Origin of the sequence: Burkholderia sp. Bp8984 (assembly GCF_003853755.1) — a bacterium.
Taxonomy (GTDB): Bacteria; Pseudomonadota; Gammaproteobacteria; order Burkholderiales; family Burkholderiaceae; genus Burkholderia.
In genome coordinates this window covers 1-56416 of the sequence record NZ_QTQN01000026.1, presented here as the reverse complement: position 1 = coordinate 56416, position 56416 = coordinate 1, and the positions used below count along the sequence as shown (strand labels likewise).

At 66.3% G+C, this 56416-nt stretch carries 50 protein-coding genes (1 of these 50 cut by a window edge); 30 read left to right on the top strand and 20 right to left on the bottom strand.

Translation table 11 applies throughout. From position 1 onward, the window contains the following. A protein-coding gene (locus DID98_RS24505; protein ID WP_044848073.1) for a DUF3761 domain-containing protein crosses the window boundary here: on the top strand, nt 1–159 show its final stretch. It extends 309 nt beyond the left edge of the window; only the last 159 of its 468 coding nucleotides appear in the window; its start codon lies off the left edge, out of view; it ends in the stop codon at nt 157–159. 123 nt (nt 160–282) lie between these two features. Here the strand turns inward: DID98_RS24505 and DID98_RS24500 are convergent, their stop codons facing one another. Beyond that, nucleotides 283–1638 carry a polyhydroxyalkanoate depolymerase gene (locus DID98_RS24500; protein WP_124488794.1) on the bottom strand — a complete coding sequence of 452 codons (1356 nt, stop codon included), beginning with the start codon at nt 1636–1638 and terminating at the stop codon, nt 283–285. Nucleotides 1639–1971: 333 nt separating this feature from the next. On the opposite strand from DID98_RS24500, the gene DID98_RS24495 reads away from it, so the two are divergent. Further along, the gene (locus DID98_RS24495) at nt 1972–2634 is read left to right on the top strand and encodes a glutathione S-transferase family protein (protein WP_124488793.1); all 663 of its coding nucleotides are present in this window, start codon (nt 1972–1974) and stop codon (nt 2632–2634) included. Nucleotides 2635–2838: 204 nt separating this feature from the next. On the opposite strand, the gene DID98_RS24490 is transcribed toward DID98_RS24495, so the two are convergent. The 3 genes from DID98_RS24490 to DID98_RS24480 all read right to left on the bottom strand — a co-directional run bounded on the left by DID98_RS24490 (nt 2839) and on the right by DID98_RS24480 (nt 5874). Then, nucleotides 2839–3807, bottom strand: a complete 969-nt coding sequence (locus DID98_RS24490; protein WP_124520337.1) for a hypothetical protein — start codon at nt 3805–3807, stop codon at nt 2839–2841. Between the two features lie 105 nt (nt 3808–3912). Continuing rightward, complete coding sequence (locus DID98_RS24485; RefSeq protein ID WP_124520336.1) at nt 3913–5556, bottom strand: DUF2334 domain-containing protein; 1644 nt, start codon at nt 5554–5556, stop codon at nt 3913–3915. Nucleotides 5557–5568: 12 nt separating this feature from the next. Further along, nucleotides 5569–5874: a hypothetical protein gene (locus DID98_RS24480; protein WP_235879201.1), complete on the bottom strand. Its 306-nt coding sequence runs from the start codon at nt 5872–5874 to the stop codon at nt 5569–5571. Nucleotides 5875–6833: 959 nt separating this feature from the next. Here DID98_RS24480 and DID98_RS24475 point away from each other — a divergent pair. Then, complete coding sequence (locus tag DID98_RS24475; protein WP_124520335.1) at nt 6834–8792, top strand: glycosyl transferase family protein; 1959 nt, start codon at nt 6834–6836, stop codon at nt 8790–8792. Further along, complete coding sequence (locus tag DID98_RS24470) at nt 8789–10483, top strand: bacteriophage N4 adsorption protein A (RefSeq protein WP_124520334.1); 1695 nt, start codon at nt 8789–8791, stop codon at nt 10481–10483. Before DID98_RS24475 ends, DID98_RS24470 begins: the two co-directional genes overlap by 4 nt. Nucleotides 10484–10524: 41 nt before the next feature. Here DID98_RS24470 and DID98_RS24465 read toward each other — a convergent pair whose 3' ends face one another. After that, complete coding sequence (locus tag DID98_RS24465; protein WP_409333446.1) at nt 10525–11493, bottom strand: hypothetical protein; 969 nt, start codon at nt 11491–11493, stop codon at nt 10525–10527. 90 nt (nt 11494–11583) lie between these two features. On the opposite strand from DID98_RS24465, the gene DID98_RS24460 reads away from it, so the two are divergent. The 6 genes from DID98_RS24460 to DID98_RS24435 all read left to right on the top strand — a co-directional run bounded on the left by DID98_RS24460 (nt 11584) and on the right by DID98_RS24435 (nt 17769). Next, nucleotides 11584–12021: a hypothetical protein gene (locus DID98_RS24460; protein WP_124520333.1), complete on the top strand. Its 438-nt coding sequence runs from the start codon at nt 11584–11586 to the stop codon at nt 12019–12021. 126 nt (nt 12022–12147) lie between these two features. Continuing rightward, the gene (locus tag DID98_RS24455; protein ID WP_044847580.1) at nt 12148–13383 is read left to right on the top strand and encodes a Crp/Fnr family transcriptional regulator; all 1236 of its coding nucleotides are present in this window, start codon (nt 12148–12150) and stop codon (nt 13381–13383) included. A 22-nt stretch (nt 13384–13405) separates the two neighbouring features. Further along, nucleotides 13406–14170 (top strand): flagellar motor protein, encoded by a 765-nt coding sequence (locus DID98_RS24450; RefSeq protein ID WP_044847579.1) that lies wholly within the window; start codon nt 13406–13408, stop codon nt 14168–14170. 18 nt (nt 14171–14188) lie between these two features. Next, complete coding sequence (locus DID98_RS24445; RefSeq protein ID WP_124520332.1) at nt 14189–14866, top strand: OmpA family protein; 678 nt, start codon at nt 14189–14191, stop codon at nt 14864–14866. A gap of 149 nt (nt 14867–15015) precedes the next feature. Then, complete coding sequence (locus DID98_RS24440; RefSeq protein ID WP_124523780.1) at nt 15016–16878, top strand: methyl-accepting chemotaxis protein; 1863 nt, start codon at nt 15016–15018, stop codon at nt 16876–16878. Between the two features lie 102 nt (nt 16879–16980). Next, complete coding sequence (locus DID98_RS24435; RefSeq protein ID WP_124488822.1) at nt 16981–17769, top strand: hypothetical protein; 789 nt, start codon at nt 16981–16983, stop codon at nt 17767–17769. A gap of 144 nt (nt 17770–17913) precedes the next feature. Here the strand turns inward: DID98_RS24435 and wecB are convergent, their stop codons facing one another. Then, the gene (gene wecB, locus DID98_RS24430) at nt 17914–19131 is read right to left on the bottom strand and encodes a non-hydrolyzing UDP-N-acetylglucosamine 2-epimerase (RefSeq protein WP_124488785.1); all 1218 of its coding nucleotides are present in this window, start codon (nt 19129–19131) and stop codon (nt 17914–17916) included. Nucleotides 19132–20403: 1272 nt separating this feature from the next. On the opposite strand from wecB, the gene glmS reads away from it, so the two are divergent. The 4 genes from glmS (at nt 20404) to DID98_RS24410 (ending at nt 24213) form a co-directional block, all read left to right on the top strand. Then, nucleotides 20404–22221: a glutamine--fructose-6-phosphate transaminase (isomerizing) gene (gene glmS / locus DID98_RS24425; RefSeq protein ID WP_124520329.1), complete on the top strand. Its 1818-nt coding sequence runs from the start codon at nt 20404–20406 to the stop codon at nt 22219–22221. Nucleotides 22222–22764: 543 nt separating this feature from the next. Further along, the gene (locus tag DID98_RS24420) at nt 22765–22968 is read left to right on the top strand and encodes a cold-shock protein (protein ID WP_006485974.1); all 204 of its coding nucleotides are present in this window, start codon (nt 22765–22767) and stop codon (nt 22966–22968) included. Nucleotides 22969–23248: 280 nt separating this feature from the next. After that, on the top strand, nt 23249–23473 hold the full coding sequence (locus DID98_RS24415; protein WP_044847573.1) for a hypothetical protein: 225 nt from the start codon (nt 23249–23251) through the stop codon (nt 23471–23473). A gap of 329 nt (nt 23474–23802) precedes the next feature. After that, entirely contained in the window at nt 23803–24213 is a 411-nt protein-coding gene (locus DID98_RS24410; RefSeq protein WP_124488821.1) for a TIGR02594 family protein, read from the top strand. A gap of 142 nt (nt 24214–24355) precedes the next feature. Here the strand turns inward: DID98_RS24410 and DID98_RS24405 are convergent, their stop codons facing one another. The 5 genes from DID98_RS24405 to DID98_RS24385 form a co-directional block, all read right to left on the bottom strand. After that, nucleotides 24356–25792, bottom strand: coding sequence for an efflux transporter outer membrane subunit (locus DID98_RS24405; RefSeq protein ID WP_124571603.1), 1437 nt, complete (start codon nt 25790–25792; stop codon nt 24356–24358). A 16-nt stretch (nt 25793–25808) separates the two neighbouring features. Then, nucleotides 25809–27383 (bottom strand): DHA2 family efflux MFS transporter permease subunit, encoded by a 1575-nt coding sequence (locus DID98_RS24400; RefSeq protein ID WP_044847570.1) that lies wholly within the window; start codon nt 27381–27383, stop codon nt 25809–25811. Between the two features lie 13 nt (nt 27384–27396). Beyond that, nucleotides 27397–28485 (bottom strand): HlyD family secretion protein, encoded by a 1089-nt coding sequence (locus DID98_RS24395; protein ID WP_124571602.1) that lies wholly within the window; start codon nt 28483–28485, stop codon nt 27397–27399. Nucleotides 28486–28546: 61 nt separating this feature from the next. Continuing rightward, nucleotides 28547–28978: a MarR family winged helix-turn-helix transcriptional regulator gene (locus DID98_RS24390; RefSeq protein ID WP_044847568.1), complete on the bottom strand. Its 432-nt coding sequence runs from the start codon at nt 28976–28978 to the stop codon at nt 28547–28549. Between the two features lie 107 nt (nt 28979–29085). Then, complete coding sequence (locus DID98_RS24385) at nt 29086–30006, bottom strand: LysR family transcriptional regulator (RefSeq protein WP_044847567.1); 921 nt, start codon at nt 30004–30006, stop codon at nt 29086–29088. A 112-nt stretch (nt 30007–30118) separates the two neighbouring features. Between DID98_RS24385 and DID98_RS24380 the strand changes: the two genes are divergently transcribed. From DID98_RS24380 to DID98_RS24370, 3 genes are all read left to right on the top strand, one after another. Next, nucleotides 30119–30547, top strand: coding sequence for a MarR family winged helix-turn-helix transcriptional regulator (locus tag DID98_RS24380; RefSeq protein WP_044847566.1), 429 nt, complete (start codon nt 30119–30121; stop codon nt 30545–30547). Nucleotides 30548–30612: 65 nt separating this feature from the next. Continuing rightward, the gene (locus DID98_RS24375; protein WP_124523775.1) at nt 30613–31860 is read left to right on the top strand and encodes an aconitase X; all 1248 of its coding nucleotides are present in this window, start codon (nt 30613–30615) and stop codon (nt 31858–31860) included. After that, nucleotides 31853–32302 (top strand): aconitase X swivel domain-containing protein, encoded by a 450-nt coding sequence (locus tag DID98_RS24370; RefSeq protein ID WP_124523773.1) that lies wholly within the window; start codon nt 31853–31855, stop codon nt 32300–32302. The genes DID98_RS24375 and DID98_RS24370 overlap by 8 nt, the downstream gene beginning before the upstream one ends. 64 nt (nt 32303–32366) lie before the next feature. Here the strand turns inward: DID98_RS24370 and DID98_RS24365 are convergent, their stop codons facing one another. Beyond that, nucleotides 32367–33449 carry an AraC family transcriptional regulator gene (locus tag DID98_RS24365; RefSeq protein ID WP_124523771.1) on the bottom strand — a complete coding sequence of 361 codons (1083 nt, stop codon included), beginning with the start codon at nt 33447–33449 and terminating at the stop codon, nt 32367–32369. 76 nt (nt 33450–33525) lie between these two features. Here DID98_RS24365 and DID98_RS24360 point away from each other — a divergent pair, with 76 nt between their 5' ends. Further along, nucleotides 33526–35559 carry an NADPH-dependent 2,4-dienoyl-CoA reductase gene (locus tag DID98_RS24360; protein ID WP_124571601.1) on the top strand — a complete coding sequence of 678 codons (2034 nt, stop codon included), beginning with the start codon at nt 33526–33528 and terminating at the stop codon, nt 35557–35559. A 25-nt stretch (nt 35560–35584) separates the two neighbouring features. On the opposite strand, the gene DID98_RS24355 is transcribed toward DID98_RS24360, so the two are convergent. Together DID98_RS24355 and DID98_RS24350 are read right to left on the bottom strand one after the other, a co-directional pair. Continuing rightward, nucleotides 35585–35995 carry a DUF2471 family protein gene (locus DID98_RS24355; RefSeq protein WP_044847560.1) on the bottom strand — a complete coding sequence of 137 codons (411 nt, stop codon included), beginning with the start codon at nt 35993–35995 and terminating at the stop codon, nt 35585–35587. Nucleotides 35996–36301: 306 nt separating this feature from the next. After that, the gene (locus DID98_RS24350; protein WP_124523769.1) at nt 36302–37195 is read right to left on the bottom strand and encodes a LysR family transcriptional regulator; all 894 of its coding nucleotides are present in this window, start codon (nt 37193–37195) and stop codon (nt 36302–36304) included. 86 nt (nt 37196–37281) lie between these two features. On the opposite strand from DID98_RS24350, the gene DID98_RS24345 reads away from it, so the two are divergent. Beyond that, complete coding sequence (locus DID98_RS24345; RefSeq protein ID WP_124520322.1) at nt 37282–38067, top strand: NAD(P)H-dependent oxidoreductase; 786 nt, start codon at nt 37282–37284, stop codon at nt 38065–38067. 145 nt (nt 38068–38212) lie between these two features. Here the strand turns inward: DID98_RS24345 and catC are convergent, their stop codons facing one another. From catC to DID98_RS24330, 3 genes are read right to left on the bottom strand one after another with little or no spacing between them, the layout of a single operon-like run. Next, nucleotides 38213–38503 carry a muconolactone Delta-isomerase gene (catC, locus tag DID98_RS24340; protein WP_044847557.1) on the bottom strand — a complete coding sequence of 97 codons (291 nt, stop codon included), beginning with the start codon at nt 38501–38503 and terminating at the stop codon, nt 38213–38215. A gap of 41 nt (nt 38504–38544) precedes the next feature. Further along, complete coding sequence (catA, locus tag DID98_RS24335) at nt 38545–39447, bottom strand: catechol 1,2-dioxygenase (protein WP_044847556.1); 903 nt, start codon at nt 39445–39447, stop codon at nt 38545–38547. Nucleotides 39448–39483: 36 nt separating this feature from the next. Continuing rightward, the gene (locus DID98_RS24330; protein ID WP_124488773.1) at nt 39484–40617 is read right to left on the bottom strand and encodes a muconate/chloromuconate family cycloisomerase; all 1134 of its coding nucleotides are present in this window, start codon (nt 40615–40617) and stop codon (nt 39484–39486) included. A gap of 91 nt (nt 40618–40708) precedes the next feature. Between DID98_RS24330 and DID98_RS24325 the strand changes: the two genes are divergently transcribed. After that, nucleotides 40709–41599, top strand: coding sequence for a LysR family transcriptional regulator (locus tag DID98_RS24325; RefSeq protein ID WP_044847554.1), 891 nt, complete (start codon nt 40709–40711; stop codon nt 41597–41599). 202 nt (nt 41600–41801) lie between these two features. Here the strand turns inward: DID98_RS24325 and andR are convergent, their stop codons facing one another. Then, on the bottom strand, nt 41802–42758 hold the full coding sequence (gene andR / locus DID98_RS24320) for an anthranilate 1,2-dioxygenase regulatory protein AndR (protein WP_124488772.1): 957 nt from the start codon (nt 42756–42758) through the stop codon (nt 41802–41804). A 210-nt stretch (nt 42759–42968) separates the two neighbouring features. Between andR and andAc the strand changes: the two genes are divergently transcribed. From andAc to DID98_RS24295, 5 genes are all read left to right on the top strand, one after another. Then, nucleotides 42969–44240: an anthranilate 1,2-dioxygenase large subunit AndAc gene (gene andAc, locus DID98_RS24315; protein ID WP_044847583.1), complete on the top strand. Its 1272-nt coding sequence runs from the start codon at nt 42969–42971 to the stop codon at nt 44238–44240. A 17-nt stretch (nt 44241–44257) separates the two neighbouring features. After that, nucleotides 44258–44743 (top strand): anthranilate 1,2-dioxygenase small subunit AndAd, encoded by a 486-nt coding sequence (andAd, locus tag DID98_RS24310; protein WP_044847552.1) that lies wholly within the window; start codon nt 44258–44260, stop codon nt 44741–44743. 25 nt (nt 44744–44768) lie between these two features. Next, nucleotides 44769–45095, top strand: a complete 327-nt coding sequence (gene andAb, locus DID98_RS24305) for an anthranilate 1,2-dioxygenase ferredoxin subunit AndAb (RefSeq protein ID WP_044847551.1) — start codon at nt 44769–44771, stop codon at nt 45093–45095. Then, complete coding sequence (andAa, locus tag DID98_RS24300; protein WP_124488770.1) at nt 45085–46305, top strand: anthranilate 1,2-dioxygenase system ferredoxin--NAD(+) reductase; 1221 nt, start codon at nt 45085–45087, stop codon at nt 46303–46305. The genes andAb and andAa overlap by 11 nt, the downstream gene beginning before the upstream one ends. Nucleotides 46306–46469: 164 nt before the next feature. Continuing rightward, a complete protein-coding gene (locus tag DID98_RS24295) occupies nt 46470–47756 on the top strand; it encodes a DUF445 domain-containing protein (RefSeq protein WP_124520320.1) in 1287 nt (428 codons plus the stop codon). 48 nt (nt 47757–47804) lie between these two features. On the opposite strand, the gene DID98_RS24290 is transcribed toward DID98_RS24295, so the two are convergent. Together DID98_RS24290 and DID98_RS24285 are read right to left on the bottom strand one after the other, a co-directional pair. Then, the gene (locus tag DID98_RS24290; RefSeq protein ID WP_006750245.1) at nt 47805–48104 is read right to left on the bottom strand and encodes an addiction module antidote protein; all 300 of its coding nucleotides are present in this window, start codon (nt 48102–48104) and stop codon (nt 47805–47807) included. Nucleotides 48105–48107: 3 nt separating this feature from the next. After that, nucleotides 48108–48425 carry a type II toxin-antitoxin system RelE/ParE family toxin gene (locus DID98_RS24285; RefSeq protein WP_124523764.1) on the bottom strand — a complete coding sequence of 106 codons (318 nt, stop codon included), beginning with the start codon at nt 48423–48425 and terminating at the stop codon, nt 48108–48110. 381 nt (nt 48426–48806) lie between these two features. Between DID98_RS24285 and DID98_RS24275 the strand changes: the two genes are divergently transcribed. The 5 genes from DID98_RS24275 to DID98_RS24250 form a co-directional block, all read left to right on the top strand. Next, nucleotides 48807–50447 (top strand): acetolactate synthase large subunit, encoded by a 1641-nt coding sequence (locus DID98_RS24275; protein ID WP_044847547.1) that lies wholly within the window; start codon nt 48807–48809, stop codon nt 50445–50447. A gap of 28 nt (nt 50448–50475) precedes the next feature. After that, a complete protein-coding gene (locus tag DID98_RS24270) occupies nt 50476–51909 on the top strand; it encodes an aldehyde dehydrogenase family protein (protein WP_124520318.1) in 1434 nt (477 codons plus the stop codon). Between the two features lie 244 nt (nt 51910–52153). Beyond that, nucleotides 52154–53737, top strand: a complete 1584-nt coding sequence (locus DID98_RS24265) for a Na+/H+ antiporter (RefSeq protein ID WP_044847545.1) — start codon at nt 52154–52156, stop codon at nt 53735–53737. A gap of 505 nt (nt 53738–54242) precedes the next feature. Further along, on the top strand, nt 54243–55376 hold the full coding sequence (locus DID98_RS24260; protein ID WP_044847544.1) for a hybrid sensor histidine kinase/response regulator: 1134 nt from the start codon (nt 54243–54245) through the stop codon (nt 55374–55376). A 123-nt stretch (nt 55377–55499) separates the two neighbouring features. Next, nucleotides 55500–56416, top strand: a 917-nt coding sequence (locus tag DID98_RS24250; RefSeq protein ID WP_148091649.1) for a methyl-accepting chemotaxis protein, incomplete at its 3' end; no start/stop codon positions are given.

The following is a 56416-nucleotide window of genomic DNA, read 5'->3' as shown; positions in this document are numbered from 1 at the left end:
GGCGGCGGCGCGGGCAAGGTGTGGGCCAACGACAGCACGAAGGTCTACCATTGCTCGACCGACAAGTACTACGGCAAGACGAAGCACGGCAGCTACATGTCGGAAGCCGATGCGAAGGCGAAGGGCTACCACGCGTCGCACGGCAAGGCCTGTTCGTAACACCGGCGGAACGCGCGAGCGTTGCCGCTCGCGCACTGCCCGGCATCGCGCCCCGCCATCCGGGCGGGGCGATTCGAGCGCAACGCCGGTGTGCCGCACCGAGCGTTGCCATCCCGCGCGGGCTCAGTGCACGTGATCGGATGGCGCCGCGGCCGCCGTCGCGTCGCGACCGGCCGCGCGCGCGTCGAGCAACGCCCGCAGCGTCACGTAGTGCGCGCCGCTCGCGCTGCCGTTCGTAGCGGTGCGATCGTACGGCTCGTTGTCGTGGATCGTCGCGCGCACGATCGGATAAATCTGCGTTTCCCAGCGGCCGCCGTTGAACACGCCATAATGGCCCGCGCCCGTCTGCACGTGGTGCGTTTTCAGGTACGGCGGCAATCCCGAACACAGCTCCTGCGCGGCCACCGTCTGGCCCACGGCGCAGATGTCGTCCTTCTCGCCCTCGATCGTCAACAGCGCGGTGCGGTGGATCGCGGCCGGTTCCACCAGCCGGTCGCCGACCGTCAGCTCGCCGCGTGCGAGCGCGTATTGCTGGAATACCTTCTCGACCGTCTCCAGGTAGAACTCCGCGGTGAGGTCGGCCGTCGCGAAGTATTCGTCGTAGAAGTGGCGCAGCGTGTCGGCCTTCGCGGGGTCGCCTTTCGCGCGCTCGTAGTACAGGTCGGAAAACGACGCCGCATGGCGGTCGGGATTCATCGACATGAACGCGCCGACCTGCACGAAGCCCGGATACACGCAGCGCTGCGCCCCGACGAAGCCGGCCGGCACCACGCTGATCAGGTTGCGCGCGAACCATTCGATCGGCCGGCTCGTGGCGAGCGCGTTGACCTTCGTCGGATTCACGCGGCAGTCGATCGGCCCCGCCATCAACGTCAGGCTCGCGGGTTGGGCGGGATCGCCGGCGGCGGCCATCAGCGCGACCGCCGAAAGCGCGGCGACGGTCGGCTGGCAGATCGCGAGCACGTGCGCATCCGGGCCGATGTGGCGAATGAAATCGATCACGTGCCCGACGTATTCGTCGAAGCCGAAGCGGCCCGCCGCGAGCGGGATGTCGCGCGGGTTGTGCCAATCGGTGATGTACACGTCGTGATCGGCCAGCATCGTGCTGACCGTGCCGCGGAGCAGCGTCGCGAAATGCCCGGACATCGGCGCGACGATCAGCACGCGAGGCTGGCGCGCCACCGGCCGCGCCTTGCGGAAATGCAGCAGCGTGCCGAACGGCGTGGCCGCCGCGGCTTCCTCGACGATCGGCACCACTTCGCCGTCGACGACGGTCGACGCGATGCCGAACGCCGGACGCCGGTGCGAGAACGCGCAGCATTCGAGCAGTTCGCACAGCGCGTCGACCATGCGGCCCGTCGGGGTCGACGTGGCGGGCGGCCACAGCGACATCGTCGCGCGCGTGGCGGCCGCCCATGCGCGCGCCGGACGCAGGCATTCGGCAGACCATTGGTAGAAAGGATAGGCAAGCAGGTTCATGGCCGTCGTTCGTTGCGTCGCGTTACGTCGAGCGAGGCAAGCCGTATGCCAGCGTGCGGCTGGCACGCGCGTTGCACGGGGTTTGCGAATGCGGCGATACGCGTGGCGACGCGCGCGGCGTCTCATGCGGCGATGCATGCGGCGCGTGGGGCCCGACGACCGAATGCGATGCGCCGCCGTTGCCAACGACGCTCGGCCTACTCGATGTGTCGCTGCGCCGGGCAGCGCGCTGCGCCACTTCGGCGAATGCTTCGCACAGGCGTGGTGCGCTTCGCACGGCGTGGCGCGCGCTTTCGGTGCAGGGGTACGAACGGCAATCAGCAGGGGAGCGACATGGACGTTACCGGACAGACGACGTTGACCATCAGCAGCCGCAATTACTCGTCGTGGTCGATGCGCGGCTGGCTGCTCGCGAAGCTGAGCGGCCTCGCGTTCGAGACGATCAGCGTGCCGATCGATGCGGCATCGCGCGCGGAACTGCTGCTGCTGTCGCCGTCGATTCTCGTGCCGTGCCTGACACACGACGGCAGCACGGTATGGGACACGCTCGCGATCGCCGAATACCTGAACGAAATCCGGCCGCAGGCGCGGCTGCTGCCCGACGACCGGCGTGCGCGTGCGCATTGCCGGTCGATCTGCGGCGAGATGCATTCCGGTTTCAGTGCGCTGCGCTCCGCGCTGCCGATGAACCTGCGTGCGCATTTTCCCGGCTTCCGGATCTGGTCGCGTGCGCAGCACGACATCGAGCGCATCGTGACGATCTGGCGCGCGTGTCTGGCCGCGTATGGCGGCCCCTGGCTGTTCGGCGAGCAGATCGGCATCGCCGATGCGATGTACGCGCCGGTCGTCACGCGATTCCTGACGTACGACGTGAAACTCGAACCCGATATTGCCGAGTACTGCATGCGCATGCTCGCGCATCCGTTCGTGGCGGAGTGGATCGATGCCGCGAAGGCGGAGCACGAAGACATCGACGAACTCGACATGGAGTTCTGACCTGCAACGCACCTTCGCGCGTTCAACCGGATGACCGGCACGTGCATCGAAACGAATCGTCGATGCGGCCGCGCGTGTCCTGCTCGCCCATTGCCCGCGCAGCATCTGTCGGGCATCGCGCCCCGCCGTTTCGGCGGGGCGTTGCTTACCTGCTGCCGGGCACCCTGAGGCTCGCTCCCCGCATTGCAGCACGGCGTAGCAGGATTAGGGACTCGTTTTGGCCGGCTCGGCCGCGGGTGGCTTGGCCGGACGCGTGAGGAGTTCGCGTGTGAGGTTGTCCGACACATAGTGCGGGCCATCGAACAGATAGACTTGATAGCCACGGTAGGTTGTCAGCTGCCTGCTCAATTCGTCGGCGCTGGCCGCCCGGAATCCCCCGTGCTCGGCGGGCCGGAAGGCCTCCGCGATTACCCGCACACGTTGCTTTCCGAGGCGCGAGGTCAGCTCGTCGACATAGGCGCGCGCGACGTAGGGTTCGCGCGCATAGACGCCGCAGCCGTCCTGGAAGAACACCCCGACGTCCGACGGCAGCCACGACACGAGCCAGTCCGCCAGCGCCTTCCCGCCGATATTGGTCTGGTCGTAGACGCTCACCCACAGCGGACGCGGCAGTCGCTTCAGGATATCGGCAAGCTTCGGCGCGTCCTGCCAGGTCGGGTCGATTTCGACCGGGAAGTAGTAGCCGGTGACATTCAGCGGAACGTGCGTGCGCGCTACCGCCAGGGACTGGTCCGCGAGTGTCGACAAATGGGTGCGTGCTCGCTTTTCATCCTGGTAACCGGCGAGGCCCAGGATGACGTTTCTGGCCCAGGGTTCGCGGCCGATGCGCCCCCAGTCGGGAAGGTGTGCCGCGGGACGGATGCCGGCGTCGGGCACGTACGCGGTATCGTCGACGACGCTCCACTGGATCAACAGATCGTGCACGCCGAGCTGTTGCCAGTTCCCGACGGGATTCGTCGTCGCGTTGTCGACCTGCCAGACGATTCCGTCGGCATGCACGTCATGCGCCGTCCAGCTGCACGCGGCCACGGCGAGCGATGCCCCGACGGCCGCGAGCATCGCCGCGCGGGACGAACGCGGCGCGCGCGCGCGCCGGCGTGGCCGGCCTGCGTGCCGGAACCGGCCCAGACGCAGTCGAATCCCGCGCAAGGCCGGGATGGCGTACGTGATCATCGCGGCCTCCCCGGAAGCATTCCTGCGCGACATCGTAGCCGATCACATGCAAACGTGCGACCCGCCTTGCTGCTGCGGGTCGCACGAGGCTTCCACCGGCTCGCGTCACTTGGCCGTCGTGCCGTCCGCCCATGTGTAGCCGAGATTCGTGATGCCCGTCACGATACTCTGGAAGTCCTGGAAGGCGGGCAGTCCGAGATCGGGCTCGAGCCAGTACGGATGGAAGAAGAACGACGCGAAGCCGTCCCGCACCGCCAGACCGTATTGCGCATTGGTCACGATTTGCTGCCACGTGTACGTGATGCACGAGAACGGGTCTTTACTGCAGATGTTGTATTGAAGGCTGCCCAGGTTCTCCGGAATGATTCGTTGCCCGTAGTAATCGGAGTTGATGATGTACGGGAAGAATTGCCCGGCAGAAAAGTCCTGGTTGGGCGCGCCCGTCCCGATCTGCGGATTGGTCGACGTGTAGTAGACGGCCCGCTGGAACGTGGTCGGGAACGTCTGCGCCGTGGCCGTTGATGCCATCGGCGACATCTGGTACTGCGGCGCAGCCCAGCCGACGATCTTGTAGCCGTTGAGCGTGAACTCGAGCAGGCCGTCGGCCATTCTGCCTTTCGCCCATTGCACCGAGTCCTCGTCGACCGGACGATTCTGGACTGCGTACCAGAACTCGAAGTCGCTGCCGCTCACCGCATTCTGAAGATTCGGCGTCGAGTCATACTGGTGCGTATAGCCGTGCATCACGATCGAGCCGCCACGCAGGAGCGCGTAGTTCAACCCGCTCTTGAGGCCCGTTGCCTGTGCGAGGTGAATCGTCTCCGGCACGCCACCGTTGTAATACCCGTTCGGGTCGGTATACAACGGAATGGTCGCCATCGTGAACTTGATCCTCTTCGAGTACAGATAGTCCGACAGCTGCCTCATCGAGCTCGTCGTCGTGAATGCGTCCAGATCCTCGAGGCGGACCAGTGCACGATGATTCACCGGTGCATTGGTCTGCAGGATGTCGTGCAGGATGTCGCATATCACCAGGTAGCGATCCGTCGGGCCGATGTAGGAGAACGGCATGTCCGCGAAGTACCAGAACTTGCCGGAGCGCATGACGTAGGGCGTGGTTGCGCCGCTCTTGCTGTTCTTGATGGTGACGAGCACTTGCGCCTTGGTGGCATCGAGAACCTGGGTCAGGCCGACATCCGGGTCCGCGTTGATGGCGCCGGTCGACGCGTCGAACGCGTAGTACTTGACCATCGCCAGGTTCTTGTACGTGACGGTGTCGTAGAAGCCGGGATTCGGATTGCTCGACGACGGTGTCGCGTTCATCCCGGCAAGGCCCAGGAAGCTGAACCCGAAGGTCTGGTTGAACGTATAGGCCGTGTTCCACGCGAGCTGCCACAGGTTGTACTTGAACCAGACCACGGTTTTCGTGGCGGTCATCACGTCGCTCATGAACGCCGTCGGAATCGGGTTGTTGTAGTAGTCGCCGATATAGAACGTGGCGTCGTGGCTCCCGATCATGCCGGACGTGTAGTTCTGTATCGGTACCAGGTCGACGGTCGTATTGAAGTGGCCGAGCAGGTTCCTCAACATGATGCTGTACATCAGGCCGAGCTTCGAAAACGGGTCGTTGGCCGGGTTGTCGTATAACACGAGCGTATGTGCGGTCGTGGTCTGCGCGTGCGCCGTGCCCGGCAATGTCATTTGCGCGAGTCCGGCAAGCAGGGCTATGACGATCAAGATCTTTTTCATGGCCGTATCTCCCTAGTCGCGTTCGACGTTGCCGCCGTGCTTCTTGACGGAATTTCTGCTGAACTTCGGGCGCCCCGTCTCCTTGTATGCCTTGTCCCAATCCTCATCGGACATGCCGGGTTTCACGTTGACTTGGGCAGAACCGTTTGGCAATGGCGGGGGCTTGATCTTGCCGCCGGACGACTGGTTCGTCTGCTGCGCACTCGCATGCTGAACCGCGCTGGTGATGACGAGCGCGGGACTCAATGCAAGGAGTAGCCCAACGGTGCTCAACCCGATTCGAAAAAATCGATTGCGATGCGAGGGCATGATTTTCATCCTTTGATATGCAAATTGGATTCTCGTTAACGAAACGAGCACGCCCCATTGCCCGATTTAGAATCGGGTGTTATGTCGTTATTTTTTTGCGTTTAATACCCCGGTTAATGAAACGAAACCGGACAGTTGGCTTTCAAGCTAGTTCTGTACCATCCGCCGCAAATGGACACCGGGCCGGGATGCCAAAATCGGCGCGTCGAGACGGTCCGAAATTGTCTCGATAAACGTTTCACGCATGCAACGCGACCGGTTTCGGAAATTGGGTCCGACGAACGCGTAACGTCTGTTTGAGCGATTCAGGTGAAACCGGTTGCGTGCTTAGTTCCGCCCACGGCAACGCGGCAACCGAGCCGGCGGCGCATCCATCCAACGGCGACCGGAGCACCGGATTTTCGGTTTCATCGTCGATCCGTCCGTCCAGGATCGACGGAATCGCGTGACGCGCTCCGGTCGCGATGATCGGGGGCGAGGGTAGAGAACCTGCCAAACGTCTCATATTCGGAACGCCGGTCCGCATGTTTCAGCACTGAAACATTTGGCTCGGTTTCGATTCGCCGATCGTGTGCGGCACACGCCCGGTACCCGGAAGGCGCAAGGGTGGTGGACGATGGCGCACGACTTGCTTGAAGCGCTGTGTATCGAAGAGGCGGTGTATGGGGCGCACTGCAAGGCGCTGGATCGGGGGGCGGCTGCAAGCGCCGGCGCACGCAGGGGACGAATGCAGGCAAGCGGGGAAACCGGCTGTCAAAAGTCATCCACTGAACACGTTGCATTTTTGGTGATGTTGCGTGGTCGTATCAATAGCGCTCCAGGCAGCCTCGAGTCTTTTGAGAACGACGAGAACGGATGTGGCGTTAGCCGCAAGAGTGGACGTGACGGGGTCGACGGGGACAGGGCGGTTTCGTCTTCCGTTGGTGTGCGGAGAAGAAATACAGACGAGCGAAAATCGCGGAAAGGTAATGGATAATATGATATGGAGTGCGTATTTATATGCGCTCAACCTTGTCGCCATTGTGACCGCCCTCGTCATCCTGGTCAGCACGCTGGATGACCTGACGCTGGATGGCTGTTACTGGTCATTCGAAATCGGGCGCATCCTGCGTCGCGAGAAATCGCAGACCGTCGACATCGGCATGCTGCGCGCGCTGGAAGAGCGCCATCTCGCACTCATGGTGCCGGCATGGAAAGAGTACGACGTGATCGCCAAGATGATCGAAAACACGCTGGCGACCATCGAGTACGAGCGGTATGTCATCTTCGTCGGCACCTATCACAACGACGCCGAAACCACGGCGGAAGTCGAACGGATGGTCCGCCGGTATCCGGGCAGGGTGACGCGTGCCACGGTCATGAACGACGGGCCGACCTGCAAGGCGGACTGCCTCAACTGGATTCTCGAGGCGATCCTGCGTTACGAAGCGGTCCATCATATTCAGTTCGCGGGCGTCGTCATGCACGACTGCGAAGATGTCATTCACCCGGTCGAACTCAAGTACCTCAACCATGCGGTGGCGGAGAGCGATCTGGTCCAGCTTCCCGTGCTGTCATTGCCCCGGAAATGGAACGAGTTCGTCGCCGGCTGCTATCTCGACGATTTCAGCGAAACGCACCAGAAGGACGTGCCGGTGCGGGCACGCTTGACCGGGGTCGTGCCGGGCGCGGGTGTTGCATCGTGCTACAGCCGGCGTTCGATCGAAGCGGCGATGAAGGAGCGCAACGGTTGCCCGTTCAACACGAGTTCGCTGACCGAGGACTATGACTTCAGCTTTCGCTTGAGAGACCTCGGCATGAAGGAAACCTTCGCCCGCACGCCGCTTTCGGACATCGTGCGCGATGCCGGCGGCAATCGCGCCAAGGACGGTGCCGCCGGTCGAAACCTGCTGGCCACGCGCGAGTACTTTCCCAAGACATTCCGCACCGCCTACCGGCAGCGCGCGCGCTGGATTCTCGGCATTGCGTTTCAAGGCTGGGAGCAACTCGGCTGGAAGGGCGACTTCCTCACCCGCTACATGTTCTTCCACGATCGCAAGGGCATCGTGACGTCGCTGTTTTCGGTGATTGCCTATGGCGTGCTGCTCAACTTCGTGTTGCTTTCCTTTCTTCAGAATGCCGGTCACGTCATTCCCGCCAGCGCTCACCTCGTGACGGCCAGTGCCTGGGTCACGCCGCTGCTGTGGGTCAACACCCTCATGCTGTTCGCCCGTGCCGGACAGCGCTTCTACTTCGTCAGCAAGCTGAACGGCCCGCTCCAGGGGCTGCTCTCGATCCCGAGGATGTTCGTCAACAACCTGATCAATTTCTGCGCGGTGAGTCGCGCGTGGCGCATCTATGTCGGCCACCTGGTGAGCGGCAAGCCGATCGCATGGGACAAGACCAGTCACACATACCTGTCCAACGAAGAACTCGGGAAAGTGCGCCACAAGATCGGCGAGATCCTGGTCGGCTGGGGCGTGGTTTCCCCGGCGCAACTGGAGGACGGCCTCGAGCGGCAACTGACATGCGGCAAGCGGCTGGGCGAACTGTTGCTCGAAGCCAGTGCGTTGTCCACCGAATCGCTGGCGGATGCGATCGCCGAGCAGGCCGATCTGCCGCGGGTAAGCCTCGGCAACGTGGCGGTGGGCCACTTCGCGGACTCGCTGGCATTCGAGCTGCAGTACGCGTATCGTGTCGTCCCGTTTTCGACCGCCGCCGACGGGACGCTGAACGTCGCGGTAGGGCGGCCGCTCACGCAGGACGAACAGGACGTCGTGCGGCGCGGCGCCCGAACGAACGTTGCCTACTTCATTGCCTGCGATGCGGAGATCGCCGCCGAACTTGGCCGGCACTCGCGCTTCGTCGAAATCGCGCGGCTGCGCGACGGCGACGGCGCGACGCAGCAGGCAGTGCCGGTGAAAAAGCCGTCGGGAGAACAGGCATGAAGCGCTCGACACGTCCGATCGCGGCCGGCCTCAAGCGCTGCGCACGCTTGAGCGCGCTGGCCATTGCCCTGTCGCTCGCCTGGCAGGCGCCGGCATCCGCCGCCCAGCAGCTCAACCCCAAAGCCTATCGGCTCGCCGATGGCGCCTACAAGGCGATCAACGCAGGCGACCTGCCCCGCGCGGAAGCGTACGCGTTGCGCGCCCTCAAGATTCAGCCGGGAAGCGAGCAACTCGGGCTGTTGCTCGTGGATGTGTACCGGCGCGAAGGGAAAGTCGACGAAGCGGACGCGCTGCTGGAATCGCTTAGCGTTCGTTTTCCGAAAAGCGCGGCGGTACTGGCGCAGCATGGCTATCTGGCGCAGCGGCAGATGCGCTACGACGTCGCGTGCAGCAATTTCGCGGCGGCCGTCGCGACTGGAAACTGGAGCAAGGAGCAGCAGCGCAACTTGCGCCTCGCGTGGTCGGACAGTGCGCTCGCGGCGAAGCGTCCGCACGAGGCCGGCGTCGCGCTGGCGCCGCTGGCTGATGAAAAATCCGCCGTGATTCAGTTGCGTATCGCGCAGATGAGCTTGCAGGCGGGCGACCACGACAGCGCGCTCCGCGTGGCCGAGCTGGCGGCCGGCGACGCATCGACCGATGCCGAGCGGAGCATGGCCGAGTCGATCGCGGCACAGGCGCGGCAAGCCGATCAGCAGCCCGAGGTGCCGGTGGACGATACCGCGCAACGGACCTTGCAGCACGCCTATGATCTCCTGCGCGAACACAAGGATCGCGAGGCGCTCGACGCATTTCAGGAAGGTTTCGCCGGTGGCGCCGGCAACGCGATGAACTACGCGGACGCCGGCTATGCGGCCAAGCGGATCGGCTTGAACGAGCAGTCCGTCCAGATGTTCGAGCAGAGTCTCGACGCCGACGAAAACGAACATGCGTTCGACGCGCAGCGCAAGTTCGGCTATCGGCGAGAGGTCGAGCAACTCGAGCGCACCTGGGGTTTCGTGCTGAGTGCGCCATACCAGTCGGCCGCATTCGGCCCGCAAGGCACGATCAGCGTGCTCCAGCCGGGTATCGAGGCGTATTGGCAGCCGCCGAAGATCGGCTATCGGAACGGCCGCATTCTTCAGTTCTTCGTGCGCGGATACGGCACGGCCTACGACGGCACGGGCAACGTGACCGGCATGCCGACCGTGCAGGGGTCGGTGGGCGTGCGCTACAAGCCGATACCCGATCAGAACGTGGTGGTGACCGCCGAGCGGTTGTTCCATATCGGCAGCCTGTCGATGACGGACTGGCTGATGCGCCTGGGTTACTCGTCGGAGGCGGGCACCGACCTGCGGGTCACCGAACCGAGCTGGCGCAGCTGGCAGGCCTATGTAGAAGGTGCGTACTTCATCAATGCCGGGCGTTACATCATCTATTCGGAGTTGCGTTACGGGCACACGTGGCGCTTGCCGATGATCAGCGACCGGCTGACCGTCTACCCGCACGCCGCGGTGGCGGGCGATCACGACAACCGTCAGCCTGACAAGACGGCAATCGGTGCGGGGCCAGGGGTCCAGTTCAGGTACTGGTTTCGCGAAGGCAGGTATACCGCGCCGGCGAGCTATCTCGACGTGACGGTGCAATACCGGTTCGGGTTGACGTCAGCGGCACGCGCACGTGGTCTCGTGGTACGCGCGACATTGTGGTTCTGAGCAACTGCGCTGACGATCAGGCGACTCGATGGTGAGGCTGATCAGCTGGGCGACTTGAGCGTGATGATCGTTTGACGCAGCAGCTGGAAGTACGAGCTGGTCGAATACGGAAGCATCTGCTCGACGTAGTTCCACCAGAAGAATCCGCCGATGAAACGCGGATCGGTCATGCTGTTGACCATCGGGTAGTAGGTCTTGATCAGGTTCTGCTGCACCGACGCAGGCGCCGCGATATCCGACGTGCCGATTTCGCCGAAGCCGACCTTCGCGTTCGGGAAGATGCTTTCCAGCGCCGCGAAGTCGTTGTTCCACGACGGATTCAGCCCCGGGCAATCCTGGTACGGGTAGTAGCTGAACAGCGCGTAGTCGGCCTGCTGGCGAACCGTTGCGGGCAGGAACGCGGTCGGCCACGTCTTCCAGTAATCCTGCGGCTTCTCCCAGCAGTTGTTGCCCTTGCTGTCGTCGTTGTAGTACAGCGTGATCGCAGTCTTGCCGCCGTTCGATTTGACGATCGTGTTGGCCGCGGCGACCATCTGGCCGATCTGCTGCTCTTCCGAATTGACCACGGTGTTCGTGCCGCTCGGATCGTTGCGCAGCCATTCGCCGTTGATTTCGTTGGCGATTTCCCACACGTCGACCGTGTTCTTCAGCTGCGACACCAGTTCCTGCGTGCGCGCCTTGTACGTCGTGATATCCGTCGGGAAATAGTACGAATCGTAGACTTCGCCCATCACGTATGCGACCGAGTGCAGGCGCAGCAGCGGTGCGTAGTAGTCGGCGGCCGACGTGCCCGGATCGAACACGACGCGCACCGTCGGTCGGTACGGCAGGTTCTGCAGCGACGCGATGATCGCATCCAGTTTCGTCAGGTCATCGAGCGTGACGCCGTAGACCGGATTCTTCAGCGGTTCGACCTGGGCGTTGGCGGTTTGGGACAAGGGTATCAGCCCGGCATAAGCAACGCATGCGGCAATGGCCGTGCGTGAGATGGTTTTCGTCAGTTTAATCAAAACTTCGGTTCCGTCCTAAGGTAAGAAGAAGCGCGATTTTAGACGAAAATAAAAGGTAATTATCGGACGATATGCGCAATAAGGGGGCGGATGCTGCGGAATGGAAATTGCTGCGCGGCTGGCTGGCGATCAAAAACGCAGCATCCCGAAACGTTTGCAAGCGGGCATCGGGACGACCGGCGGAACGGCGAATCTCCTGACGACCGGGCGTGGTGGCGCATTCGGGTATACGCGCTGCGATTCGGCTTCGGCTTCGCGGTCGGCTTCGACATCGGCTTCGGCTTCGGCGTCGGCATCGACTTCGACTTCGACTTCGACTTCGACTTCGACTTCGACATCGGCTTTGACATCGGCTTCGACATCGACTTCGCCATCGTCAACACTGCCGTGCTCACGATCGGCCGCATCGTTCGCGATGGCCAGGCGGTGATCCGCTCACGGGCGGTGCCGCACGCAAGCGCACGCATCGAAGAATCTGCTGACGATGCTGGCAATCCGCAAACGTTTCACGTTGATTTTCGTCGGTAACGCGCAGGATTTCGCTAAAGGATGCCGGCGCCGATGACGTTAAACGGGCACGGGGATGACTGCCGATCGCATGCATGTGACATGCGACGCGCAGTCCGCAACAACCAGCGCTGCAGGGGAACCAACATGAATCGTCAGCAATCGTGGACGCGTACGGCCGCGCCCGGCGAGATCATCTACTCGGAGGGCTTCGCCGGCGAGCCCGTCATCTTTCTGATCGCCGACGGCAAGGTCGAGCTGTCGACGCGCTGCGACGACAAGCGCGTCGTCGTCGCGACGCTCGGGCGCGGCGAGTTCTTCGGCGAATCGGCGCTGCTCGCCGCCGAGCCGCGCGCGCATACCGCGAAGGCGCTGTCGTTCTGCCAGCTCACGGTCGTGCCGGCCGCGACGATCGACGAGGAAATCGAGCACGTGTCGGCGCTGCTTCGCCACATCGTGCGCACGATGATCCGGCGCGTGAAGCGCAAGGACGACCAGCTCGCGACCTATACGCATGCCGACTTCATGCCGGGCGTGCTGTCGTATGCGCACGTGCTGTCGCTGATGGCGGGCGCCGACGCGCGCGGCTCCGATGACGCGTGGTCGCGGCGGCCGATGCAGGCACATGCGGAGGTGTCGGTGCCGCTCGCGGAGGTGATCCGCCGGTGCCGCGCGATTGCCGGCCATTCGCGCCCGCACGTGCTTGCGATGCTGCGCCGCATGGAGAAGCTCAATCTCGTCACGATCGAAGCCGCGCAGGGCGACCATGCCGGCGGCGCGGCCGATTACCCGGCGTCGTCGGATGCGCGCCAGACCGTCACGTTCGATGCGGCGCGCGTGGTCGATCGCGCGCAGCAGGTTGCCGATCACGATCTCGACGTGTCGATCAACAGCGAGCTGGAGCTGATCGAGCTCGCCGATCTCGAAGCGCTGATCGGCGTCGACCGGAAGCTGCTGCTCAACAAGCTGTCGCACGGCGAGATCGCCGACGAGGTGTTCGCGTTCCGCAAGTCGAAGGTGCTCGGTTACGTCGGGCAGAAAGGCGTCGCGTATTTCTCGCGGCGCAGCCCGCGCGCCGGCGGCGACGTGCGCGCGCTCGAGGATCTCGTGGGGGTCGACCAGCGCACGTTGTTCGACGTGATCAGCGCATTCGATACGTACGATCTCGCGAAGCTGATCGCGAGCCTCGACGATCGCGCGGTGGCCGACAAGCTGTTCTCGGTGATGACGGAAGCGCGGCGCAACGAGGTGTCGTGGGTGATGCGCCGCGAGCTCAAGCTCGACCCGATCGAGATCGAGGAGATCGAGCGGCGCGTGCTCGATGCCGTGCGCGCGGCCAAGGCGCCGGCGGCGTCCGTGCCGCCGGCTTCATCCGCCGCGTAACGCCCACCCGACGGAGACATCCATGGACCTGTTGACCCTGGCCGGCGTGCTGCTCGGCGGCGTGGCGATCGTGTTCGGCTTCGCGCTGGAAGGCGGACATTTTTCAATGTTGTTCCAGTTCGAAGCGCTCGTGATCGTGCTCGGCGGCACGCTCGGCGCGGTGATGATCCAGAATACGTGGGCGCGCTTCTTCGATGCGGTGAAGCAGCTGCGGCTCGCGTTCGTGCGCGCGCAGGAAGTCGACCGCAAGCACCTGACCGACCTGCTGGAGTGGGGCGATCGCGCGAAGCTCGACGGGCTGCTCGCCTTCGAATCGATGGACGTGAGCGGCATCCATCCGTTCGCGCGGCGCGGGCTCGAACTGCTCGCGAACGGCGTGTCGACCGCGGTGCTCGAGGACGCGCTGCAGCGCGAGCTCGACGCCTACGAGCGCAGCCGCCTCGCGGCCGCGCGCGTCTGGCACCAGGCCGGCGGCTATGCGCCGACGTTCGGCATTCTCGGCTCGGTGCTCGGGCTGGTGCAGGTGACGAGCCATATTCTCGAACCGGCGCAGCTCGGGCCGGGCATCGCGGTCGCGTTCATCGCGACGCTCTACGGCCTCGCGTTCGCGAACCTCGTGTTTCTGCCGCTCTACGGCAAGCTGCGCGCGCAGATCGACAGCGAACTGCGGTTCCGCAAGCTGTATCTCGACGGCTTGCTCGCGATCTCGCGCAAGGAGTCGCCTCACACGATCGAGACGCGGCTGACCGGCGACGTGCGCGGCCGCGCGGCGGAATCGCTCGCATGACGCACCGGGAGCTTCGACATGACCGCTCGAACTGACGGCGCGCGCGCGGGTTCGGCCGCGGCCGGGCGCGACGACGATGAGGCCGAAGGCACGCAGTCCGGGCGCTGGCTGATTTCCTACGCGGATCTCGTCACGACGCTGATGGTGCTGTTTCTCGCGCTGTACGTGCTGCAGCTCGCGAAATACAACGCGCTCGATGCGCGTTATCAGACGCTTGCGCGGCATGACGGCGGGACGGCAAGCGCGCCCGACGCAGCGACCGGGCGCATGCCCGCGTGGCTCGCATCGCTCGACGCGCTGAAGACGACCGGCCGCATCTCGCTCGTGCGCGCGCCGCACGGCATCGAGATCGGCATCGACGCGAAGATCCTGTTCAACGTCGGCGATGCGCGCTTGCTGCCGGACGCGACACCGGTGCTGAGCCAGATCGCGCAGGCGCTGAGCGCGCATGCGAGCGGCGACATCCTCGTCGAAGGGCATACCGACAGCGTGCCGATCGCGAACGCGAAATACGAGTCGAACTGGGAGCTGTCGTCCGCGCGGGCGGGCAGCGTCGTGCGCTATCTGGCCGATCGCGGCGTCGCGCCGCACCGGCTCGCCGCGATCGGGCGGGCCGATACGCAGCCGCTCGTCGCGGGCGACGATGCGGCCGCGCGGGCGCGCAACCGGCGGGTGACGATCTTCGTCGCGTATTGAGCGCGCGAATCTCGACGGGCGCGCGACGGCCGCCCGTCGACGACATATCGGATCTCGGATGACGAACATGTGAACCCGGCGATGCGATTCCGCGCGTGCCTGCCGATAACCCAGGCTGGCTCAGACCGAGCGGTTATCGAGGGTTCCCCATGCATTTCTGGCGCAAGCTGTCCATTCAGAACAAGCTGATTCTCAGCATGACGAGTTGCCTGCTCGTGTTCGTCGCGATTTCGAGCGGGTTGAGCGTCCGTCTGATCGGCAACGCCGTGCGCGATCGCGTCGTCCGCGAGGAACTGCCGACGGCCGTGAGCGGCATCCGCGCCGACGTGCAGCGGCAGATGGCCGGGCCGATTGCCGCGTCGCGCCTCCTTGCGCGCGATGCGTTCCTGCTGCAATGGGAGGCCGACGGCGAACCCGATGCCGGCACGCGCAGCTGGATTCAGCTGGCGAAGAACGTGAAGGACGAGCAGAAGGCGGCGTCCGTGCAGTGGGTGTCGGTGAAGAGCGGCAACTACTACAACGAAGCCGGCCTGCAGCGGAAGGTCACCGACCAGGATCGGTGGCTGACGGATTTCCTCGCGTCGGGCAAGGCCTACGAGGTGAACATGGACCGCGAGGTCACGGCCGGCGGCTACATGATGTTCATCAACAGCCGGGTGGAGCTCGACGGCACGCCGATCGGCGCGGCCGGCATGAGCCTGTCCGTCGACGCGCTCGCGAAGGGAATCGCCGCATACCGGATCGGCGACACCGGGTTTGCGTACCTCGTGCGGCCGGACGGCGCGATCATGATGCATCGCGATGCGTCGCTGATCGACGGCAAGCACTTCCTGAAGGACGAACCGGGCCTGCCCGGCGACGCATCGTCGACGCTGCTGGCCGGCAAGCCGTATGCGACGCTGAGCTACGACGGCGACGGCGGCGCGCGCTTCATCGCGACGTCGTTCGTTCCGGAGCTGAATGCGTACGTGGTCGTCGAAGTGCCGCAGGCCGAGCTGCTCGGGCCGGTGACGCGTGCGATTCGCAGTGCGTCGCTCGTCGCCGCGATCGCGGGCCTCGGCGTCGCGCTGGTCGTGATCTGGCTGGTCGGGCGTGCGATCGCAGCGCCGATCCGCCGCGCGGCGACGCTGCTGTCGGACATCGCGAGCGGCCAGGGCGACCTGACGCGCCGGATGACGGTCGAAAGCCAGGACGAGATCGGCCAGCTGTCGGACGCGTTCAACCGTTTCGTATCGTCGTTGTCGACGCTCGTCCACCGGATCCGCGCGGCGTCCGCGTCGATTGCGACCGGGTCCGCGCAGATCGCGTCGGGCAATGCCGACCTCAGCGAACGCACCGAAGGGCAGTCGGGCAACCTCGAGCGGACGGCTTCGTCGATGGAGGAAATCACGGCGGTCGTGCGCAACAACACCGAAACCGCGACGACGGCCGCGCAGCTGATCACCGGCGCCGCTGACACGGCGACGCGCGGCGGGCAGGTCGTGGGCGAAGTCGTGACCACGATGGAGCAGATCAGCGATGCGTCGCGGCGGATCGCCGAGATCATCGTGATGATCGACGGCATCTCGTTCCAGACCAACATCCTCGCGCTGAATGCGGCGGTCGAGGCCGCCCGCGCCGGCGAGCAGGGGCGCGGGTTCGCGGTCGTCGCGGCGGAAGTGCGGAACCTCGCGCAGCGCAGCGCGCAGGCGGCGAAGGAGATCAAGGCGCTGATCGAGCACAGTGCGGGGACGGTGAGCACCGGGTCGCGGCTCGTCGGCGAGGCCGGGAAGGTGATGCGCGATGTCGTGTCGCAGGTGCAGGGCGTCAGCGCGATGATGAGCGAGATCGCCGAGGCGAGCCTGGAGCAGAGCGCGGGCATCGACCAGATCGGCGATGCGGTGCAGTCGCTCGATCAGATGACGCAGCAGAACGCGGCGCTGGTCGAGGAAAGCGCCGCGGCCGCGGAGAGCCTGAAGCAGCAGGCGGCGGATCTGACGCGCCTGGTATCGGCGTTCAAGGTAAATGAATAGCGTCCGCGCGACGTTAGAATGAACGCGTTTCTGGGGGACGGCTGCCGTGGGGATACGGTAGCCGTTTTCGCTGTCAGCGCGGGAATCGGTGACGTCATAAAAATGAAGCGCATTTCAAGACTGAAGATCGGGGTGGGGGCGGTGGCGGTCGCGGCGGTGCTCGCCGCGGTCGGGGCGAAGGTGATCGCATCGCCGGCGGATGCGTATCTTGCCTATCGGAAGCAGGCCGCGGCGGCCGTGGCGGCGGCCCGGATGGAGGATCGGGCGGGCCTCGACCGGCAGTACACGGCCGACGTGAACGCGCGGCTCGCCAAACTAATTGGCACGGTCAGGGCGAGAGGGTTCGTTGCGCAGGCTGAGGGCACGGTGCAGAGCGTTGGCCCGGTCGACGGGATGCCGCCGGGGCCGGACGGGTTGTCCTTCAAGTCGGACGACGGCAAGACGCATCTCGTCGTGACGACCGTTCCGCTGCTGAAGGCCTGGGCGAGCACGGCGGACGCCGGCATCAAGCCGACCGACGACGTCGCCGCGATGTTCGGCAACGAAACGCTTTACACGCACGTATTCAGCGACGATGCCGCCGCGTTTCGCTTCGCCGAGTTGCCCGTCAAGCGGCAGCCGGCCGACGGCGTGGTGAAGGCGTGGCTGCTGGGCGAAAGCCAGGACGGCGTGCCGGACGGGCCGAACACGCTGGCCGTGTCGGTCCGGCAGGGCCAACGCGTCTATATCCTGTGGCGGGGCGTGACGCTGCGCCCGATCGCGGCGTGCGGCGCGGCGCGCGTGCCCGAGAACGCGCGGCAGGCGTGTTTCGCCAGGCAGGTGGGGACCCAGCGGATTTATCCGCGGCTGGTCGCGCAGGCGCAATCGATGGCCGATGCCGTGGTCCGATAGCGGGATAGCGGGCGGCAGACACGGGTCGCAGCCGTCGCTCGCACGGCGCGATTCGACAGCGCTGGATGGAGGTTCGCGTCCGACGAATGACGGTCGGCGACATCACGCGTCGCCGACCGTCGGCATGCCGTCCGGCGAGCGACTTCAACGCGAGCGCAACGCCTGCAACCCCAGGGTGAGCGGGTTGAACGGCATCTCCGCGGCGCCCATCGAAAAGCTCGTCGCCTTTGCGGTCGCCCCGGGCGCGTGCATCAGCGCATGAACGATCCGCTCGCTCGCATGGCCGTCGCCATACGGATTGCTCGCGCGCGCCATTTCCTCGTACGCGCTGTCGCTGTCGAATAGCCGCGACGCCTCCCAGACGATCCGCTCCTGGTCCGTGCCGACGAGCCGTGCGGTGCCGGCGTGGATCGCTTCGGGCCGCTCGGTCGTCTCGCGCGTGACGAGCACCGGCTTGCCGAGTGCCGGCCCTTCCTCCTGGATGCCGCCCGAATCGGTGATGATGAAGTGCGAGCGTGACATCAGGAATACGAACGAAAGATATTCCTGGGGTTCGATCAGGTAGATGTTCGGTACGCTGCCGAGCAGCGCGCGCGCCGGCTCGCGCACGTTCGGATTCAAGTGCAGCGGATAGACGAACTGCGCATCGGGATAGCGCTTCGCGAGCGTGCAGAGCGCCTCGCAGAAATGCCGGAATGGTTCGCCGAAACTCTCGCGGCGATGGCCTGTGATCAGCACGACGCGGCGCGACGCTTCGAGAAACGGAAAGTGTGCGGCGACCTTGTCGTGGAGCGCGCTATCGTGGTCGAGCATGCGCTTGACGTCGTGCAGCGCATCGATCACGGTGTTGCCCGTCATCACGACCGCACCCACCGGCACGCCTTCGCTGAACAGGTTGTCGCGCGCCTGGCCCGTCGGCGCGAAATGCCATGACGACACCGCATCGGTCACGCGGCGATTCAATTCCTCCGGCCACGGCGACCAGATGTCGCCGCTGCGCAGGCCCGCTTCCACGTGCCCGACTGGCAGATAGCGGTAGAACGCCGCGATACTGACGGCCAGCGTCGTCGTCGTGTCGCCGTGCACCAGCACGACGTCCGGACGCAAGTCGTCGAAGACGGTCCCGATCGCCTGAAGAATGCCGGTCGTCACGTCGGTCAGCGTCTGGCTCTGACGCATCAGGTTGAGATCGTAGTCGGGCTTGATGTCGAACAACGTAAGGACCTGATCCAGCATTTCCCGATGCTGGGCGGTCACGCATACGCGGGCATCGACATCCTTGCGCGCCTTCAGCGCGCGGACGAGCGGCGCCATCTTGATGGCTTCCGGTCGAGTTCCGAACACAAGCAAGATCTTTTTCATCGATGTCCTCGTTGAGCATCTTCGCGCCGGAAGATCCGGCGTCTGGCGCCAGGCATGGTTGCAGGCAACCCGTCCCGTCCCCGCATGTATCGGCGCCAGTCGCGCGACATGCAGCGGTATTGCGGGGCGAGCGCGCCGTTTTTGTCCGCGTGGTCTGCGCCACGCAATCGTCGAACTACGGCCGTCCCGTTGCACCTCGTCAATCACGTCATGAGCATTTCTCGCTGTGTCGATCGCCATGTCTGCCGGTCAGGCCGCGTACGTTTCCACGTCGCTGCGCGCCCGCACCCGTTCCTCCTTCCGATAGAGCAATATTCAAACCAGTGGCCCTGTGGCCGGCCCCGCTTCGCGCCGCACCGGTGGAATGCCAGGGAACGTTTCACAATTGCTACGAGCGCGATTGCGGCGCCCTGCCGCGGTGCGGGTAAAAATCCGACCGTTTGCGCCATCGAGCCGGTCACGTCATGCGGAGGATGGCGACTTGCGTCGCGCGCTGGCTGCCGATCGAACCGCATGCGCCGTGTCACGCGCCTCGGAGCGTTTCGACATGCGAGTTTTGTCCGGGCAACCCGGGGGACGTCGTCGGCTGCCACGCAGTGGTTCCGCACGAAGGATGACCCTGACGAATCGCGGCGCTCGCATCGTCCGTAGCGGGCGATGCGAAATGTTGCGTATCTGTAACGACCGCCCGGAGCCGGCCGGCCATATCCGCACGTCGGTTGGTCGATGTGTGCCATGCCGCGCACGGAGCGTTGCCGGACAAGAGCCCTGCAACGACAGCCTGCAGCGGTCGACCAGCAGAAAGGGTGGCGCGCGACGTTTCGGTTCACTGAAGGCGGAAGATCCCGCTAGGGGGGAGGTGAACCCTGATTCACCGGTGAATCAAAAACACGCGATCCGTGCCGCGAGCCCGTCGATCGGGTACCCGCAGGCCATTGCATCACGGGGCAGGGCGATCCATGGCTCACCGCTTGCTTTGTTCAGGAGGACAGGCGTGCCCGTCCGAGTTCGAGCGACGACGGAAGGGCGGGGATACCGATACGACAAACCTGCCAGGCGCGACGACACGTGCCGGGCGGGCGGCGTGCAGGCCGCGCTTGACCGCGCATCACGGCAGGTTGCCGACGCGACGGAGTGTGCCGGCCATTACGCCGATGCCGCCCCGCTCGCTCCCGCCCATGCGGGTTCACGATGGCGAAGACAACGGTGACCGGATCGCGTTGATACAGAAGCGCACGGTCGATCAACGGAAACAGGGGAAGGAGACGTGTCATGTGTGGCATCGTCGGCGCGGTCGCGCAACGGAACGTCGTTCCGATTCTGATCGAAGGTTTGCGCCGCCTCGAGTATCGAGGCTACGATTCATGCGGCGTGGCGACCGTCGTCGACGGCCAGGCGCGCCGCGAACGCAGCGTGTCGCGCGTCGCCGATCTCGACGCGCACGTGCGCAGCGCCGGGCTGTCCGGTAGCACCGGCATCGCGCACACCCGTTGGGCGACGCACGGCGCGCCCGCCACCTGCAACGCGCATCCGATCTTCTCGCGCGACGAGATCGCGCTCGTGCACAACGGCATCATCGAGAATCACGAGACGTTGCGCAGGCAACTGTCCGACGAGCATTACCAGTTCGATGGCCAGACCGACACCGAGGTCGTCGCCCACCTGATCCACAGCAAGTACCACGGCGACCTGCTCGCCGCCGTGCGCGATGCGACGTCGCAGCTGCACGGCGCATACGCGATCGCGGTGTTCAGCAAGCACGAGCCGCAGCGGCTGATCGGCGCGCGGGTCGGCTCGCCGCTCGTCGTCGGCCTGAAGGACGACGAATGCTTCCTCGCGTCCGACGCGCTCGCGCTCGCCGGCATCACCGACCGCTTCATCTTTCTCGAGGAGGGCGACATCGTCGAATTGACGCCGGGCGGCGTGCGCATTCTCGAACGCGGCGGCACGCCGGTCGATCGTCCGATCCAGACCGTCTCGTCGACGCAAGGCTCGGTCGAGCTCGGACCGTACCGGCATTTCATGCAGAAGGAGATCTTCGAGCAGCCGCGGGCCGTGGCCGCGACCATCCCCGATGCGGGGCTGTTCGATCCGGCGGCGTTCGGCCCCGATGCCGCGCGCGCGTTCGAGCAGATCGACAACGTGCTGATCCTCGCGTGCGGCACGAGTCACTATTCCGGCCTGACCGCGCGCCGCTGGCTCGAGACGATCGCGCGCCTGCCGGCGCAGGTCGAGATCGCGAGCGAATACCGTTACAGCGATGCGCTCGCGCTGCCGAATACGCTCGTGGTCGGCGTGTCGCAATCCGGCGAGACCGCCGACACGCTCGCCGCGCTCAAGTATGCGCAGGCGCTCGGGCATATCGATACGCTCGCGATCTGCAACGTGCCGACCAGCGCGATGATGCGGCAGACGAGCCTGCGGTTCCTGACGCGCGCCGGCCCGGAAATCGGCGTCGCGTCGACCAAGGCGTTTACGACCCAGCTCGTCGCGCTGTTCATTCTCGCGGTGACGCTCGGCCGGTTGCGCGGCTACGTCGACGATGCGCAGCTTGCGCGCTATGCGACGCAGCTGCGGCGGCTGCCGGGCGCGCTCGACGACGTGCTCGCGCTGGAGCCGCAGATCGAGCGCTGGGCCGCGGAATTCTCGCGGCACGAGAATGCGCTGTTTCTCGGGCGCGGGCTGCATTACCCGATCGCACTCGAAGGGGCGCTGAAGCTGAAGGAGATTTCGTATATCCACGCGGAAGCGTATCCGGCCGGCGAGCTGAAGCACGGGCCGCTCGCGCTCGTGACACACGCGATGCCGGTCGCGACGATCGCGCCGAACGACGCGCTGCTCGAGAAGCTCAAGTCGAACATGCAGGAAGTGCGGGCGCGGGGCGGTCAGCTGTACGTGTTCGCCGATGCCGATACGCGGATCGACGGCAGCGAAGGCGTGTCGGTGATGAGGATGCCAGATTACTACGGGCTGCTGTCGCCGATCCTGCACGTCGTGCCGCTGCAACTGCTCGCGTATCACGCCGCGTGCCTGCGCGGCGCGGATATCGACAAGCCGAGGAACCTGGCGAAATCGGTGACGGTCGAGTGACGGGCAGGGCCGGCCGACGATTGCCGGCCGGCCCGCGCGGACGGTCAGCGCAAGGCCGCCGCCCGGGCCTTCACGATCTTGCCCCGCTGCAGCACGTACGCGACACGTTCGCCTTCTCCCGCGACGAGGCCGATATCGTCGAGCGGATTTCCGGCGAGCACGACGACGTCATGGGCGCAGGGAATCGGAGGAGGCTGTCGACACGATACGGGCGGATCGAACGGAAACCGGAAGGCGGGAAAATCGTTGCCGATCGGCCCGTTCGTGCGGAGATCATGTGCAACGCGCGCCCGGCCAGGCCACGCGCGCCGTCAGTCAGGGCCGCATCGCTTCGCCCGAACAGCGGGTCGCGGGGTAAAACAGTTACAAGTTAGCCGTTGACGCGCATCTCCCCGGCAGTTAGTGTGTGCGTCGAAGTCCAAGAAGTCCGATTGCTGTTCATCAATTGCTCGCTCTCCTCAGCGGTATTCGTTGTCCTCTCCCTCCTTGATGCTTCACGCGCTCTCCAGCAGGGCAAATCTTCATTTTTCTCAAGGAATCTTCATGGATACCGGTATCGTCAAGTGGTTCAACGACAGCAAAGGCTTTGGCTTCATCACGCCGGACAACGGCGGCGACGACCTGTTCGCTCATTTCTCGGAAATTCGTGCCGACGGCTTCAAGACGCTGGCCGAAAACCAGAAAGTGAGCTTCGAGACGAAGCAAGGCCCGAAGGGTCTGCAAGCGGCCAACATCAAGCCGCTGTAAAGTCTGAAGGGCCCGGCCATCCCACGATGGGCGCCGGGCCGCAGCGACATCCGCACGGAGCTTGGTCTCGTAAAGTTGGCGCGCTCGTTTCCGGCTGCGTCTGCTCATTGAGCCGCCAACCAGGCGCCATACACCTCGCTGCACTTCGTTCCCCCTCCGGCCGCAGCGCCGTATTTTCGCTTTCCGACTGCTTCGGGTTCAGCTCGCAATGGCGTTGGATCGGCGCATCCGTGCACATTTCGCACGGCACGCGCGCAGCCGAACATTATTAAAATTAAAAATGCAAAACACACAAAATCATCAATACAACGGCTATGCCGTCCGGCCCTCGGCGCATCGTTTGCCCGATGGCAGTTTTTCAGCCAACCTGCTGCTCGAGCGCATCGATAGCGCGTCTGTCGAAGGCCGCTACCGGTTCTATTCGCTCGATTACTTCGCGAGTGAAGCGCAGGCATTGCGGCACTCGGAACGCTGGGCACGCAACTGGGTCGATACGCGCGGTTAAAGGCAGCGCCGTGGGACCGGATACCCGACGCATGTGAGTCGCCCGGGCGCGCAACAATGCGCGCCCGAACCTCGCGTGCGATCGACTCCGTACCTCCCGACTGGAGCCGCGCGCTCGATTCGGGTTACCGGATTTTCCTTTCGACGCCGGCGGCGCATGACGCCATCCCGGCGTCGAAGCGGGTGGCGTACATGAGAGGCCTGGGCTGACCGAACGGTGGTGCCGACCTCCGCATCCGTGCGAAGATTGCACGCACATCACACTCGCCCGAGAACGACGTGACCCGAGCAAATCCTGAGCGCAACCCGGACGCCGCCGATCCGCCGTGGATGGCCGTCGCCCTGGCCGAACTCGGCATCCGCCGCCATCCGCCCGGCAGCGTGAACCCGCGCATCGTCGAGTACAACAACCGGACGAATCTGGTCGGCTACGACGACAAGATTTCCTGGTGCTCTTCGTTCGTCAACTGGTGCATGACGCATGCGGGCATCCGCGGCACGGGGTCCGCGCTCGCGCGTTCGTGGCTCGAATGGGGCCGCCCGCTGGACCGCCCGGTCTACGGCTGCATCGCGATCCTGACGCGTGACGATCCCGCGAGCTGGAAAGGGCATGTCGGGTTCTACTTGCGCCACGACGACGAGCACGTGCATCTGTTCGGCGGCAATCAGCTTGAAGAGGTACGCGAGCTTGCGTACCCGCTGAACGAAGTGATCGGTTACCGTTGGCCCGACGCGGGATGACCTCGTCCTCCGGCATACGCGAATTTGCAATCGCGTGGTTGGCGGCTTGCTTGATCGCGTTGTCGGTCGAATGCCCGGGATCGTGCGGCCGAAGAGCGGGGCCCCGGCACGTGTCGAGGCCGGCGCCGTATCGTGATCGCGCCTAGTTCTTCGCCACGGCTTCCACCTCGGGCCCACCGGCCGCATCATTCCTGCTCCACCCGCCCCCGAGCGAGCGATACAACGCGACCGCCGCCAGCGCATGCTCGCGCCTGACCTGGTTGAGCGCGTCCGAATCCCGCAGATACACCTCCTGCGCCGACAGCACGTCCAGAAAATCCGTCGCGCCGCCCTTGTAGAGCTGGTTCGCCAGCCCGAGCGCCTTGTCCGAAGCCGCGAGCGCGCTGCCGAGCCGCTGCGTCGCTGCATCGCTGCTGACGAGGTTCGCGCGCGCATCCTCGACCTCCCGCAACGCCTGCAGCATCGTCTGCCGCAACCCGAGTTCAGACTCGCGCATCCGGCTTTCGCTCTGCGAGATATCGGCGGTAATCCGCCCCGCGTTGAAGATCGGGCTCGTCGCGCTCAGCGCCGCGCTGAACAGGTTGTCGGTCAGCGTCGGCAAGCCGAGATACGACGCGGCCAGAATCCCGTCCGTCAGGTTCAGCGAGAACTTCGGATACCGCTCGGCCTTCGCGACACCGACCTGTGCCGCGCGCCGCTCGACCTGTGCGTAAGCGGTCAGCACGTCCGGCCGGCGCAGCAGCGCCTGCGACGGCAGCGTGGCGGGCGATCCGGCCGGCGGCGCCGGAATGGCGCCGGCCTGCGCGAGCACGAGCCGGTCGACCGATTCGGGCGTGCGGCCCGAATACACGGCGATCAGGTTGAGCTGATGCGCGATCTGCGCCTGCGTCGGCGGAATCCGCGCCTCCAGCGCATCGAGCTGGTTCTGCGCGCGCGTGACGTCGAGTTCCGTCGACAGCCCGAACGCCTGCCGCTTGCGCGTGAGTTCGAGCGCATGCCGGCGGATCGCCGCGTTGTCCTGCAGGATCTTCAGTTCCTGCTGCGCCCAGCGCAGGTCGACATAGGCGGATGCCGCATCGGCGGCGAGCGCGAGCCGCATCGCGTCTTCCGCATGCTTTTGCCCGACCAGCTCGGCCTGCGCGGCCAGCAGGTCGAGCCGTTCGCCGCCGAACACGTCGGGTGACCAGCTCAGCGCGAGCCCCGCACCGGCCTGCCGCACGTAGCCGAGCGGCGGCGGCGTGTTCTGGCGCGCGTCGGCCGCATGCGCGGTCGCGTCGAGTTCCGGCAGCAGCACCGCGCGCTTCTGCACGGTCAGCGCCTGCGCCTGCTTCACGCGTTCGGCGGCGGCCTGCAGATCGAGGTTGCCGTCGAGCACGGTCGCGATCAGCCGGTCGAGCACGGGGTCGTTGAACTGCGCCCACCACGCGGCGGCGTCGATGTCGGCGCGCGGCACGTCGGTGTCCCACGCGGCCGGCGCGAGCGACTGGACGGAATCGTGCAGCGCGGGATGCTGCGCGGGCTGCACCGCACACCCTGCGGCGAAGGCGCTGACGGCCAGCGCGACGAGTAGCTTTTTCATGATGACGACCTTGGCTTCAGTGCGCGTCCGGCGGCGGCGCGTTGAGGGTGATGGGACGGGAAAACGCGACGGCGACCAGCGCGACCACGAAGCACAGCGACAGCGCGTAGTACGCATCCGCGTAGGTGAGCGTCAGCGCTTCCCGATAGATCAGGCGGTGCAGGTTCGCGAGGCCGGCCTGCGCGGTATCCAGCGTGTTGCCGGCCACCGAGGTCCAGTACGCGGCCTGGCGGTCGAGCAGCGACGCGACTTGCGGCTCGCCGGCGCTCACATGCTCGTTCAGGCGCAGGTAGTGGAAGTTCAGCCGGTCGTTGAGCATCGTCGCGCTCACCGCGATGCCGATCGCACCGCCGAGGTTGCGCATCAGGTTGAACAGGCCGCTCGCCGATTTCAGTCGCGACTGCGGCAGCGAGCCGAGCGCCATCGTCACGATCGGCGGCACGCTGAACTGCTGGCCGATGCCGCGCAGCGCCTGCGGCAGCAGCAGTTCCCGCCAGCCCCAGTCGTGCGTGATCGGCGTGTACAGGTAGCAGCCGAGGCCGAAGCAGATCAGCCCGAACACGAGCAGCGCGCGCATGCTGAAGTAGCGCGCGGCGAATGCATACGCGCAGAGCGCGAGCAGCTGGAACGCGCCGACCGACAGCAGCGCGATGCCGATCTGCAGCGAACTGAACGCCCGCACCTGCGCGAGAAACAGCGGCGTCAGGAACACGGTGACGAAGATCCCGATACCGGTCACGAACGACAGCAGGCTGCCGATCCCGAAGTTGCGCACGGCGAGCGCGCGCAGGTCGACGATCGGGTCTTCCGCGGTCAGGGCGTGCACGATGAACAGGAAGCCGCAGATGGCGGAGATCCACGCGCAGAACACGATCACGTGATCGCCGAACCAGTTCTTGCGCGGGCCTTCCTCGAGCACGTATTCGAGGCAGCCGAGGAAGCCCGACATCAGCACGATGCCGAGATAGTCGCCGCGCTTGACGAGGCTCAGGTCCGGTGCGTCGATGTGCACGTAGCGCGGCACCAGCGCGGCCACCGCGATGCCCGGCACCAGGTTCAGGTAGAACAGCCAGTGCCACGACCATTGATCGGTGATCCAGCCGCCGATCACCGGCCCGATCGCCGGCGCGAGCGATGCGAGCGCGCCGATCGTCGTCGACGCGATCAGCCGCTGCTTGCCCGGGAACAGCACGAACGCGGTCGTGAACACGGTCGGGATCATCGCGGCGCCGAGCGCACCCTGCATCCCGCGGAACAGGATCATCGAGTTGATGTCCCACGCGAGCCCGCACAGCATGCTCGTGATCGTGAAGCCGACCGCCGACGCGGTGAACAGCCAGCGCGTCGACATCACCTTCGACAGCCAGCCCGACATCGGGATCACGATGATCTCGGCGATCAGGTAGGCCGTCTGCACCCACGACAGCTCGTCCTGGCTCGCGGAGAGCCCGCCGCCGATGTCGCGCAGCGACGACGCGACGATCTGGATGTCGAGCGTCGCCATGAAGAAGCCGACGCACATCAGCGCGAACGCGAAGACGCGCTGCCTGGTCGGTTGCGACGCGGGGTCGCCGGAAATCGCAGTGGTCATCGCAGGCTCCCGTTCAGTTCGCGTGGTCGGTATGCACGGTCACGACCGCGGAGAGACCGGGGCGCAGCACGTGCTCGATGCCCGGCTGCGGATCGAGATGCACGCGCACCGGCACGCGCTGGACGATCTTCGTGAAGTTGCCGGTCGCGTTCTCGGGCGGCAGCACGCTGAAGGTCGCGCCGGTCGCGGGCGCCAGGCTGTCGACGCGGCCGTGGAGGCGCGTGCTCGACGCATCGAGCGTGACGTCGACGCGATCGCCTGAGTGCATCTTGCGCAGCTGGTCTTCCTTGAAGTTCGCGTCGATCCACAGCCCGGCCGCGGGCACGACCGTCAGCAGCGGCACGCCGACGTTCGCGAGCATCCCGACGCGGCCCGTGCGGTTGCCGACGTAACCGTCGACCGGCGAGCGGATCGTCGTGTACTCGACGTTCAGCGCCGCGACGCGTTGCGCGGCGAGTGCCGTGTTCACGCGGGCCCGCGCATCGGCGAGCTGCGCGCCGAGCACGTCGAGCTGCCGCTTCGACGCGAGCAGCGCGGCGTCGCTGCGTGCGACGGCCGCATCCGCCTTCGAGTAATCGGCGTCCGCGCGCTCGACGATCTGGTTCGATACCGCATCGGATTTCACGAGCTCGCGGTAGCGCACGCGATCGGACGACGCGCGCGTGAGCTCGGCCGACGACGCATTCCGGTCCGCCGCATGCTGGCCGATCACCGCGTATTGAAGTTGCTGCTTCGCTTCGAGTTCGGCCACCGCGGAGCGCGCGCTGTCGACTTCCGCGTTCGCCTGAGCGAGCTTCGCATCGTAGTCGCGCGCATCGAGCTGCACGAGCACGTCGCCGGCCTTCACGCGCTGGTTGTCGGTCACGAGGATCTTGTCGACGAAACCGTTCACCTTCGGTGCGAGCACCGTCACGTCGCCGCCGACATACGCATCGTCGGTGCTCTCCTGGAAACGCAGCACGAACAGCCAGTCGAGCGCCGCGGCCGCGACCGCGACGACGACGGCGGCCACCGCGATCCGCATCCACGGCACGCGGCGCTGCTTTGCCGGCCGGTCGGTTGTGGCTGCCTCGCGGGAGGCAGCGGCTTGGGTCGTTTCCATCGATTCACCTATGTATATGCACTTATTGAAACGACCGACGACGCGTCGCCGATCGGGGAAGTTAGCGTTCCGGCAGGTTGTGCGTGATCCGGAACAATTCGTCTCTGAGGCGGGCCGCCTGCGCCGGTCCGAACCGCTGCTCGAACGCTTCCTGCGCGGCGAGCCAGTGCACATGCGCGTCGGCGATCTTCGTTTCGCCGTGCGCGGTCAGTGCGAACGTCTGGCGGCGGCAACGCGGCTCGAGCCGGCCCGTGACCAGCGCCGCGCCGACCAGCGGCTTCAGCGCGCGCAACAGCGCGGTGCGCTCGATCACCAGCACGGCCGACAGCGTCGCCATCGTCAGGCCCGGACGCTCCCGCAGCAGCGCGAGAATGCTGTACTGCGACGGCGTGACGCCCGCCCGCGACAGGTAGCGCTCGTAGAACTGCGAGATTCGCCGGGCGGCTTGCCGGACCGCGAAGCAATCGTCATCGATAAGCGTGGACTTGTGCATGTGCACATATTAGGTGCCCACGCGATGCGAAGCGAGCGGCGAGACAGGATCAGATTGGTGCCGTGGCTGTACCAATCGGCGGTGGAAAGGTGCGTTTGCGCGCCGGATCAGGCCGCGGCCGGAACAATCGAGCCTTCGCGGTCGTAGTACGCGGCCGTGTAGTCGATGAACGCCTTGACCTTCGCGGGCAGCAGCGCGCGGTTCGCGTAGGCGAGCTTGATTTCCACGAACGCGTCGACGAGATCGGCGCCTTCGAGCAACTGCACGAGCGCACCCGACGCGAGTTCGGCTTCGACGAGCGCTCTCGGCACCACGCCGATGCCGAAGTCGTGCATCACCATTTCGCGGTTGAAGACGGGGCTGTTCGACGAGACGTCGAAGCTCAACGGCACGGTCAGCGTGTCGCCGTCGACGCGGAACGACAGCGCGGGCCGGCGCAGCGACGGCGACATCGGCACGAACATGTGGCCGGCGAGCTCGGCCGGCGTTTCGGGACGCGGATGCGCGCGCAGGTAGGCGGGCGTCGCGACGATCACCACCGGAATGCGTTCGATCAGCCGCACGACGGTCGTCTCGCTCGTCAGCATGTACGGCACGACGATGCCGATGTCATAGCCTTCGCCGACGAGGTCGACCGGGCGCTCGGTCAGCGTGACGTCGAGCCGCACCTTCGGATGCGCGGCCTTGAAACCGGCGATCAGCGGCACGAGCCGGTTCAGCGCGGCCGTCGTGTGCGCGACGAGCCGCAGCAGTCCCTCGGGCTCGCGCGTGTACGACTGCGCCTGCGCTTCCAGCGAGTCGAGCTCGTCGAGCACCGCCGCGCATCGCTCGTAGATGCGCTCGGCGGTTTCGGTCAGCGAGACCTGGCGCGTGGTCCGGTGCAGCAGGCGGCTGCCGAAGCGCGCTTCCAGATCCGCGACCGCCCGCGACACGACCGGCCGCGCGAGGCCGTGCATGTCGGCCGCGCGCGTGAAGCTGCGCATTTCCACCACCGACCGGAAGATCCGCAGCTTGTCGATGTAGTCCATGTCCGTCTCCTCGAAGCGATGGCGCGGCGCCGGATGCGCGCGGCCGGCGCCGGCCCTTGTTACGGCCGAGTGTACATTGACTTTATGCATATGCACATATAAATTGCCGGTCATGAACGACATCCAGATGGCCCAGGCCTGCAATTGCCTCGCGCTGCGTCAGGCGGCGCGCTTCGTCACGCAACTCTACGAGCGGCATCTGGCCCCCGTCGGCGTCACGGCCGCGCAGTTCTCGATCATGGCGAACCTGTCGCGCCGGCCCGGCCTGTTGATGAGCGAACTCGCCGACCGGCTGGTGATGGACCGCACGACGCTGTTGCGCGCGCTGAAGCCGCTGCAGCGCGACGGCTTCGTCGCCGCGGCCGCGTCCGAGCACGACGCCCGCGCGCATGCGCTCAGCCTGACGAAGCTCGGCGAGCGCACCTACGCGCAGGCGAAGGTCGCGTGGCAAGCCGCGCAGGACGAGTTCGAGACGCAATTCGGCCAGGGCCGCGCCCAGGCGTTGCGCGACGAGTTGTTCAGCCTGACGGCGCAGCGCTAGGCGCGACGCGCGGTAGTATGACAAAAGCGATCCGGATCCACCGGACGAGACACGAGGAGCCCCCCATGCTGCAGTTGAGCGAACGCGACGACGCGATGTTGCGCGGCGCATTCGGCGACGGCGTCGCGCGCGCGATGCGGATCGTCGCGCGCACGGCCGAGGTCATGTCGGCGCCGCACCTGATCGACATTACGTCCGCGCATATCGACGGCTGTCTTTACCACGGCCGGACCAGCCTCGACTTCGTCGAGTATTTCGTCGACACCGGCGCGCGGGTCGCGGTGCCGACCACTTTGAACGTCGGGTCGCTCGACCTGATCCATCCCGAGCTGTATCACGGCGACCGCGCGATCCAGCGCGACGCGCAGCGCCTGATGGATGCGCATCTGCAGCTCGGCTGCGAATCGAGCTTCACGTGCGCGCCGTATCAGCTGAAGAATCGTCCGCGCCTGGGCGAGCAGATCGCGTGGGCGGAATCCAATGCGATCGTGTTCGCCAATTCGGTGCTCGGTGCGCGTACCAGCCGCTACGGCGACTTTCTCGACCTGGCCGCCGCGATCACCGGGCGTGCGCCGTATGCGGGGCTGCACGTCGAAGCGAATCGCGCGGCGCGGATCGTGTTCAACGCGCCGGACTTCGGCAAGCGGCCCTCGCGCGACATCTATTTCGCGGCGCTTGGGCTTCTGATCGGCCGGATCGCCGGCGCGACCGTGCCGGCGATCGTCGGGCTGCCCGCGGACACCACCGAAGACGAACTCAAGGCGCTCGGCGCGGCTGCCGCATCGAGCGGCGCGGTTGCGCTGTTCCATGCGGTGGGCGTCACGCCCGAGGCGCCGACGCTCGACGCCGCGTTGCACGGGCGGGCGGCGCAGCGCACGGTCGATGTCGCGATGGCCGATCTCGACGAGATCCGCCGCACGCTGAACCACGGCGCGGCCGGCGATGCGCTCGTCGCGGTTGCGCTCGGCACGCCGCACTTCTCGCTGGCCGAGTTCCGCACGCTCGACGCGCTGCTCGATCAGTTCGACGGCCGGCCGAAGTGCGATTTCTACGTGAACACGAGCCGCTTCATCCTGTGGGAGCTGGGCGAGCTCGGGCTCGCCGGCAAGTTCGACGCGCGCGGCATCCAGATCGTCGTCGATACCTGCACGTACATCACGCCGGTCATGAAACAGCTGTCGGGCCTGGTGATGACCAACTCGGGGAAGTGGGCGTCGTATGCGCCCGCGAACATCGGCGTCACGGTGGCGTACGGCAGCATGCGCGAATGCGTGCGTTCCGCGTTGGAAGGAAAGGTGCGATTCGATGACTGATGCAACGATCGGGAAACTGACGGGCGACACGCTCGTGCCGGGCAGCGCATGCGCGAAGACGATCGTGCTCGACAAGCCGCTCAGCTTCTGGGGCGGCTACGACTCGGGGGCGGGGCGGATCGTCGATCGCGGGCATCCGCAGGCGGGCGCGAGCCTCGCCGGCCGGATCATGGTGATGCCGCACGCGAAGGGCTCGAGTTCGAGCAGCAGCGTGCTCGCGGAAGCGGTGCGCAACGGCACGGGGCCGGTCGGGATCGTGCTGAAGGAGCGCGACCTGATCATCTCGATCGGCGCGATCGTCGCCGCCGAGCTGTATGCGATCGCGGTGCCGGTGGTGTGCGTGACGGACGACGTGTACGACGCGATCGTCGCCGCGACGGGCGAGGTGCGGATCGAGGCGGGTGAGGGCGACGGCGGCGCGTGGATCTTCGTCGGCGATTGACGGGCAGCGCTTGGTTCCGTTTCACGTCGGCGATGCGGGCGACGGAGCGCGAGCGCTTTCCGGCTCACTCGCTCGCCGGGGCGCCGGCCGCTTCCCGATACGCACTCGGCGTCTGCCCGGCCCAGCGCCGGAATGCGCGCGTGAAATTCGCCGGGTCGGTGAACTGCAGCCGTTCGGCGATCGTCTTCAGGTCGAGGTCCGACGCGCAGAGCAATTGCTTCGCGTCGCGAAACCGCGCTTCGTCGAGCAGTTGCCGATAGCTCGACCCGGCGTCCTCGAGCCGGCGCCGCAACGTGCGCGTCGATACCAGCAGCGCGTCGGCGAGCGCCTCCGGGCTCGAATAGTCGCCGGCCGTTCGCGCCAGTTCCGCACGCACGCGCTCGACGAGATCGCCTTCCTCCTGGCGTACCTGCGCATACTCGCGCTCGACCTGCACCAGCGCCTGCCGGTGCGCGACTTCGTCGGCGAGCGGCAGCGGCCAGTCGAGCACGTCGTGCGCGATCCACAGCGCGTTCGCCGCGCAGCCGAATTCGACCGGCGGCAACTGGTCGCGATAACGCGCGAAATAACCGGGCTCGGGCCACGTGAAGCGCAGCACGATCGGCGGCGACGCGCGTCCGGACCACTGCGAGATGTTCTGCGCGAGCCCCGTCAGCACGAACTCGAACATCACGTGATGCTGCAGCACGGGGCTCGCCTGCACGCCGTGCAGCTCGAGCGTCGCGCCGTGCGCGTCCTCCGCGTAGGTCAGCCGATATTGGCGGTTGCGCATCCGGAAGTAGCGCTGCGTGACGACCAGCGCTTCCCGGATGTCCCGCGCGGTCAGCGTCGCATAGCCGAGGAAGCCGTGCACGGTCGGCTTCAGCAGCAGCCCGAACGCCAGCCCGATGCCCGGATCGCCGCCGATCTCGATCGCGTTGAGCACGAGCCGGCCCCATTGCGACGGCGCGACGCGCGCGTCCGGTTCGGCCAACACCGCATCGCGCAGCCCGGTGCCCGCGCGCACCGCGGCCAGGTCGACGCCGCGTGCGGCCAGCGCCTGCAGCAGCAGGCGCGTATAGGCGACCGGAATCGTCGGCCGGCGTAGCCCGAGGTGATCCTTGCGAGACGGGGAGGTCATGTCGATTTGGCCGGAAATGACAAGCATTATGGCTGTTTGCCCCCTCACGTTCAAGGCGGCGCGCGGCCTACGATGACACGCATCGCTTACCGGCTGGATCATCATGACGACCTCCTTTCCCCATCTGCTCGCGCCGCTCGACCTCGGCTTCACCACGCTGAAGAATCGCGTGCTGATGGGGTCGATGCACACGGGCCTCGAGGACAGCCGCAAGACGCTGCCGCGGCTCGCCGACTATTTCGCCGAACGCGCGCGCGGCGGCGTCGGCCTGATCGTGACCGGCGGCTTCGCGCCGAACGTGGCCGGCTGGACCAAGCCGTTCGGCGGCACGCTGATGACGTCGGCCGGCGCGCGGCGCCATCGCGTGATCACCGACGCCGTGCATGCGGACGACGGCAAGATCGCGCTGCAGATCCTGCATACCGGCCGCTACGGCTACCACCCGTTCGCGGTTGCGCCGTCGAAGATCAAGTCGCCGATTTCGCCGTTCGCGCCGCGCGAACTCAGCGCAAGCGGCGTGGAGCGGCAGATTCGTGCATTCGTCCGATGTGCGCAGCTCGCGCGCGAGGCCGGTTACGACGGCGTCGAGATCATGGGCTCCGAGGGCTACCTGATCAACCAGTTCATCTCGATGCATACGAACAAGCGCACCGACCAGTGGGGCGGTTCGTACGAGAACCGGATCCGCCTGCCGATCGAGATCATCGAGCGCACGCGCGAAGCGGTCGGGCGCGACTTCATCCTGATCTACCGGCTGTCGATGCTCGACCTGATTCCCGACGGCAGCGACTGGAGCGAGACCGTGCAGCTTGCGAAGGCCGTCGAGCGCGCGGGCGCGACCATCATCAACACCGGGATCGGCTGGCACGAGGCACGCGTGCCGACGATCGCGACGTCGGTGCCGCGCGGCGCGTTCGCGTGGGTGACGAAGAAGATGAAGGGCGAGGTCGGCATTCCGCTCGTGACGACCAACCGGATCAACCGGCCGGAAGTGGCCGAGCAGATCCTTGCGGACGGCTGCGCGGACATGGTGTCGATGGCGCGCCCGCTGCTCGCGGATGCCGAGTTCGTCGTCAAGGCCGCGCAGGGCCGCGCCGACGAGATCAACACCTGCATCGGCTGCAACCAGGCGTGTCTCGACCACGCGTTCAGGAACAAGATCGCGTCGTGCCTGCTGAACCCGCGCGCCTGCCACGAGACCGAGCTGATCTATACGCGCGTGCAGCAGCCGAAGCGCATTGCGGTGGTCGACGCCGGGCCGGCCGGGCTTGCATGCTCGACCGTGCTCGCGCAGCGCGGCCACCACGTCGACCTGTTCGACGCGGCGCCGGAGATCGGCGGCCAGTTCAACATGGCGAAGCGGATTCCGGGCAAGGAGGAGTTCGACGAAGCGTTGCGTTACTTCGGCCGTCAGGTCGAGCTGACCGGCGTGAACCTGCACCTGAACCGCCGCGTCGACGCGAGCGAACTGATCGCGGGCGGCTACGACGAGATCGTGCTCGCGACCGGCGTGGCGCCGCGCGACCCGAAGATTCCCGGCCAGGACGGGCCGAACGTGCTCAGCTATATCGACGTGCTCGCCGGCAGGCAGCCGGTCGGCCGGAGGGTCGCCGTGGTCGGCGCGGGCGGCATCGGCTTCGATGTCGCCGAGTATCTGGTGCAGGACGGCGAGTCGCCGACGCTCGATCTGGAAGAGTGGAAGGCGGAGTGGGGCGTGACCGATCCGGCCGCGACGCGCGGCGGCGTGACGCGCGCGCAGGTCGCGGCGCCCGCTCGCGAAGTGACGCTGCTGCAGCGCAAGGCCGCGCCGCTCGGCAAGGGGCTCGGCAAGACGACCGGCTGGATTCACCGCGCGACGCTGAAGATGAAGCAGGTGAAGATGATCGGCGGCGTGAACTACGAACTGATCGATGCGCGCGGGCTGCACGTGTCGTACGGCGAGCAGCGCACCGATCACGAACTGATCGAAGCCGACACGATCGTGCTGTGCACGGGGCAGGAGTCGCAGCGCGCGCTGTTCGCGCCGCTGCAGGCGGCCGGACGCTCCGTGCATCTGATCGGCGGCGCGGAGCTGGCGGCCGAGCTCGATGCGAAGCGTGCGATCGATCAGGGCGCGCGGCTCGCGGCGCGGCTGTAACGGTACGGCGCGCGAGGCGCCGCCGTCACTCCATCTCGACGCGTTGTGTCTCGCGCTCTTCCGCTTCCAGCATCGCCTTGACGATCAGATAGACGGCGGGCAGATCGTCGTCGTCGCGCTTCCAGTCGACGGCTTCCTCGACGTCCGCGGCGACCATCCGGCTGTCGCGCAGCCGGATGAAGGCGTCGACGACCATCGGATCGTTGCGGTTCAGGAAGCCGGTGTTCGAGAACGCCAGCTCCTCGACATTCAGCAGCGCCTGCCAGCTCATCGTGCGGACGGCGGCCGGATGGCTGCGGCGCCGCAAGCCGAGCGCCCGCTGCGCAGGGCCGCCGACGACACGCTGGAGATCGACGACCGCTTGCCGCGCGGCACGCTCGAAGTGGACGGGGTTGAAGCCGGGTTGCTCGGGATCGAATGCGGATGACTGGAACATGGTCGCCTCACAAAAGTCCGTCCGTCATGGGTGACGGAATTCGGGTCAAATGGTACAAAAGCACTGTAAATATATACAGTGTTCGAGGCGGTTTCAAGTACTGAATGAATGTGTTCGTGCGGCGACCGGGATTCGGGTGAGCGGATTCGGGCGACCGGCAAGGGCGACCGGCAAGGGCGGCCGACGCATGAAGCCGCATTGGCAAGAAGCGCGTTTCTGCTCCGTGCTCTTCGCTGCATCGCGCTGCGCACGTCATGTCTCGGAACCTCGCGATGGCCTCACTGTGCCGACCGCTCGTCTGGCGATCTACACCGACGCGGCGATCGTCTCCCGCAACCATCGATGCGCCGGATCGCGATGCACGCGTTCGTGCCACAGCATCGACATCTCGTAGCCGGGTACCTCGACCGGCGCCTCCACGACGCGCAATGCGGGCGTATTGCGCACCAGCCGCTCGGGCAGCATCGCGACGAGGTCCGTGCCGGCGACGGCCGTCATCACGAACAGGAAATGCGGCACCGACAGCACCACGCGCCGCGTGGCGCCGGCTTTGGCGAGCGCTTCGTCCGTCACGCCGAAGAAGCCGCCGCCGTCGGGCGACACGATCACGTGTTCCAGTGCGCCGAACTGCGCGAGCGTCGGGCGGCGCTTGAGTTTCGGATGACCGGCGCGGCCGACCAGCACGTAACGCTCGACGAACAGCGGCAGACGCCGCATCCCTTCCGGCGAACCGTCTGTCGTGTGGAAGGCCAGGTCGATACCGTTTCGCTCGGCGTCCTGCTCGATGCGCGGCGGCACGAGTTCGACGACGGCGAGGCGCGTCGCGGGCGCGGCCGAGCGCAGCCTGTTCAGCGCGGGCAGCACGATCGTCGATTCGCCATAGTCGGTTGCGGCCACGCGCCACGTGTTCGTCGCGGTTGCCGGATCGAACGGCGTGGCCGTCAGCACCGCGCGTTCGACTGCTTCGAGCGCATCTCGCAGCGGCTCGCGCAGCGTTTCCGCCCGCGCGGTCGGCCGCATTCCGCGCGGCCCCGGCAGCAACAGCGGATCACCGAACAGGTCGCGCAGTTTCTGCAGTTGCACGCTGACCGACGGCTGCGACATGTTCAGTTTCTCGGCCGCCCGCGTGACGTTGTGCTCGGCAAGCAGCACGTCGAGCGTGACCAGCAGGTTCAGATCCAGTCGTCTGAGATTGTTCACGGCTATACCTGGAATATCGGGAATTCATTTCCAATATACCTTCGGCGACGTCATCCTGCAGTCATTCAATCAACGGAGTGACGAACATGAATGTGCTGATCGTTTATGCCCATCCGGAGCCGCGTTCGCTGAACGGCGCGCTGCGCGACTTTGCCGTCGAGCATCTCGAAGCGGCGGGTCATAGCGTGCAGGTGACGGACCTGTATGCGATGAACTGGAAGGCCGCGTTCGACGCGGACGACGTGACCGTCCGTGCACCCGACGCGCGTTTCGATCCTGCGCTCGATTCGAAGCATGCGTTCGAGACGGGCACGCAGCGCGACGACATCGCGCGCGAGCAGGACAAGCTGAAGTGGGCCGATGCGGTGATCCTGCAGTTCCCGCTGTGGTGGTTCTCGATGCCGGCGATCATGAAGGGCTGGGTCGAGCGTGTGTATGCGTATGGTTTCGCATACGGCGTCGGCGAGCATTCCGACCTGCACTGGGGCGACCGTTACGGCGAAGGTTCGCTGGCGGGCAAACGGGCGATGGTGATCGTCACGACGGGCGGCTGGGAGTCGCATTACAGCGCGCGCGGCATCAACGGGCCGATCGACGACGTGCTGTTCCCGATCCAGCACGGGATTCTGTACTACCCGGGGTTCGACGTGCTGCCGCCGTTCGTGATTTACCGGACGGGAAAGATGAACGATGAGCGCTTCGACGCAACGCGTGCGGCGCTCGGCAAGCGTCTCGACGAACTGTGGACCGCGCAGCCGATTCCGTTCCGGCGACAGAACGCGGGCGACTACGACATTCCGGCGCTGACGCTGAAGGCGGAAATCGCGCCGGGGACGGTCGGGTTCGCGGCGCATCTGGCGAGCGAGCGGTGATCGTCACTGTATCGTCGTGACGCGGGGCGCCACCTGAACCCGGCGGCTGTGCAAAACGTCACGGGCGACCGGCGAGAAAATCGCCGGCCGCCCGGGGCCGTGCTTCGCGCGGCCGTTCGATAACGCCGCGCTTCACATTCACTTCTTACCGATCATCTTCCCGCACCGAAGAAGGATGCCGGCACAGCGCCCGCACTTCCATCTCCATATACGGAAACAACGGCAGCTGACTCAACAGGTCGTGCAGCTGCTGCACGCTTTCGACGTCGAAAATACTGACGTTCGCATACTTCCCCGCGATCCGCCACAGATGCCGCCAGACGCCTTCGTTCATCAGCCGCTGGCACATCGCCTTCTCTTCGGCCTTCAGCGTGGCCGCCTTGACCGGATCCATGTCCGCCGGCAGGCGGACGGTCATTTCCACATGAAACAGCATCCTGCGCTCCTTGTTGTCGATTCGGCGAACGGGACGGCCGCTCAGGCCTGCGCCCGCACCCGTTCGACTTCGCTCGCCGGCACGTCCTGCTTGTCCTTGAGCAGCGAGAAATCGAAGTCAATCAGCGCGAACTGCCCGTCGACGCCATACGGTTTGCCTTCCGCACCCTCGGCCTGCCTGATCTTCGGGATCAGCCCTTCGCGGGTCGCGAATGCGAAGTCGTCCCAGATATGCGGATCGCCTTCGATGTTGATCTGCGTCGTCAGCTTACGATATCCGTCCGCGGAAACGAAGAAGTGGATGTGCGCCGGACGATGGCCGTGGCGGCCGAGCTGGTCGAGCAGTTGCTCGGTCTTGCTGCCCGGCGGCACGCTGTAGCCGACCGGCAGCACGCTGCGGAAGCTGTAGCGGCCCTCGGCGTCGGTGCGGATCGAGCGGCGCAGGTTGAACGCCGGCTGCGACTGATCGAAGTACGAGTAGTTGCCCAGATGGTTCGCGTGCCATACCTCGACGAGCGCATTCGCGAGCGGCGTGCCGTCCTGGCCGAGCACCTGGCCGCGCATGATCAGCGTCTGGCCCGGATCGGTGCCGTCGTCGAGACGCGCATGGCCGACCGATTCCGGTGCGCCCGCGACATACAGCGGCCCTTCGATCGTACGCGGCGTGCCGCCGTGGAAGCCGGCCTTCTCCTCGGCCTCGTCCATCCGCACGTCGAGGAAGCGCTCGAGGCCGAGGCCCGCGGCGATCAGCCCGAATTCACGGCCGGCTTCGTTCAGGTAGTTGAGCGCGGTCCAGAACTCGCTCGGCTGCACGTCGAAATCCTCGATCGTGTAGCAGAGGTCCTTCACGATCCGGTTGACGATCGCGCGCACGCGCGGATTGCCGGGCTTTTCCGCGGCGTCGTCGAAGGTTTTCAGCAGGGCGTCGATGGCTTGCTTGTTCATCTGTGTCTCCGGTTTCGGTTGTCGTGTCGTGCGGGATCAGCGGGCGTCGCGTCGCATCCGTTCGATGCGGGCCCAGTCGAAGGTGATGCCGAGGCCGGGTGTCGCCGGCAGGTGCAGCTTGAAATCCTGGTAGCGCAGCGGCTCGACGAGGATTTCCTCGGTGAGCAGCAGCGGGCCGAACAGCTCGGTGCCCCATTTCAGCGAGCCGAACGTGCTGAACAGTTGCGCGGACGCCATCGTGCCGGCCGCGCCTTCGAGCATCGTGCCGCCGTACAGGTCGATGCCGGCCGCCGACGCGATCGATGCGACGCTCGCCGCGCCGAGCAGGCCGCCCGACTGCGCGATCTTCACCGCGAACACGTCGGCCGCGCGGTCCTGTGCGAGCGCGAACGCATCGACGGGGCCGTGCAGCGCCTCGTCGGCCATGATCGGAATGTGCGCGAGCTGCGTGAGGCGTTTCAGCCCCGCGCGATTGGTTGCGGCGATCGGCTGCTCGACGAGGCTCACGCCGGCGTCCGCGAGTCGTGCGCCGGCGCGGATCGCGTCGGTTTCGGTCCAGGCCTGGTTCACGTCGACACGCACGTCGCCGCGCTCGCCGAGCGCGCGCTTGATCGCGATCACGTGCGCGACGTCGTCGTCGACCGCGTTCGAGCCGATCTTCAGCTTGAATGCGCGATGGCGGCGTGCGTCGAGCATCGCCTCGGCTTCCGCGATGTCGCGCTGCGTGTCGCCGCTCGCGAGCGTCCACGCGACGTCGACCGCGTCGGTCGTGCGGCCGCCGAACAACTCGGACAGCGGCACGCCGAGGCGGCGCGCCTGCGCATCGAACAGCGCGGTTTCGAGCGCGCACTTCGCGAACCGGTTGCCCTGGAACAGCTTGCGCGCACGCGCCATCGCAGCGCCCGGACGTGTCGCGTCCATGCCTTGCAGCAGCGGCGCGAAGTAGGTGTCGATGTTGACCTTGATGCTCTCGGGGCTCTCCTCGCCATACGCGAGCCCGCCGATCGTGGTCGCCTCGCCGACGCCTTCGATACCGTCCGTGCATCGAACGCGGACCAGTACGAGGGTCTGGCAATTCATCGTGGCGACCGACAGTTTGTGGGGCCGAATCGTCGGCACGTCGACGAGCAGCGTCTCGATGCGTTCGATGGTGGCGGCAGTTGCTATCATGCGATTCCTCCTGTTGGTGCACATGGTAGGAATTCCCGCCCGGCGTCGTCCAACACTCTTTCCGACTACTTCCATACCTTTGAGGCATGAAATGGAATTGCGCCAGCTCCGGTACTTCATCGCCGTCGCGGAGGAGATGAACATCACGCGGGCCGCGGAGCGGCTGCACATGACGCAGCCGCCGCTGAGCCGCCAGCTCCAGGCGATCGAGGACGAGGTCGGGCTGCCGCTGTTCGAGCGCGGCGCGCGGCCGCTGAAACTGACCGACGCGGGCCGCGTGTTCTATGCGCAGGCGACGCGGGTCGTCGAACAGGCCGACGAGCTCGGCCCGCTGACGCGGCGGCTCGCGCAGTTGTCGGAGCGGATCGTGATCGGCTTCGTGCCGTCGACGCTCTATGGCGCGCTGCCGGACGTGATCCGCGCGTTTCGCGAGGCGCAGCCGGACGTCGAGCTGTCGTTGATCGAAATGTTCACGCTCGAGCAACTCGGCGCGCTGAAGGGCGGGCGGATCGACGTCGGGTTCGGCCGCCTGCGCTTCGACGACGACCAGCTCGTGCGCGAGGCGCTGATCGAGGAAAAGCTGATCGCGGCGCTGCCGGTCGGCCATCCGCTCGCCGATCCGGACCGGCCGCTGACGCTCGCGGACATCGCGAACGAGACGCTGATCGTCTATCCGAGCACGCCGCGGCCGAGCTTCGCGGACCAGCAGTTGTCCGCGCTGCGCGACGGCGCGCTCGTGCCCGCGGCCGTGCACGAGGTGCGCGAACTGCAGACGGCGCTTGGGCTCGTCGCCGCGCAGGTGGGCGTGTCGCTGGTGCCGGAAAGCGTGGAAGGCGTGCGCGTGAAGGGCGTCGTCTACCGGCGGCTGCCGGAACCCACGGCGACGTCGCCGATCATCATGAGCCGCCGGCTGCACGGCGAAAGCGCCGCGACGACCGCGTTCTGCGCGATCGCGCGGGCGATGATCGCGCCGGCGGCGTAGGGCCGGCCGTTTCCGTATCAATTGCAACTAACGGTCAATTTCACCACGCTACGCCAAATGCGGAGAGGGCATCGCGATGCGATGTCATTTGCCGTAGATGCAGGCGCGCAGCGAGCCGATCAGGCCGGTAAGGCGCTAAGGCAGCAAGGCAGCAAGGCAGCAAGGCAGCAAGGCAGCCGAGCCCGACAAGCCCGGCACCCGCCTACCGCATCCCGTCGAGCGTCTCCGACGGCGATTCGCCGAATTTCTCCCGGTACGCGATCGCGAACCGCCCGAGGTGCGTGAACCCGCAATCGAGCGCGATATCGGCGATCCGTCGCTTGGACGCCGACCCGCGCAGCAACTCCCGCGCATGCTCGAGCCGCGTCGCGCGCAGGTATTGCATCGGGCTCATCCCGCGGAACTGCAGGAAGGCGTCGCGCAGCGTCCGCTCCGGCACGTTGGCGGCCTGGACGATATCGGCGAGCTGCAGCGGTTGCGCGTAGTGCGCGTTCACGAACTCCTGCGCGCGCCGCACGAACCCCGGCGCGGGATCGAGGCGCGCGCTCGGTACCGACGGCGGGTGGCCTTCGATCAGCAGATCGATCAGCAGGTGCTCGAGCTGCGACGCGACGCGCGGGTTGGCATTCGCACGTTCGAGCAGCTCGGGCGAGCGGGCGACGAGCATCAGCTGCTGGCGCCACGCGGCGAGCGCGGCATCGCTGATGTGCAGCACGGGGTCGAGCATCGCGCGCGGATCGCCGGTCAGCGAGCCGACGGTCGCGGCATCGATGCGCAGCACGAACTGCTCGCAGTCGGCGGAGAGCACCGCGTCGAAGCGCTCGCCGGGCGCGCACAGCACGCCCGTCTGCCCGTCGACGCCGAGCCGGCGCCCCATCGCGTGGACTTCCGCCTGCCCGGACAGGCAGAACATCAGCAGGTAATAGCCGTCGACGGCGTCGACCTGCACGCGCATCGCGTCGCCGAACGCGATGGTGCCGATCCCGAGGCCGCCGAGCCGGACGAAATCCATATGCGATGCGCCTTGCACGCGCCCGCTCGGCAGCAGCGCGTGCGGCTGCATCACGCGCGAGATCCGCTCGCGCGTCTCGTCGAGATCGCGGGATTCGAACAGCCGGTGCGCGCGCAGCGCAAGCGGCTCGAACGACGTTGGGGACATGGGCATCGGCCTTGGTGTGGACGCGCGCTTCGATCCGACGAATGGGTCGCGATCGTGCGCCGGGTCGCGTGTGTCGCCATGCTAGCGCAGAAATCCGCCGAAAGTGGATATTGCGCCGCCGCAATCACACTTTCCGGATAGACGCCGAATATTAGCTTTTCAAAAATCGGCTCCATGGAATCAACGAAACGGAACCACAAGGAGTCCGACATGGAGCAGACAGAATCGCCCGTCGTATTCGCCACGCGTGACGACGCGTCCGATGTGCGCTTTCCGCACGAAGACGGTTCGCGCGTGCCGTACAAGGTGTTCAGCTCGCGCGCGGTCTACGATCGCGAGCAGGAACGCATCTTCCGCGGGCCGACCTGGAATTTCGTCGCGCTGGAAGCGGAAATCCCGAACGCCGGCGACTTCAAGAGCACGTTCGTCGGCGATACGCCGGTCGTCGTCACGCGCACCGAGGACGGCACGCTGTCAGCCTGGGTGAACCGCTGCGCGCACCGCGGCGCGCAGGTCTGCCGCAAGTCGCGCGGCAACGCGAGCTCGCACACGTGCGTCTACCACCAGTGGAGCTTCGACAACCAGGGCAACCTGCTCGGCGTGCCGTTCCGGCGCGGCCAGAAGGGGATGACCGGGATGCCGGCCGACTTCGACCCGAAGCAGCACGGGCTGCGCAAGCTGCGCGTCGACAGCTATCGCGGGCTCGTGTTCGCAACCTTCAGCGACGACGTGGCGCCGCTGCCCGAATACCTGGGCGAGCAGATGCGTCCGTGGATCGACCGGATCTTCCACAAGCCGATCGAGTATCTCGGCTGCACGCGCCAGTATTCGAAGTCGAACTGGAAGCTGTACATGGAGAACGTGAAGGATCCGTATCACGCGAGCATGCTGCACCTGTTCCATACGACCTTCAACATCTTCCGCGTCGGGATGAAGGCGCGCTCGATTCCCGATGCGAACCACGGGCTGCACAGCATCATCACGGTGACGAAGACGGGCGACGACACGTCGGCCGCGTACAAGCAGCAGAACATCCGCTCGTTCGACGAGGGTTTCCATCTCGAAGACGAGTCGATCCTCGATCTCGTGTCGGAATACGACGAGGACTGCACGAACCACATCCAGCCGATCTTCCCGCAGCTCGTGATCCAGCAGATCCACAACACGCTGGTCGCGCGCCAGATCCTGCCGAAGGGGCCGGACAACTTCGAGCTGATCTTCCACTTCTTCGGCTACGCGGACGACACGCCCGAGCTGCGCGCGCTGCGCATCAAGCAGGCGAACCTCGTCGGGCCGGCCGGCTACATCTCGATGGAGGACACGGAGGCGACCGAACTCGTGCAGCGCGGCACGGTGCGCGACGCCGATGCGACGTCGGTGATCGAGATGTCGCGCGGCAACCCTGACCAGCAGGACACGGTGATCACCGAAAGCCTGATCCGCAAGTTCTGGGTCGGTTATCAGAAGCTGATGGGCTATTGAAGCGGGAGCGCGGAACGATGGAAAACCTGACGGAAGACATGAAGACGTGGTTCGAGATTTACATGCTCCAGAACCGCTACATCGGCCACCTCGACAACGACCGGCTCGAACGCTGGCCGGAGATGTTCACCGAGGACTGCACGTACGAGATCGTGCCGAAGGAGAACGCGGATCTCGGGCTGCCGGTCGGGATCGTCCACTGCACGAACCAGCGGATGCTGCGCGACCGCGTGGTGTCGCTGCGGCACGCGAACATCTTCGAAGAGCACACGTACCGGCACATGACGTCGGGCCTCACGATCGTCGCCGAACGCGACGGCGAGATCGACACCGAGAGCAACTACGTGGTCGTGCAGACGCGCAGCAACGGCGAATCGAACGTGTACCAGGCCGGCAAGTATTACGACACGGTCGTGCGCACGCCTGACGGGCTGCGCTACAAGACCAAGCGCGTGATCTACGACACGTCGCGCGTGCAGACGCTGCTCGCCACCCCGATCTGACCGATCCGACAGCCAAGGAAACGACATGACCGAAGCAACCCTCGCCGAATGGCACCCGCTGGGCACATTCGACGAATTCTCCGAAGACGAACCGGCGGCACGCGTCGCCGGCCAGAAGCCGATCGCGGTGTTCCGGATCGGCGACGAACTGTTCGCGATGCATGACCTCTGTTCGCATGGTCACGCGCGCTTGTCCGAAGGCTATGTGGAAGACGGCTGCGTCGAATGCCCGCTGCACCAGGGGCTGATCGACATTCGCACGGGTGCGCCGAAATGCGCGCCGATCACCGAGCCGGTGCGGACCTATCCGATCCGGATCGTCGACGGGCAGGTGGAAGTCAATGTCGGCTGACCCGTTCGTGATCGTCGGCGCCGGCCACGCGGCGCGGCGTACGGCCGAGGCGCTGCGCGCGCGCGACGCCGACGCACGCATCGTGATGATCGGCGCGGAGCGCGAGCTGCCGTACGACCGGCCCGCGCTGTCGAAGGACGCGCTGCTGTCGGACGGCGGCGAGCAGCGCGCGTTCATCCGCGACGCCGCGTGGTACGACGCGCAGCGCATCGAGTTGCGGCTCGGCTCGCGCGTCGACGCGATCGACCGCGCCGCGCAGCGTGTGCGGCTCGATAACGATGCGACGGTGCCGTACACGCGGCTCGTGCTCGCGACCGGTTCGCGCGTGCGTGCGTTCGGCGGGCCGGTCGACGAAGGCGTCGTCCCGCATTACGTGCGCACCGTGGCCGACGCGCGTGCGTTGCGCGCGCAGCTCGCGCCGGGGCGTCGCGTGGCGGTGCTCGGCGGCGGCTTCATCGGCCTCGAAGTGGCGGCCGCGGCGCGCCAGCTCGGTTGCGACGTGACGGTGATCGACCCGGCTGCGCGCCTGCTGCAGCGTGCGTTGCCGGAAGTCGTCGGCGCGTATGCGCGGCAACTGCATGACGCGCGCGGCGTGCTCTTCCAGATGGCGACGCTGCCGCGCGCGATTCGCCGCGCCCCGGGCGGCGGCGCGATCGTCGAGACCGATCGCGGCGACGTGCCGGCCGATATCGTGGTAGTCGGGATCGGCGTCGTGCCCAATGTCGAGCTCGCGCAGGCGGCCGGCCTCGAGGTCGACAACGGGATCCGTGTCGATGCGGGATGCCGGACGGCCGATCGCGCGATCTTCGCCGCCGGCGAGGTGACGATGCACTTCAATCCGCTGCTCGGTCGCCACGTACGGATCGAGTCGTGGCAGGTCGCGGAAAACCAGCCGGCCGTCGCGGCCGCGAACCTGCTCGGCGCGGACGAAACCTATGCCGAGCTGCCCTGGCTGTGGTCCGATCAGTACGACTGCAACCTGCAGATGCTCGGGCTGTTCGGCAGCGAACGGACGACCGTCGTGCGCGGCGATCCCGCGAGCGGGCCGTTCACGGTGTTCGGGCTGGGCGACGACGGGAAGATCGTCGCGGTGGCCGCGGCGAACCTGGGGCGCGACATCGGCGCGTCGCGGCGGTTGATTGCGGCAGGGGCCGTGCCCGATCCGGCGAAGCTTGCCGATCCGGCGGTGAACCTGAAGACGTTTCTCTGAGGCAACGCGCGAATGCGGCCGGGGCGGCCGTGTTCGCGTCGGATCGCTCAAACGCAGGAGGAAACCCGTTCGGGACAACATTCCCGGCGCGCGCAATGCGCTCGGGTTTGTCGCGGGCCGGCGATCGGTGCATATTAGCGGCATTGCCGTTTCACCGGTCGCCCATGACGACAGACAAAGCCCTCGAACTGAAACGCAGCAAGCGCCGCGCGCTCTGGCTGCTGCTGGCCGCCGTCGCGGTATTCGTCACGACGATCCTGCTGCCGCGCGGCCCGTGGGTCGACGGCTTCAAGGCGGTGGCCGAGGCTGCGATGGTCGGCGCGCTCGCCGACTGGTTCGCGGTCGTCGCGCTGTTCCGCCGCGTGCCGATCCCGTTCGTGTCGCGCCACACCGAAATCATCCCGAAGAACAAGGACAAGATCGCCGACAACCTCGCGGTGTTCGTGCGCGAGAAATTCCTCGGCCCCGACGCGCTCGCCGCGCAGATCCGCCAGCACGATCCCGCGCAGAAGCTCGGCGCATGGCTCGGCGAGCCCGCGAACACCGACGCGCTCGGCGGCTACGTGACGAAGCTGATGAGCTTCGCGCTCGACATGACCGACGACGCGCGGATCCAGTCGTTCGTGCACGACGCGTTCCGCGCGGTGATCGACCGGATCGACCTGTCGCAATCGGCCGGCGCGATCCTCGACACGCTGACGAAGGACGGCCGCCACCAGGCGCTGCTCGACGACGCGATCGAACAGGTGGTCGACGTGCTCGACAAGGAGGAGAACCGCGAGGTGATCGCGGGCTTCATCGTCGAATGGCTGAAGACGCAATACCCGAAGATCGAGAAGATCATGCCGACGCAGTGGTTCGGCGAGAACGGCGCGCGCATGCTGGCGAGCGCGGTGAGCAGCGTGCTCGAGGGCGTGGCGGCCGATCCCGAACACGAGCTGCGGCAGCGCTTCGACCGCACGGTCGTGCGGCTGACCGAGCGGCTGAAGCACGACCCGGCGTTCATCGCGAAGGGCGACGAGATCAAGCGCTACATCCGCGATGGTGACGCGTTCAACGACTACGTGCGCGATCTGTGGGACCAGTTGCGCGCATGGCTGAAGGCCGATCTCGCACGGCCCGATTCGACGCTGCACCGGCAGGCCGCGACGCTCGGCGGCTGGCTCGGCGCGCGGCTCGCGGAGAGCCCGGCGCTGCGCGCGTCGCTGAACGAGCACATCGAGAAGGCCGTGCACGAGATGGCGCCGGATTTCGCGGATTTCCTGATGCGTCACATCCGCGACACGGTGCGCAACTGGGATGCGCGCGAGATGTCGCGGCAGATCGAGCTGAACATCGGCAAGGACCTGCAGTACATCCGCATCAACGGCACGCTGGTCGGCGGGCTGATCGGGCTCGGGCTGTATCTGGTGTCGCTGGTGCCGCGCTGGGCCGCGGAGTGGCTGCATTGATGCGGCCCCGAGCGTCGAGCATGTGGCGCGGCATCGTGTGCCGCCGCATCACGCGTGCGCTTTCGCGCCGTGCAGTTGCAGGCCGAGCGCCTTGATCACCTTCAGGATCGTGCCGAAGCTCGGATTGCCGTCGTGCGACAGCGCCTTGTACAGCCCTTCGCGCGACAGGCCCGCGTCGCGCGCGACCTGCGACATGCCGCGCGCGCGGGCGATCACGCCGAGCGCATGCGCGATGAAGGCCGGGTCGTCGCCGGCTTCCTGCAGGCAGGCCTCGAAGTAGTCGGCCATGTCGTCGTCGGTCTTCAGGTGTTCGGCCGAATCCCACGGCCGGGTCTTGATCTTGTCCATCGGTTACTCCAGATCGAGCCGCTCGAGCATCGCGTGGGCGGCGCGGATGTCCGCCTGTTGCGTCGACTTGTCGCCGCCGCAGAGCAGGATCACCCATATCGTTCCGCGCCTGACGTAGTGGACGCGATAACCGGGGCCGTGGTCGATACGCATTTCGACGACGGGCGAGCCGGCGGATTTCCAGGCGCCCGGAGTGCCCATCGACAGGCGGTCGATGCGGGCCTGGATGCGCCGCCTGGCGACGCGATCCTGCAGGCCGGCAAACCACGCGTCGAAGACATCGGTGGTCCGGATACTGAACGTAGGGGCACTGTAGGGCATGGATCTCGGCATGTCAACCATGGTTCACAGGTTCGATGAATGAAATTGGCTTGCCCCCGACGATAGGGCCGCGCGCGCCGCTTGAGGTCGAATTGGCCGTCAGGCCGACCCTTTCGCGCGGCCGGACCCGGCCATTCGGCCGAAGTCGGAATTCCGCGAATCCGTCTACAATCAAAAACGTCCTTGCCGCCCGCGCGTGCTTGCCGCGCGCGGGTGAATCCGTTTGTCCTCCTGCACAGGGAGGCGCCGCTGTGCGTTGCACGGCGGGCAGTGCCGTGGTCAGTGTCCAGTAGGTAAAGCGTCCGCGTGCCGTAGGCCGGCGCGCGTTCTGAACGTCGCGCGCCCGTAAGCCGGCCAGGCGGCATCAACCGAGAGTCCCCCATGAAAGCATCGGATCTGTTCGTGAAGGCGCTGGAAGCCGAAGGCGTCGAGTACGTGTTCGGCATTCCCGGCGAGGAAAACCTCGATCTGCTCGAATCGCTGCGGCGCTCGAAGATCAAGCTCGTGCTGACCCGGCACGAGCAGGCGGCCGGGTTCATGGCCGCCACCTACGGCCGCCTGACGGGCCGCACCGGCGTGTGTCTCGCGACGCTCGGGCCGGGCGCGACCAACTTCGTGACGGCCGCCGCGTATGCGCAGCTCGGCGGCATGCCGATGCTGATGATCACGGGGCAGAAGCCGATCAAGTCCAGCAAGCAGGGCCACTTCCAGATCGTCGACGTCGTCGACATGATGCAGCCGCTCACGAAGTTCACGCGGCAGATCGTGTCGATCGGCAACATTCCGTCGGCGGTGCGCGAGGCGTTCCGCCGCGCGGAGGAGGAGCGCCCGGGCGCCGCGCACCTCGAACTGCCGGAAGACATCGCGCACGAGGAGGGCGACGGCAAGCCGATTCCGCGCAGCTACAGCCGGCGGCCGGTGGCGGAGGAGAAGGCGGTCGCGCACGCGGTCGACGCGATCCAGGCCGCGCGTCACCCGCTGCTGATGATCGGCGCGGGCGGCAACCGCAAGACGACCTGCAAGATGCTGCTCGAATTCGTCGACAAGACGGGCATCCCGTTCTTCACGACGCAGATGGGCAAGGGCGTGATCGACGAAACGCATCCGCTGTGGCTCGGCAACGCGACGCTGTCCGACGGCGACTTCGTGCACCGCGCGATCGAGCACGCGGACTGCATCATCAACGTCGGCCACGACGTGATCGAGAAACCGCCGTTCTTCATGCGCACGGACGACAAGACCGTGATCCACGTGAACTTCCTCGGCGCGCAGGTCGATCCCGTCTACTTCCCGCAGATCGAAGTGGTCGGCGACATCGCGAACGCGGTGTGGCAGATGAAGGAAGCGGTGACGCCGCAATCGCACTGGGATTTCGAGCGCTTCAAGATGATCAAGGCGCATTTCGACGCGCACCTCGAGAAGGGCCAGCACGATCCGCGCTTCCCGATGTACCCGGTGCGGATCGTGAACGACTTGTACAACGCGCTGCCGGTCGACGGGATCGTCTGTCTCGACAACGGGATGTACAAGATCTGGTTCGCGCGCTACTGGCGCGCGCACGAACCGAACTCGCTGCTGCTCGACAACGCGCTCGCGTCGATGGGCGCCGGCCTGCCGTCGGCGATCGCGACGAAGATCGTGCATCCGCAGCGCAAGGTGATCGCCGTCTGCGGCGACGGCGGCTTCATGATGAATTCGCAGGAACTCGAAACGGCCGTGCGGCTGAAGCTCGACATCGTCGTGATGATCCTGCGCGACGATGCGTTCGGGATGATCCGCTGGAAGCAGGAAAACATGAACTTCCCCGATTTCGCGATGACGCTGAAGAACCCCGATTTCGTGTCGTATGCGCAGAGCTACGGCGCGCACGGGCATCGCGTCGAAGCGGCCGACGATCTCGGGCCGCTGCTGCGCGACTGCTTCGCGACGCCGGGCGTGCACGTGATCGACGTGCCGATCGACTATTCGGACAACGAGCGCGTGCTCAACCGCGAAATCAAGCGCCTGTCGGCGCAACTCTGAATCCGCCGTTCACCGGAAGGAGCGTTCCATGCTGAAGGATACCTATCCGTACTATCTGGCCAACGAGGCCGTCTACGCGAACACCGATCTCGAAGTCACCGACAAGTTCAGCGGCAAGGTCGCGACACGCGTCGCGCTGGCCGACGCGAAGGCGATCGATGCGGCCATCGGCGCGGCGGTCGACGCCGCGAAGCCGATGCGCGAGTTGCCGGCCTACAGGCGGCAGGCGGTGCTCGACCACTGTGTCGCGCGCTTTCGCGAGCGCTTCGACGAGCTGGCCGAGGCGCTGTGCATCGAGGCCGGCAAGCCGATCAATGATTCAAAGGGCGAAGTGACGCGGCTGATCGATACGTTCCGCGTCGCGTCCGAGGAGTCGGTGCGCATCGACGGCGAAGTGATCAACCTCGAGATCTCGGCCCGCGCGCAAGGCTACACCGGCTATACGCGGCGTGTGCCGATCGGCCCGTGCTCGTTCATCTCGCCGTTCAACTTCCCGTTGAACCTCGCCGCGCACAAGGTCGCACCGGCGCTGGCCGCTGGCTGTCCGTTCGTGCTGAAACCCGCGAGCCGCACGCCGATCGGCGCGCTGATCATCGGCGAGGTGCTCGCCGAAACCGACCTGCCGAAGGGCGCATTCTCGGTGTTGCCCGCGCATCGCGACGGCGCGGACCTGTTCACGACCGACGAGCGCTTCAGGCTGCTGTCGTTTACGGGCTCGCCCGCCGTGGGCTGGGCGCTGAAGGAGAAGGCCGGCAAGAAGAAAGTCGTGCTGGAGCTCGGCGGCAACGCGGCGGCGATCGTCGACGCGGACCAGCACGACCAGCTCGACTACGTGGTCGAGCGTCTCGCGTTCGGCGCGTATTACCAGTCGGGCCAGAGCTGTATCGGCGTGCAGCGGATCCTCGTGCATGCGGACCTGTACGACGCGCTGCGCGACAAGCTGGTCGCGAAGACGCGTTCGCTGAAGATGGGCGATCCGAAGGATCCGTCGACGTTCGTCGGCCCGATGATCTCGGAATCCGAATCGCGCCGCCTGTCGGGCTGGATGGATGCGGCCGTCGCGGCGGGCGCGAAGATCGTCGCGGGCGGCAAGGTCGACGGCGCGATGTTCGAGGCGACGCTGCTGGAAAACGTCGGCCGCGAACAGGACCTCTACCGGAAGGAGGCATTCGGTCCGGTCGCGATCCTCGAGAAGTTCGAGCGCTTCGACGATGCGCTCGCGCGCGTCAACGACAGCGACTTCGGCCTGCAGGCGGGCGTGTTCACCGATTCGCTCGCGCATGCGCAGCGCGCATGGGACGAACTGGAGGTGGGCGGCGTCGTGATCAACGACGTGCCGTCGTTCCGCGTCGACAACATGCCGTATGGCGGCGTGAAGGATTCGGGGCTCGGCCGCGAAGGGATCCGCTACGCGATCGAGGACATGACCGAGCCGCGCCTGATGGTCGTGCGGCGCCGCTAGCGCGAGAGGCGCCGCATGACGGCACGCGGGCGGGCGCATCGCGCCGGCCCGCGTGCCGTTTTCGTTTCGGCGCACACCGACGGATCGCGGCGATGTCCGCCGTGCGCCATCGTCGTGGCAATGCGGGCCGCGCCGGCCGAACGCGCTCGACTGCACGCATCGCATCGTGATGTAATCGCGCGAAATGGCCAACCGGGGTACGACACCGGCTGGCGTGCGCATTCATTCCTCACGAGGTCGATTCATGTCCCCCGTCTCGGCATTCAAGCTGGTTCTGTTGTCATTCCTCGCGATCGTTGCGCTCGAATACATCGCCAAGCGGTTGCGGTTGCCGCCAGCGGCCGCGCTGCTGATCGGCGGCATCGGCATCGCGTTCATTCCCGGCCTGCCGCCGATCAACCTCGATCCGGAGCTCGTGCTGCTCGTGTTCCTGCCGCCGCTGCTGATGGACGGCGCGTATTTCACCGTGTGGGAAGAGTTCAAGCGCAATGTGGGCGGCATCCTGCTGCTCGCGATCGGCGCGGTGGTGTTCACGACGTTCGCGGTCGGCTTCGCCGTGCACTGGGTCGTGCCGTCGCTGCCGTGGGCCGCGTGCTTTGCGCTCGGCGCGATCGTGTCGCCGCCCGATGCGGTGGCCGCGAAGGCGGTGCTCGAACGCGTCGCGCTGCCGCGCCGTCTGATGGTGCTGCTCGAAGGGGAGAGCCTGCTGAACGACGCGGCGGGCCTGGTGCTGTTCCGCTTCGCGGTCGCCGCCGCGCTGACGGGCGCGTTCAGCCTCGAGCACGCGGTCGTGCGTTTCGCGGAACTCGGGCTCGGCGGCGTCGTGGTCGGCTTCCTGGTCGGCAAGCTCGTCGTGTGGTTCCTGAAGCTGCTCGACGACGACTACCTGGTGGTCACCGTCGCGGTGATCGCCGGCTGGATCGCATACATCGCGGGCGAGATGGCCGAGGTGTCGGGCGTGATCGCGACGGTCACGACCGGCATGATCGTCGGCTGGCATCAGCACGAGGTGTTCTCGGCGGCCGTGCGCACGCGCGGCACCGCGTTCTGGCAGGTCATCGTGTTCCTGCTCGAAGCGCTGGTGTTCGTGCTGATCGGGCTGTCGCTGCGCGGCGCGATCCACCGGCTCGGCGGCTTCGAGCAGGTGCTCGCCACGATGATGCCGGCCGTGCTCGCGGTGCTGGCGGCCGTGATCGTATCGCGCTTCGTGTGGATCTATGCCGTCGAGGTGCTGAAGTGGCCGGTGCGCGGGATCGTGCGGCGCGGCGGCGCGCCCGACTGGAAGGCCGCGACGGTCATGAGCTGGGCCGGCATGCGCGGGGTCGTGACGCTGGCGATCGCGCTGTCGTTGCCGGAGGCGCTGCCGGGCCGCGACGTGATCCTGGTCGCGTCGTTCGCGGTGATCCTCGTCACCGTGCTGCTGCAGGGCACGACCATCGGGCCGCTGATCCGGCTGCTGCGCCTGCCGCAACGCGAAGAGCGCGCCGCGCATCACCTGACCGAGCCGCAGACGTGGGCGCATATCGAGGCAGCGCAGCTCGCGGCGATCCAGCCGCTGGTGCGCGACGACAGCGGCAACGTGATTCATCCGCGCCTGCTGGAGCAATACACGTATCGTGCGGAGCTGACCGAGCGGGCGAAGAACGAGCCCGAATATCCGGCGGAGGTCCGCGTCGCGCACTACGACGTCGTGCTGGCCGCGATCAAGGCCGGGCGCGCGGAGCTGCTGCGCCTGCATCGTACGGGCCGCATTCACGACGAGATGCTGCACATGGTCGAGCGCGATCTCGACCTGCAGGAAGTGTCCGCGCAGCACGCGCGCGGGTAACCGGCCGCGCGGTCGGGCGTGAGCGCACGGCCGCCTTGCTGCGCCACCGGCGCCGGCCGGCGGCGTTCGATGCGTGCCGCGTCGCGGCCGATCCGGTGGCGGCGCGCGCTTTTCTCCTCTCCACCTTCCCCATTCCGTCGCATCGAAATCCGGTCCCGATACGTTCGACGGGCGGCCTTGCAGCGCATGCAAACCTCATGGCGGCGGCTTCGCAAACGTTGTCGTCTTTCGCGCCAGGAAATGATCTGATTTATCTGAATTCCGCTCTCTCACCATATTTGGCAAAACTAAACCGGAAGGAGATAGATGCTGTGTTCTAATTTCATTTAGAATCAGCCGGTTATCTTTATTGAGAGAAAGCGCGCGGAGGTAATGCGACCGTCGTCGGGGTGAATTCGGCGTTCGGATCCCCGCGAGGCAATGCCGACAGGCCAGTTCGGCAACACAGGCGGATTTCTCTGCCGCCATGTTTTAAGATGGCGTCCAAGTCGGATAAACAACTCCTATGAAAGAATCAATTGGAGATTTGGCGTTTGAAACGGTATTTATGAAAGAATCCAGCGGTGAAAATGCGCCGGATTGTCTCGAATCGGGGCTATCGGTTCTGCTCGTCGACGATCAGCCGTTCGTCGGCGAGGTGATCCGTCGCGCGCTGCGCAGCGAGCACGATATCGACCTGCATGTGTGCACCGACGCACACCGGGCGATGGCGGTCGCGCGCGACGTGAAGCCGACGGTCATCCTGCAGGATCTCGTGATGCCGGACATCGACGGCCTCGACCTCGTTCGCGCGTGGCGCGCGAACGCCGACACCGCACGCGTGCCGATCATCGTGCTGTCGGCGAAGGAAGAGCCGATCGTCAAGCGCGAGGCGTTCATCGCCGGCGCGAACGACTATCTCGTGAAGCTCCCGGACGCGATGGAGCTGACCGCGCGCATCCGCTATCACTCGAATTCGTACCTGATGTCGCGGCAGCGCGACGAAGCACTGGATTTCCTGTCGCACGACATGCGCTCGCCGCAGACCTCGATTCTCGCGCTGCTCGAGGTCTACCGGACCGAGCACGGCGACATGCCGGCGATCATGGAGCGCATTGCCGGCCACGCCCGGCGCGCGCTCGCGCTCGCCGACGGCTTCATCCATCTGACCCGCGCGCAGTCGGAACGCCGCGCGCACGAGGTCCTGAGCCTCAACGAGATCGTGCTCGACGCGGTCGACCAGCTGTGGGAGAAGGCGGCCGGATTCGGCAGCCGGGTCGTTGCCCACGTGCCCGGCACCGAGTGCGTGACGATGGGCGACCGCATGATGCTCACGCGCGCGGTCGCGAACCTGATCGACAACGCGCTGAAATACGGCCCGGCCGGTACGGACGTGCATTGCACGCTGAGCGACGACGACGGTGCCTGGCTGATCGGCGTCGAGGACGCCGGCTCCGGCATCGCGCCCGAGCAGCGCACGGCCGCGACCGAGTCGTTCGTGCGGCTCGAATCCGCGCATGGCGCGGCGCGCGGCGGCTTCGGCCTCGGGCTTGCGTTCGTCCGCGCGACGGCCGCGCGGCATCGCGGCCAGATCCTGATGCGCAATACGGCGCGCGGCTTCATGGTCGCGCTTCGGCTGCCGGCACAAGCGGAGCGATGATTTCGCGGCGCGGCCCGCCGGTGCCGCGTTGCCCGCAGACCCCGATGCGCTCGTGGCGCGCCGTCCGGCGCGCAGGCGGGCGCGGATTTTTTCAACGCTGATTTTAGAAAGCCCATAACGAACATGGCCACCGTGACGCCCCGCGCGACCAATGAAAGCCTGCACACGACGAGCGGCGCCGCCCGGCTGACGCTCGGCAACCGTATCCTGATCAGCTTCGGCGTGCTGTTCGTGCTGATGCTGGTGATGGCCGGCGTGTCCTACGAGCGCCTGCGCGCGATCAACAGCGAAGCCGTCAGCATCGAACGCGATTCGCTGCCCGGCGTCTATCTCGCGGCGTCGCTGCGCGGCGCGGTCAACGAATCGTTCACGGCGCTGCAGCAGGCGACGTTCGTCGACACCGATCCCGAACTCGTGCAGCGCGATTTCGCGAAGATCGGCGAGGCGCTCAAGGAGGTCGAGTCGTTGTCGGTCGACTACCAGAACACGACGTTCCGCGATGACGACCGCCAGCGCTTCGCGACGTTTCGAGGCGCCTTCGACCGCTACCTGCCGCTGCTGAACGACGCGGTGCAGAAGAGTCGCGTGTCGCGCGAAGAGGCCGTCGCCGCCTATGCGAAGGTGCAGCCTTCATGGGCCGAGGTCGTGCGCAACGCGAATATCCTGGTGCAGGAGAACCGCAAGTTCGCCGACCAGTCCGCGAAGCTGATCCGCGAATCCGTGCAGGACACCGAGGTCGTGCTCGCGACCGCGCTGGCGATCGTGCTGCTGTCCGCGCTGGGGCTGGGCTACGGGCTGTACCGTTCCGTCACCGTGCCGATGACGCGGCTCGTCGAGGTGCACGACGTGATGCGTACCGGCAACCTGACGCGCCGCCTCGACCTGCGCCGCCGCGATGAATTCGGCACGCTCGAGACGGGCTTCAACCGGATGGCCGACGAGCTGACCGAGCTGGTCGCGCGCGCGCAGCAGTCGTCGCTGCAGGTGACGACGTCGGTCGCCGAAATCGCGGCGACGTCGCGCGAGCAGCAGGCGACCGC

What these genes read in the sequence shown, in the direction of transcription:
- DID98_RS24500 (WP_124488794.1), bottom strand. Translation starts at nt 1,638, where the DNA reads ATGAACCTGCTTGCCTATCCTTTCTACCAATGGTCTGCCGAATGCCTG.
- DID98_RS24495 (WP_124488793.1), top strand. Translation starts at nt 1,972, where the DNA reads ATGGACGTTACCGGACAGACGACGTTGACCATCAGCAGCCGCAATTAC.
- DID98_RS24490 (WP_124520337.1), bottom strand. Translation starts at nt 3,807, where the DNA reads ATGATCACGTACGCCATCCCGGCCTTGCGCGGGATTCGACTGCGTCTG.
- DID98_RS24485 (WP_124520336.1), bottom strand. Translation starts at nt 5,556, where the DNA reads ATGAAAAAGATCTTGATCGTCATAGCCCTGCTTGCCGGACTCGCGCAA.
- DID98_RS24480 (WP_235879201.1), bottom strand. Translation starts at nt 5,874, where the DNA reads ATGAAAATCATGCCCTCGCATCGCAATCGATTTTTTCGAATCGGGTTG.
- DID98_RS24475 (WP_124520335.1), top strand. Translation starts at nt 6,834, where the DNA reads ATGGATAATATGATATGGAGTGCGTATTTATATGCGCTCAACCTTGTC.
- DID98_RS24470 (WP_124520334.1), top strand. Translation starts at nt 8,789, where the DNA reads ATGAAGCGCTCGACACGTCCGATCGCGGCCGGCCTCAAGCGCTGCGCA.
- DID98_RS24460 (WP_124520333.1), top strand. Translation starts at nt 11,584, where the DNA reads ATGCTGCGGAATGGAAATTGCTGCGCGGCTGGCTGGCGATCAAAAACG.
- DID98_RS24455 (WP_044847580.1), top strand. Translation starts at nt 12,148, where the DNA reads ATGAATCGTCAGCAATCGTGGACGCGTACGGCCGCGCCCGGCGAGATC.
- DID98_RS24450 (WP_044847579.1), top strand. Translation starts at nt 13,406, where the DNA reads ATGGACCTGTTGACCCTGGCCGGCGTGCTGCTCGGCGGCGTGGCGATC.
- DID98_RS24445 (WP_124520332.1), top strand. Translation starts at nt 14,189, where the DNA reads ATGACCGCTCGAACTGACGGCGCGCGCGCGGGTTCGGCCGCGGCCGGG.
- DID98_RS24440 (WP_124523780.1), top strand. Translation starts at nt 15,016, where the DNA reads ATGCATTTCTGGCGCAAGCTGTCCATTCAGAACAAGCTGATTCTCAGC.
- DID98_RS24435 (WP_124488822.1), top strand. Translation starts at nt 16,981, where the DNA reads ATGAAGCGCATTTCAAGACTGAAGATCGGGGTGGGGGCGGTGGCGGTC.
- wecB (WP_124488785.1), bottom strand. Translation starts at nt 19,131, where the DNA reads ATGAAAAAGATCTTGCTTGTGTTCGGAACTCGACCGGAAGCCATCAAG.
- glmS (WP_124520329.1), top strand. Translation starts at nt 20,404, where the DNA reads ATGTGTGGCATCGTCGGCGCGGTCGCGCAACGGAACGTCGTTCCGATT.
- DID98_RS24420 (WP_006485974.1), top strand. Translation starts at nt 22,765, where the DNA reads ATGGATACCGGTATCGTCAAGTGGTTCAACGACAGCAAAGGCTTTGGC.
- DID98_RS24415 (WP_044847573.1), top strand. Translation starts at nt 23,249, where the DNA reads ATGCAAAACACACAAAATCATCAATACAACGGCTATGCCGTCCGGCCC.
- DID98_RS24410 (WP_124488821.1), top strand. Translation starts at nt 23,803, where the DNA reads ATGGCCGTCGCCCTGGCCGAACTCGGCATCCGCCGCCATCCGCCCGGC.
- DID98_RS24405 (WP_124571603.1), bottom strand. Translation starts at nt 25,792, where the DNA reads ATGAAAAAGCTACTCGTCGCGCTGGCCGTCAGCGCCTTCGCCGCAGGG.
- DID98_RS24400 (WP_044847570.1), bottom strand. Translation starts at nt 27,383, where the DNA reads ATGACCACTGCGATTTCCGGCGACCCCGCGTCGCAACCGACCAGGCAG.
- DID98_RS24395 (WP_124571602.1), bottom strand. Translation starts at nt 28,485, where the DNA reads ATGGAAACGACCCAAGCCGCTGCCTCCCGCGAGGCAGCCACAACCGAC.
- DID98_RS24390 (WP_044847568.1), bottom strand. Translation starts at nt 28,978, where the DNA reads ATGCACAAGTCCACGCTTATCGATGACGATTGCTTCGCGGTCCGGCAA.
- DID98_RS24385 (WP_044847567.1), bottom strand. Translation starts at nt 30,006, where the DNA reads ATGGACTACATCGACAAGCTGCGGATCTTCCGGTCGGTGGTGGAAATG.
- DID98_RS24380 (WP_044847566.1), top strand. Translation starts at nt 30,119, where the DNA reads ATGAACGACATCCAGATGGCCCAGGCCTGCAATTGCCTCGCGCTGCGT.
- DID98_RS24375 (WP_124523775.1), top strand. Translation starts at nt 30,613, where the DNA reads ATGCTGCAGTTGAGCGAACGCGACGACGCGATGTTGCGCGGCGCATTC.
- DID98_RS24370 (WP_124523773.1), top strand. Translation starts at nt 31,853, where the DNA reads ATGACTGATGCAACGATCGGGAAACTGACGGGCGACACGCTCGTGCCG.
- DID98_RS24365 (WP_124523771.1), bottom strand. Translation starts at nt 33,449, where the DNA reads ATGCTTGTCATTTCCGGCCAAATCGACATGACCTCCCCGTCTCGCAAG.
- DID98_RS24360 (WP_124571601.1), top strand. Translation starts at nt 33,526, where the DNA reads ATGACGACCTCCTTTCCCCATCTGCTCGCGCCGCTCGACCTCGGCTTC.
- DID98_RS24355 (WP_044847560.1), bottom strand. Translation starts at nt 35,995, where the DNA reads ATGTTCCAGTCATCCGCATTCGATCCCGAGCAACCCGGCTTCAACCCC.
- DID98_RS24345 (WP_124520322.1), top strand. Translation starts at nt 37,282, where the DNA reads ATGAATGTGCTGATCGTTTATGCCCATCCGGAGCCGCGTTCGCTGAAC.
- catC (WP_044847557.1), bottom strand. Translation starts at nt 38,503, where the DNA reads ATGCTGTTTCATGTGGAAATGACCGTCCGCCTGCCGGCGGACATGGAT.
- catA (WP_044847556.1), bottom strand. Translation starts at nt 39,447, where the DNA reads ATGAACAAGCAAGCCATCGACGCCCTGCTGAAAACCTTCGACGACGCC.
- DID98_RS24330 (WP_124488773.1), bottom strand. Translation starts at nt 40,617, where the DNA reads ATGATAGCAACTGCCGCCACCATCGAACGCATCGAGACGCTGCTCGTC.
- DID98_RS24325 (WP_044847554.1), top strand. Translation starts at nt 40,709, where the DNA reads ATGGAATTGCGCCAGCTCCGGTACTTCATCGCCGTCGCGGAGGAGATG.
- andR (WP_124488772.1), bottom strand. Translation starts at nt 42,758, where the DNA reads ATGTCCCCAACGTCGTTCGAGCCGCTTGCGCTGCGCGCGCACCGGCTG.
- andAc (WP_044847583.1), top strand. Translation starts at nt 42,969, where the DNA reads ATGGAGCAGACAGAATCGCCCGTCGTATTCGCCACGCGTGACGACGCG.
- andAd (WP_044847552.1), top strand. Translation starts at nt 44,258, where the DNA reads ATGGAAAACCTGACGGAAGACATGAAGACGTGGTTCGAGATTTACATG.
- andAb (WP_044847551.1), top strand. Translation starts at nt 44,769, where the DNA reads ATGACCGAAGCAACCCTCGCCGAATGGCACCCGCTGGGCACATTCGAC.
- andAa (WP_124488770.1), top strand. Translation starts at nt 45,085, where the DNA reads ATGTCGGCTGACCCGTTCGTGATCGTCGGCGCCGGCCACGCGGCGCGG.
- DID98_RS24295 (WP_124520320.1), top strand. Translation starts at nt 46,470, where the DNA reads ATGACGACAGACAAAGCCCTCGAACTGAAACGCAGCAAGCGCCGCGCG.
- DID98_RS24290 (WP_006750245.1), bottom strand. Translation starts at nt 48,104, where the DNA reads ATGGACAAGATCAAGACCCGGCCGTGGGATTCGGCCGAACACCTGAAG.
- DID98_RS24285 (WP_124523764.1), bottom strand. Translation starts at nt 48,425, where the DNA reads ATGCCCTACAGTGCCCCTACGTTCAGTATCCGGACCACCGATGTCTTC.
- DID98_RS24275 (WP_044847547.1), top strand. Translation starts at nt 48,807, where the DNA reads ATGAAAGCATCGGATCTGTTCGTGAAGGCGCTGGAAGCCGAAGGCGTC.
- DID98_RS24270 (WP_124520318.1), top strand. Translation starts at nt 50,476, where the DNA reads ATGCTGAAGGATACCTATCCGTACTATCTGGCCAACGAGGCCGTCTAC.
- DID98_RS24265 (WP_044847545.1), top strand. Translation starts at nt 52,154, where the DNA reads ATGTCCCCCGTCTCGGCATTCAAGCTGGTTCTGTTGTCATTCCTCGCG.
- DID98_RS24260 (WP_044847544.1), top strand. Translation starts at nt 54,243, where the DNA reads ATGAAAGAATCAATTGGAGATTTGGCGTTTGAAACGGTATTTATGAAA.